Source organism: Paenibacillus sp. FSL R5-0928, from assembly GCF_037970385.1.
In the GTDB taxonomy this organism is placed as follows: Bacteria; Bacillota; Bacilli; order Paenibacillales; family Paenibacillaceae; genus Paenibacillus_AQ; species Paenibacillus_AQ odorifer.
The window spans coordinates 749,727-807,397 of the sequence record NZ_CP150225.1; the positions used below are offsets into that span (position 1 = coordinate 749,727).

A 57,671-nucleotide genomic window follows, 5' to 3' on the forward strand; every position below is an offset into this window, starting at 1 on the left:
TCAAGTCTTTTATGGGACGTTTGCCGAACTACACTGAAATCGGCGTATTCAGCGTAATGTGGTCCGAGCACTGTGCCTATAAGAACTCCAAACCACTCCTGAAACGTTTCCCAATTTCCGGACCACGTGTCCTGATGGGACCTGGCGAGGGCGCAGGGATTGTAGATATCGGTGACAACCAAGCGGTTGTTTTCAAAATCGAAAGTCATAACCACCCTTCAGCGGTAGAACCTTTCCAAGGTGCGGCAACGGGTGTGGGCGGGATTATCCGTGATATTTTCTCCATGGGCTCCAGACCTATCGCAATCCTCAATTCACTACGTTTCGGGAAGCTGGAAAGTGATCGAGTAAAATATTTGTTCGAACATGTTGTGTCTGGTATTGCTGGTTATGGTAACTGTATCGGGATTCCAACGGTTGGCGGCGAAATCATGTTTGATGATAGCTATGATGGCAATCCGCTAGTTAATGCAATGTGTGTGGGTCTGATCGATCATGACAAAATCCAACGTGGTGTAGCTAAGGGTGTAGGCAACCCAGTCTTCTATGTAGGCCCTCCTACAGGACGTGATGGAATTCATGGTGCTACTTTTGCATCGGTAGAGCTTAGTGAGGAATCAGAAGCTAAACGTACCGCTGTACAGGTCGGCGATCCATTTATGGAAAAGCTCGTAATGGAATCTTGTCTAGAACTGATCGACAGCGGCATCGTTATCGGGATTCAGGATATGGGTGCAGCGGGTCTTACATGCTCTAGTGCGGAGATGGCAAGTAAAGCAGGCAACGGTCTGGAGCTATATCTTGATCAGGTGCCACAACGTGAAGAGGGCATGACGCCTTACGAAATGATGCTTTCAGAATCACAAGAACGGATGTTGTTCGTCGTTGAGCCGAAGGATGAGGCCCAGGCACAAGAGATTTTTGACCGCTGGGGTGTTATCTGCTGTAAAGTCGGTAAAGTTACGGATGATGGCCGCTTGAAATTGTATCATCACGGCGAGGTTGTTGGTGACATGCCAGTAACGGCGCTCGTGGATGAGTGCCCAGTATATAATAAACCCTCTGAGGTTCCTGCTTATTATATTGCGAATGAAAAGGTAGATACCCTTCGTTACGAGGAAGTTACAGATCTGGGCGGTGCATTGCGTACAGTACTTGGATCACCAACCGTAGCAAGTAAAGCATGGGTATACAATCAATACGATTACATGGTGCGGACGAGCACAGCTGTACGCCCTGGATCTGACGCGGCTGTAGTTACCATTCATGGTACTCGTAAAGGACTTGCGATGACTACAGACTGTAATGGCCGTTATGTTCATCTTGATCCTGAAGTGGGCGGACGTATTGCAGTCAGCGAAGCGGCACGCAACATCGTTTGTTCCGGTGCTGAACCGCTGGCTATTACGGATAACCTGAACTTCGGAAATCCTGAGAAGCCTGATGTGTTCTGGCAAATGGAGCGTGCGGTTGATGGTATGGCTGAAGCCTGTCGTGTGCTGGATACTCCGGTTATCGGTGGTAATGTCAGTCTTTATAACGAAAATACTACGGGTTCCATCTATCCAACGCCGGTTGTCGGCATGGTTGGTTTAGTAGCGGACACGGATCATATTACGACTCAAGGGTTCAAGCAAGAAGGAGATTCTATTCTTCTGCTGGGAGTGACCAAGGCTGAGCTGGGCGGCAGTGAATTCCAATATGCTGTTCATGGTGTGACCGAAGGTCGTCCTCCGGCTTTGGATTTGGCTACTGAGAAAAAACTGCTGAACGCAGTCCTTACCTCAATTCGTGGCGGTCTGGTGCGTTCCGCACATGACTTGTCCGAAGGTGGACTTGCCGTAGCACTTGCAGAGAGCTGTATCAGCGGTGGAATCGGAGCGAACGTTGAGCTTTCAGCTAACGGTCTTAGATCTGATGTAGCATTGTTCAGCGAAAGCCAATCACGCATTGTGCTGACAGCCGCTCCTGAACGTGCGGAAGAGCTGAAAGCAGCGATTGCAGCCAGCGGTGTTCCAGTGGAGAACATCGGAACTGTAGGTGGAGACAGACTGCGCGTAAATCTGGACGGCGTGTCCGCACTAGATGAAGCTGTAGCAGAATTGAAATTCGTTTGGGAGGATGCTATTCCATGTCTTATGAAATAAAGACCGGGAAAGAGCAGGAGACTCCTATCCTGTGGACTGGTGACTTTTACAATGAAGGAACGGGCTCGGGAGATATTTTTGACACATTAAAAGAAGAATGCGGCGTTTTCGGGGTCTTCGGACACCCGGAAGCGGCGTCCATGTCTTATTACGGCTTACACGCCTTACAACACCGTGGAGAAGAAAGTGCGGGAATCTGCGTAGCAGACGGTCGCGATTTCAACTATCACCGCGGGATGGGGTTAGTAAAAGAAGTATTCGACAAGGACAAAATTGCCTCATTGGTTGGAGACATGTCCATTGGGCATGTACGTTATTCCACTAGTGGAGACAGCCGCTTAACCAATGCGCAGCCGCTGGTATTTAAATATCGTGACGGCGATTTGGCGATTGCTACGAACGGCAACATAGTAAATGAACCGTTGATCCGCAAACAGCTGGAGCAAAGCGGGTCGATCTTTCAAACTACGAGTGATACAGAAGTGCTGGCGCATCTGATTGCCCGTTCGCCAAAGGATTTTGTTGAAGCGGCAAAAGATGCGCTGCAGCAGCTCGTTGGCGGGTTTGCTTTTCTGCTTATGACAAATGACAAGTTAATTGTCGCTTCAGATTCCCATGGCTTGCGTCCGCTAGTGATGGGACGGATTGGTGAAGCTTATATTTTTGCTTCCGAGTCCTGCGCATTAGAGGTCATTGGGGCACAGCTGGTTCGTGATATTGAGCCTGGCGAATTGCTAGTCCTCGACAAAAACGGCCTCTTAGAGGACCGTTTTACCGAACCCAAACGTAAAGCGCTGTGCGCGATGGAGTATATTTACTTCTCCCGCCCAGACAGTGATATGAACGGCTCTAACCTGCACTCCGCCCGTAAGCGGATGGGTAGCCGCATGGCACTGGAAGCTTTTGTCGATGCTGATCTCGTAACCGGTGTGCCGGATTCCAGTATTTCAGCAGCCATCGGGTATGCCGAGCAAACGGGAATTCCTTATGAGCTTGGGCTCATTAAGAATAAGTACACTGGACGGACCTTCATCCAGCCGAGCCAAGAACTGCGTGAGCAAGGTGTGAAGATGAAGCTGAGCGCCGTGCGCAGTGTAGTTGATGGCAAACGTGTCGTTATGATCGATGATTCTATCGTTCGTGGCACGACCTCACGCCGAATCGTCAATCTGCTTCGGGAAGCGGGAGCTGTTGAAGTGCATGTGCGGATTACTTCACCGCCGTTCAAGAATCCTTGCTTCTACGGCATTGATACACCAGACCGCCGCGATCTCATCGCGTCCTACAAGACCATTGAGGAAATGTGCGAAGAGATCAACGCCGATTCCTTGGCATTTTTGTCGCCGGAAGGCTTAATCTCTTCCATTGGTGGACACAACAAAGATGACTATAAAGGCGGACTTTGCCTTTCTTGCTTTGATAATGATTACCCGACGCAGGTGGATTTTGGCGGGGCAGAGAAAGATGGCTGCAGCTGTTAGTAGGGCCATCCCCCTAAGTCTCCCTTGCAAAGTGTGGGTACTCGCTTATATCGCTAGAAGAGGTTGCATGGCGCAGCTCATGCACCGAGGTCTTGAGGTCCGTGTGCAAGGCGCGCACTGCGGCTTGCAGTAGGGACAAACCGGTGGTTGGAGGGAGTTATGGAGAGGAAGTTTGGAACTGTAGAAGCGTTAGCGTTCGCCTTTATGCTCGAATTTCTACCGCTCAGCGGTAAAAAATTCAAAGGAATTCGAGCATAACAGCGATCGGAAGTCCAAACATTCCTCGCAGTAACTCCCCTACAACCACCCAAAAGCCGAATGCGCCCAAACGCGCTCTAAACTATTAAAAGATGAGGTGTCCAATAGTGTCGGAAGCTTATAAAAACGCCGGAGTGGATATTGCGGCTGGTAATGAAGCGGTAGAACGCATGAAAAAGCACGTAAAACGTACTTACCGTCCAGAAGTAATGACGGATCTTGGTGGGTTCGGAGCGCTGTTTGGCCTCAATAAAGATAAATATGAAGAGCCAGTGCTTGTATCGGGAACCGATGGTGTAGGCACAAAGCTCAAAATCGCATTCGCGGCGGATCGCCATGACACGATTGGCATCGATGCTGTAGCTATGTGCGTGAACGACATCGTAGTGCAAGGCGCAGAGCCACTCTTTTTCCTCGACTATCTGGCTTGCGACAAAGTGGTGCCGGAGAAAATCGAAGCTATCGTAGCTGGAATCGCTGAAGGCTGTCACCAAGCGGGTTGTGCACTGATTGGCGGCGAAACGGCTGAGATGCCGGGTATGTATTCAGCAGGTGAATATGATATCGCTGGATTCACAGTGGGCGTAGCTGATAAAGCGAAGCTGGTAACAGGCGCTGACATCGCTGCTGGAGACACAGTGATTGGTCTGGCTTCCAGTGGTGTGCACAGCAATGGCTTCTCGCTGGTGCGTAAGCTTTTGCTTGAGCAAGAGGGTTATGGTCTGAATGACGTGCTTCCTGAGCTTGGCGCTCCGCTGGCGGATGTACTCCTTGCACCAACTAAGATTTATGTGAAGCCTTTGCTGGCACTGCTGGAGCAGCTTCCGGTAAAAGGTATGGCTCACATTACGGGTGGCGGATTCATCGAGAATATCCCACGCGTATTGCCTGATAATGTAGACGTGGAGATCAATTACGGATCGTGGCCGATTCTGCCAATCTTCGGGTTGATGCAGAACAAAGGTAACGTAAGCAACCGTGATATGTTCACTACTTTTAATATGGGAATTGGTCTTGTTCTGGTAGTTAGCGCTGCTGATGGAGAACGCGCTCTTGAACTGCTTAAAGCTAGCGGAGAAGAGGCGTATATCATTGGGAAAGTAACAGAAGGGGAACGCAAAGTAACCTTTACTGGAGCTGAAGTGTGATGCAATCAAGTCGAATCGCTGTTTTTGCTTCGGGGCAGGGCAGCAATTTTGCAGCACTGATCGAGGCACAGAGAGCAGGCTTGCTTGGAGACGGCAGGATTGAATTGCTTGTCTCGGACAAGCCGGAAGCGCCTGTAGCACAACGTGCGGAGGATGCGGGAATTCCCGCCCTCCTGCTGCGGCCAAAAGACTTCGCCAGCCGTGAGCTCTACGAAGCAGAGATTGTAGCAGAGCTTCAGCGGCGGGAAATCGGGCTGGTTGTGCTGGCAGGGTATATGCGCCTCATTACACCAGTGCTTTTAACGCCGTATGCGGGTCGGATTATTAACATTCACCCATCGCTGCTGCCTGCTTTTGCTGGAAAGGATGCGATCGGACAAGCGCTGGATTATGGCGTGAAGCTGACGGGAGTCACTGTGCATTTTGTCGATGGAGGTATGGATACCGGGCCAGTTATTGCTCAGCGTAGCGTAGTTGTGTTGGATAACGACACGGCGGATTCATTGGCGGAACGGATTCATAAGGTTGAGTATGAGTTATATCCTGAAGTGGTTGGCGCTTTTGCCAGCGGGAAAGTGGAACTGAGTGGAAGAAAGACGATTATCCGCGAAAAGTAAGCCACACTGTAGTCATTCAAAGTTTTGGATCGACATTTGGTGACAGGCGGAGAGATTTCAGGGTATTTCTCGGGAAATATTGCATAAGCGGCATTATGTGTCGTGTAGTAGGTAATAGAGTCAGATTCTTTCTTATAGTAATTTCCCAAGCTTTTAGATGTCATCACATTAAATCGCACGTACAACCCGAAGGAGGACTATTCAAAGTGAGTATCAAAAGAGCGCTAGTTAGCGTATCGGATAAACAAGGTATCGTGGATTTTTGCCGCGAGTTGTCTGCATTAGGCGTAGAGATTATTTCCACAGGTGGAACAAGCACGCTTTTGGCTAAGGAAGGTGTTCCAGTCATCGGTATTTCCGATGTTACAGGATTCCCGGAAATCATGGATGGACGTGTCAAAACCTTGCACCCGGCTGTACACAGCGGATTGCTAGCGGTTCGTGACAATGAGGAACACACGCGTCAAATGAAAGAGCTTGGTCTGGACTACATTGATCTGGTAGTAGTAAATCTGTATCCGTTCGCGGAAACCATTGCTAAACCGGATGTATCGTATGAAGAAGCCATCGAGAATATCGATATCGGCGGACCGACGATGCTGCGTTCTGCGGCGAAGAACCATGCTTTTGTAAGTGTAGTGGTAGATGCTAACGACTATGCTACAGTGCTTGAAGAGGTTCGCGCAGGTGGAGATACAACGCTGGAAACACGCAAACGTCTTGCGGCAAAAGTGTTCCGTCATACGGCGGCTTACGATGCCTTAATTTCCGATTATTTGGCTAATGTTACTGGCGAACCGCTTCCTGAGCGCTACACCGTGACTTATGAGAAAATTCAGGATCTGCGCTATGGCGAGAATCCACATCAAAAAGCAGCTTTCTATCGCAAGCCTTTGGCTGCGGGGGATACTCTTACAGCAGCTGAGCAATTGCATGGCAAAGAATTATCCTACAACAATATCAACGATGCTAACGCAGCGCTGCAAATCGTGAAAGAATTTGAAGAACCTGCTGTCGTAGCCATTAAACATATGAATCCTTGTGGTGTAGGTGTCGGTGAAAGTGTATACGAAGCTTATCAAAAAGCTTACAACGCAGACCCAACCTCTATCTTTGGCGGAATAGTAGCCGCTAACCGGATTATCGACGCGGACACTGCTAATCTGCTGAAAGAGATTTTCCTCGAAATCGTATTGGCGCCAGGCTTTACGGAAGAAGCACTGGAAATCCTTACGAAGAAAAAGAACCTGCGGTTGCTCAAAATCGGCAATCTCAGCACGGCTAGTGCGCGTAAGAGCAGCTTCGTAGTTACCTCTATTGATGGAGGAATGGTTGTGCAGGAGAGCGATGTGCATTCTGTGAACCCGGATGATCTACAAGTTGTTACGGACCGTAAGCCAACCGAAGAAGAATTGAAACAGCTGTTGTTCGGCTGGAAGGTAGTTAAGCATGTGAAATCTAATGCGATCGTATTAGCTGCGGATGATATGACAGTTGGCGTAGGTGCAGGGCAAATGAACCGCGTTGGCGCAGCTAAAATTGCAATTGAACAAGCTGGCGAGAAGTCCAAAGGATCAGTCCTTGCCTCTGACGCCTTCTTCCCAATGGGAGATACGCTTGAAATGGCAGCCAAAGCAGGCATTACCGCAGTTATTCAGCCAGGCGGATCCATTAAAGACGAAGAATCGATCAAGGTCGCGAATGAGTATGGAATTGCTATGGTCTTCACAGGCGTCCGTCATTTCAAACACTAGAACGCTGGGAGGATTTTATTCTAATGGATATTTTAGTGGTTGGCGGCGGCGGCCGGGAGCATGCGATTATTTGGAGCCTGTCCCAAAGCCCCAAGGTTGGTAAAATCTATTGCGCACCCGGCAACGCCGGGATCGCGCAGCTAGCAGAATGTGTGCCTATCGGTGTGTTTGAGTTCGACCGTCTGACGGCTTTTGCAAAAGAGAAGGAAGTAGGTCTTGTTGTAATCGGACCGGATGATCCGTTAGCAGGGGGCATTGTGGATGCTTTTGAAGCACAGGCTATTCCTGTGTTTGGTCCGCGCAAGAATGCAGCTGAGATCGAAGGCAGCAAAACCTTTATGAAGGATCTTTTGCACAAATATAATATTCCGACAGCAGCCTATGAAAAATTTGATGGCTACGAAGCTGCACTGGCTTACTTACGCGAGCAACCGCTGCCGATCGTAATCAAGGCAGATGGGCTTGCCGCAGGAAAAGGTGTGACCGTTGCCTATTCACGGGAAGAGGCAGAGCAGGCACTAGCTGATATTATGGTAACCAAAGTGTTTGGTGAAGCTGGCGCTCAGGTTGTCATTGAAGAGTTCCTGGCGGGTCAAGAAATGTCGATTTTGGCTTTTGTTGATGGAGAGACAGTTCGTCCGATGGCTGCCGCTCAGGATCATAAGCCTGCTTACGATGGAGATAAAGGTCCTAATACCGGTGGAATGGGCACCTATTCGCCTCTACCGCATATCGACGAGGCGATTATCCAAGAAGCGATTGAGACCATCATTAAGCCAACAGCCAAGGCTATGGTAGCTGAAGGCCGTTCGTTTAGCGGCGTTTTGTTCGCAGGGCTGATGATTTCTCCAGAAGGTAAACCAAAGACCATTGAATTTAATGCCCGGTTTGGGGATCCGGAGACACAGGTCGTGCTGCCTAGATTGAAGAGCGACTTATTAGAAATATTTTTGGCAGTAACCGAGGGTAGACTTGCGGATATCGACATTGAATGGAGCGACGAAGCAGCGGTGTGCGTGGTTCTCGCTTCTGGAGGATATCCAGGCTCTTATCCTAAAGGAGTGCCGATTGAAGGGCTTGAGGACAGCCAAGGAGGGCTGATCTTTCATGCCGGTACAGCACGGGGGGCAGATGGCAGCTGGGTAACGGACGGCGGACGGGTCTTAGGCGTGGTAGGCTTGGGTGCTACGATTGCCGAAGCTCGTTCAGCAGCCTATGCTAGGGCTGAAGGAATCTCTTTTTCCGGGAAACAGAATCGCAGCGACATCGCTATGAAGGCTCTGGTATAAGGATAAAGCACTGTATCTAGCAATTTTTTGCGCTTTAAGTCCTAAAAAAGGACTGACAAGTGATAGAAGAAGTGCTATAATACTACACGTACGGGGGAAAATGTGCGGATATATACAGATAAGGGCCTTTCCGATCATGGGAAGGCCCTTTTAAATCGGAGTCCTTCAGACTTTGTGCAGTAACCTTATAAAGGATGCCTCGTGCCTGAAAATGTTGATACTTATAGTGCATACTAGCGATACGCTTATGGCGAATGGCTACTCACAGATTTAAGGGGGAATTCGTTTTGAGTAAGATTGGAAGAAATGATATGTGTCCTTGCGGAAGCGGGAAAAAATATAAGAAATGCTGCCTAGGGAAAGAAACTTCTGCAGTGGAATCCATCATGCGACTGGTAACAACGGAAGAATCCGCTGCTACTGTGGCTGTGGCCGAGAAACCAGAAGCGGCAGCCATTTCTGAAGCTAAACTTACCCTAACCACGCTCAAAAAAAAGGTGTCACGTGATCTGAAATGGGAGCATCCAGCACATGAACAATTGGCTATGCACCTTATTGAGACCATGAGAGACAGCTATGACCGGGAGCTAATCTGGGAAGGTCTGGTTCTATGGAATGGTTATTCCCGTCACATCAAGCCTGCAGTGAAGAAAATGGGCTCCTTCTGCGCGGCTATCGAATTTATCTTGTCTGAGGAATATGGTTTCCTTCAAACTCAAGCTGATCTAGCGATCAAACATGAGGTTACTGCACCTACCATCTCCAGAAAAGTTAAAGAGATGCTTAATTATATCGAACAGTATGGCATGGGCGGGGCAGAGGAAGAATTACTTTTGCTCAACGTTTCAGGCACTCCGAAGGATCAGGAACAGGCTTTGCTGCAAAAAGCAATGGAAACTAAAGCATCCAATCGTCGGATCCAGCTAGCAGAAGCGGCATTGGAAGTTTATCCGGACAGTCCGGACGCCTATCTCATTTTGGCTGAGGAAGCCGAGAATGAAGCAGATGCCCGTGCTTATCTGAAAGCAGGGATGGAAGCGGGTGCGCGTGAGCTTGGAGAAGCTTTTTTCACTGAGAACAAAGGACATTTCTGGAGTCTTTACGAGACACGTTCGTACATTCGAATCTGCAAAAGCTACGCTGACTCCTGCTGGTTTAGCGGAAATGCAGAAGAAGCACAAAAGACGCTGGAGCACATTCTAGAATTGAACCCAGAAGATAACACAGGTGCGCGTTACCTTCTAACGGCAACGTACCTTTACACCAATAAGCTTAAGAAGACCGAGAAGGTACTGGAGAAGTTCGGCAAGGATGCAGCAGCAACAGTAGCATATGACCGTATGGTTTTAGAATATAAGAAGAACGGGATTACTTCCCAGCTCAAAATGCTCTACCGCGTGGCGAAGAATGTGAACAAGCATGTGCCGGATTATCTGTTAGGTATCAAAAGATTGCCGCATAACCTGCCTGATTTTGTAGGCGTGGGTGACGCTAACGAGGCTATCGAATATGTTATTGTACATTCACGTTTGTGGACAAGCTTACCAGACCTGGTGAAGTGGATGCTGAAGCAACAGGATTAGTAGGTTTCATAGCGTAGAGACAGCAAATATTAGTAAGAGACTATAGGGTTCCTTTAGTCTCTTTTTCTTTATCACTGATTAGGATGCTTGAAAAAATGTCCTCGGGAGAGTATGTTACAAGAAGTAGAATAACAGATAGATAGTGAGGCGAGAGGGTTATGAGAGAAGAGGAAGACCGAATCGTAGGAATGGAAGATATTGTGCGGGCTCATCACGTACTGCGTGAAGTCATAATCCGGACACCCCTACAACGTGATGCTGTACTGTCAGCCAAGTATGATTGTGATGTGTATTTGAAGCGCGAGGATTTGCAGATTGTACGTTCTTTCAAAATCCGCGGAGCTTATAATATGATTCGTAGTTTGTCAGCAGAAGATAGAGCAAAAGGCATTGTCTGTGCAAGTGCGGGCAACCATGCACAAGGCGTAGCCTATTCCTGTAAGGCGCTTGGAATTAAAGGCAAGGTCTATATGCCAAGCACTACGCCTAACCAGAAGGTTAAGCAGGTACGGCGGTTCGGTGGTGAGTTTGTTGAGGTCATTCTGAAGGGCGATACCTTTGATGACGCTTATGATGAAGCACTGCAAGCTTGTATAGATCATGGGATGACGTTGATCCATCCCTTTGATGAGCCACGAATCATTGCGGGCAACGGCACCATTGCAATGGAAGTGATGGAGAGTCTGGACAACCCTGCAGACTTTATGTTCGTAACCATTGGTGGAGGCGGCCTGGCAGCGGGTATAGCCACCTATGTGAAGACAGTTAGTCCTTCTACCAAGTTGATTGGTGTGGAGCCACTCGGAGCCGCTTCTATGACGGAAGCGATCAAGCTTGGAGAAGTGGTGACTCTAAAGGAAATTAACAAGTTCGTGGACGGAGCGGCTGTAAAACGTGTTGGCGGACTGACATATGATATTTGTTCCCGTCATCTGGATGACATCGTGATGGTGCCTGAAGGCAAAGCTTGTACCACGATTCTGGAACTATATAACGAGAATGCCATAGTGGTTGAGCCAGCAGGTTCGCTGCCTATCGCAGCGCTTGATCAATATCGTGATCAAATCCGCGGCAAAACAGTTGTCTGTATCATAAGCGGCGGGAACAACGATATTGACCGGATGCAGGAGATCAAGGAGCGTTCATTGATTTATGAAGGCTTAAAACACTATTTCATGGTGAACTTCCCGCAACGGGCAGGTGCGCTGCGTGAGTTCTTGGGCGAAATCCTTGGACCTCACGATGATATTACCCGTTTCGAGTATATCAAGAAGCATGATAAAGAAAATGGTCCCGCGCTTGTGGGCATTGAATTATTGTCAACGGATGCCTACGAACCTCTCATCGAACGGATGCAGCAGAAGGGCGTCGATTATGTAGAGATCAATAAGGATTCTAATCTCTTTAACATCCTTATTTAATGCTCGCATCCACTTAATAATCATGTTAATGAACACGCAAAAGCCCGTCCCTATTCATTTTAGGGACGGGCTTTTGTGATTTCTTTATTAGAGAGGTAACGAAGTTTTACGATATTGCTCGACCTCATCGGTCAATTTGTAGCTATTGTCTTTCATTAATTTCATGAAGCTATCCAGCTTTTGTAGAAATGGGCTGCTGTCATTATTTTTGGTCAGAATACTGGAGTAAGCCTTTTGCGCCTCCAAATCCATTTCCAGATTGTCATAATGGAAGAGAGGAGTGTTATTCTGGCCGTAAAACGTATTATTCACATACATAGTGTACAAGGCTTTTACAGCAGAAATTCGGTTTGACTTCGGATGATTTTGAATGAATTGCTCTTGAGATAAAGCTCTGGCTGCAACCTCAGTCCAGGCGATAACTAGCCCGTTGTCCTTGGAAGAGGGCAGGTCCGATTCGGTTGCCATAATGGTAATATAAGCGCTGATATCATTGGTAACGTATAGCTTGTACTTGCGGTAAGCTCCATAATCGATCACCGGGAAAAAAGTACCCTCTGCTGTCTCCAGCTTATATCCGCTTTCGCTGGCACTTTTAAGCAGTGTACGCAGCTGGAGATCATCAGTAATAGCGGCAAGAGACGACATGCTGGCGCCTGCTTTATAAATGGCGGTGAGCTTCCGCTGGACAGTGCTGGTACTGAATTTACTTTCCCAGGCTTGCAGCGCAGCTTTATGCAGATTCTCAAGCTTCAGGGTCATCATTGTTGCACGATATGACCCTACCGCATACATATTGGAGTTCAAATATTTTATGGCTTCGGGTAACTTGTCAGAGGTAGATAACAGCGGTAATGCAGCTTTATAGACAGCCTCTGCATGATTATTGCTAGCTGCTTGAGGAATTGCCTTAGCGCCTTCCCCAGGAGGGCTGGTAGCACCTTCGGCGTGAATAGCACTGGGTACTATGCCTAGCCCTAAGGCTATAGCTAGAACGGAGTAGAGAATATAATGTTTCTTAATCATGGAAGTTTCCCCCTATCTATCGGATGGAATAAAGTTTTCAGCCTAGATATTTATTTTTTGAAAAATATAAATTTCAGTCCCAACCCCCCAATGATGCACAGAATTAAGCTTACCCACGGGGATATTGTAATGACCGGAAATAACCGATCGAGGAACATGCCGATAAATACAGCAGCTACTGCGATGCCAATATAGATTCCAAGGCTTTTTATATCAAAAGGCTTGGCACTGGGTGCATCGCTTTCCGACAAGGAAGACATCCATTTCATAATCAGTTCAATTAAGATAATGGAGCCTACTCCCACAGCGAACAGGGTGAAAAGGCTGATCTGTCCGAACATTCCAGGTGAATCGTCAGTCCATTGGAAGAAGAGTCCACCGATTGCCAATATCCCAAAAAGACAGGTCAGAGCTGCGCAGGGAATCATCAAGTAATAGTTCCATTTACTGCGCACCGGGCGCCCGGGAACACTGTCTATGATTTCTTTAAAATAATCGTGCGGATTCTCGCCGAATACTTGCTTGGCATTTTTCCCTTTACGTTGTTCCTTCAACAGCAGCTTGGCCGCATCCAGCAAAAGTTCTTCTCCGCGCAGGGTGTCAATTCGACTGGCCCGCATTGCAAGGATCATATCTTCTAAATAGGAGCGATTGAAGGGCGTCAACTGCTCACGCAGGGCGTTATTTTCCTTAATCATATCTTTCACTTTCATAATTTGGATGTAAACCTCCAGTGTTGTTAATCGGTATAGTCTTTAACCTAGAGTATACGTTTGCATGACAGGTCTACGCAAGGACAACCATTTCTATGGCGATATGCATAATCCTTTTAGAAGAGTGAACACTGATAATGTTGTTGCTTGATCAATATAGAATTGGGAAAGGTTGGGAGCTTTATGGAACATGAGAACAAGAAAGAACAGGGAAGATCCATGGGCAACGGTTTCGAGCCTACGCCCAATAATTCAATGGGGGATTGGGGCGGCTCCGATGGATTCAGCATGTGGGATTCCGCGGAAGATGCTCCCGAGGGCTTGCTTAAGGATTGGGAAGGCAGCCATGAAACCCATGAGATGTTTAACGACAGCTACGATTGATTAACAACCCTGGCCATTCATCTCGAAAAAACAACAGAGCAGCGATCCTCCGATACTGGGGATCGCTGCTCTGTATTTTTTTGGTGGGGTTCTCAGACCCAAACCCAAACCCAAACCCAAACCCAAACCCAAACCCAAACCCAAACCCAAACCCAAACCTCAAGCACCCCCGAACCCCAGACCCCCGGTTGTCGTAGCATCCACCATCTTTCGGACTCAGATGACGTTATTAGCAAAATTATCGCCTTTTCAGCACAGTTTCGGACTCCAGTGACGCTATTGCTCGAAAAGAAGCTCGTATTTGCTGTTTTTCAGGGTGATAGCGACTATGGGGTCCGATAGAATTCAAAAAGTGTGCTAAATCTGCGAATAGGGTCTTCTGAGTCCTATAGAGCTACTGAGTCCGCTGGAGCAGGTGAGTCCGATGAAGCTACTGAGTTCGATGGAGCTACTGAGTCCGCTGGAGCTGCTGAGTCCGATGGAGCAGGTGAGTCCGATAGAGCTACTGAATCCGGAGGAGCTGCTGAGTCCGATGAAGCCACTGAGTCCGAAGGAGCTACTGAATCGCGATTACTAACTAATCCAACAAAGGTTCGCGTTTAGAGGTTTAAGAGGTAGGTTCCAATCCACTCGACGTGGGTGCCCCAGAGCATCCTCATGACTTACAGGGCACCCTGTTTGTCGTGCAGACTCTAATGCCCAATACTCCCCGCAGATTATTAAGAATTGTCCCCTTGCTGTTGACAATATGAACGAAATCTTTATAATTAGATTATAATTCATACTAAGTTAATCGGAATTCTAATAAATTAAAATAAATTAAATTATAAATATAATTATAGGAGGATGCGGCAATGGAACGGAATATTGTAATCCGGCATAACGGAGAAGAATTGACGGCGAGCATACATTACCCGATTAAAGAGAAGGGAACCTCTTCGCGTTGCAAGGATAGACTGCCATTAGCCGTGATCTGCCACGGATTTGTGGGGAATCGGATTGGCGTAGACCGGATTTTTGTGAAGGCGGCTCGTGAGCTGGCACAAGAGGGATATATGGTTATTCGTTTTGATTATGTGGGCTGCGGCGAGAGCAGCGGGAATTATGGCGGCGAAGACATGGAATCGATGATCGCTCAGACTAGAGCAGTGCTGGATTACGGAATTAGCTCTGCTGATGTGGACCCACAGCGCGTGACGCTGATTGGCCATAGCCTGGGTGGCGCGGTGGCGCTGCTGACAAGTATTCGCGATCGCCGCGTGAAGAATCTCGTGTTATGGGCCTCTGTTGGTTATCCTTTCAATGATATTGTGAAAATTGTAGGGCGGGAGGCTTATGATCGTGCTGTGAAGAATGGATCAGCCGATTATGTGGGCTACTCGTTTACGCCGGTATATTTTAATTCTTTGGCGGCTTTTCAGCCCTTCCAAGAAGCGAGCAAATTTAGCGGCGATGTACTCGTTATTCATGGCACCTCTGATGATGTCATTCCGGTGGATTACGCTTTTCTTTATCAGAAGCTGTTCTGGACACGTCCGGAAGGACGGTGCGATAAAGAGATCATTTTTCAAGGGGATCATACCTTTTCTTCTGGACCAGCGCAGCAGCAGCTGCTTAAGCGGACTATAGAATGGATGAATGAACAAGAGCATCTGCAGACAGAGTGGCAGAATTGGATGATTTAGGAGAAGGTTTTTATTCGCATTAACTTGCAATAAGCGGTAAAATAAAGATGCACACCATATACTGGGTTATGGAGGTTGGCATCCTATGAAATTACCGTCATTTTTTATTGCGCACGGTTCTCCGCTCCTCGCACTGGAGGATAACGAGTATACCCGTTTTCTGGAGCGGCTTGGTCAAGAACTTGAAGCGCCACGCGGTATAGTAGTTTTCTCAGCGCATTGGGATAGCCCTGAACAGCTACTTACCGTTGATGAACTGCACGAGACACAGCATGACTTCTACGGATTCCCTGAAGAAGTTTACACGCTGACCTATCCGGCCCCGGGCGATCCGGCCCTAACAAGACGGATTTCTGAGCTCTTCAAGGATAACAATCTATCACATCAGCCCGTTCTGGGGCGAGGACTCGATCATGGAGTCTGGGTGATACTGAAAAAAATGTTCCCGAACGCCGACATTCCGGTAGTTGCTTTATCCGTCGATTCCCTGCGCTCTCCCAAGGAGCAGTACAATATCGGGCGGATGTTAGCACCGCTTCGTGACGAAGGCATACTGCTGATTGGAAGCGGTGGACTTGTTCACAATTTGCGGATGCTAAGTGAAAGTGAGCAGCCTGAGGATTGGGCACTTGAATTCGATGCCTGGATTGCCAAGGGACTAGAAGCCTGGGATTTGCCTTCACTTTTTGCGTATGAGAAAAAAGCTCCACATGTACGCGATGCGGTTCCTTCTTATGGGAGAGAGCATTTTGCACCTCTCTTTTACGCGATGGGAACAGCGGATGGCAGCAGGAAGGCAGAGCGGATTTTTCAGGCTTATCAGTATGGGACATTAAGTCTGAATTGCTGGAAGCTAGACTAACTGAATGAATAAGAGACCCGCAGGGTGCAGCCGCAATGGCTGTACCCTTTTTTTAATATAAGAATTTATCTATTCCATGCTATAAAATTTCCTTATGCTTGCTATGAAAAAAGGGAGAAGGTGATCAAGACAAATGGGACTGACTGTGATTAAATGGAAGGAATCAGTGAGTTTCATAAAACGTTTAGGAGGAACTACAAGCTTATGAAAGTAAATTGCTCTTCTTCCCGTCTGTTATCTGCCATTGTACTGACCACCCTATTGCTCTCCGCTTGCGGAACACAGAGTGCAAATAATGAGATCACCCCGACACAGCAGCCTACCGCAGAGCCCACACCTATCGAAACGATTCAACCCTCACCTACTATTGATCCCGCTGCTGAGCTCGTATCCGGATTAACAGGTCTTCCAGTTTCTGAAGACAGTCTTCCACGTCCCTTGGCCGTAATGATAAATAATGCTCCTGCCGCCCGGCCGCAATCGGGGGTTAGTGAAGCAGATATTTTGTATGAGATTCTTGCCGAAGGTGGCATTACGCGGTTGATTGGTATTTTTCAGAGCCATACAGGTGTGGTGAAAATCGGACCGATTCGCAGCATCCGCCCCTATTTGCTGGATATTGGCGAGAGCTACGGTGGTGTGACGGTGCATGCAGGAGGGAGTCCGGCGGCGTATGCCATTTTGCAAAAAGAGAAAAAAGAAGATATGGACGAGATCGGCCGTGCCGGAGCTTATTTTTGGCGGGATAAAGCGCGAAAAGCACCTCATAACCTGTACAGCAACGCAGCCAAACTGCGGGAAGGTGCCGAAAAGCTTGGGTTTGCGCAAAGTGTGAAGGTGCCCGGGTATCTTTTTAATAATCCAGACTACATACCGGCAGACGGAGAGAAAGCCGCTGAATTTAGCATAAACTATCTGCTCAAAAGTTATAAAGTTGACTATAAATATGATCCTAAACGTCAGACCTATCAGCGTTATGTGAATGACAAACCTCATTTGGATCTAAATAACGATAATCCGGTGGAAGCGGCCAATGTGATGGTTATAGGAGCCGATCATAAAGTGCTTGATGATGTCGGAAGACTTCAGATTGATGTGGAGCTTGGCGGGGAAGCGTTGCTTTTTCAGCGGGGACAGGTCACCAAAGGCAGATGGTCGCGTGAACCAGGGGATGTGATCCGCTTTGTGAGGGATGGAAAAGAAGAGCTGATGTATCCAGGAATTACCCATATTTTGGTGGTCCCTAATGCGCCTTCATTTAGCAGTCATGTGGTATATGGCGGGGCGGATGGTACAACATAAGAAAGTCGGAATATCCAGTGTTATACAGATTTGTGTTCGGAATAATGGGTATGTGTTAATAGAGTGTAAAAAAGTTCATTTCTATAGCTTCTATACCTTGTACGGATATGATAAGATAACAAGGGTTGTCATTCATTTTCATGCTTTTTACATATGAATGGCTCTGTATTCACGGTAATTTTATGTAAAGGGGTTTAAAACAATGAAGTTGAGAAAAAAGGACATATTCTTTGAGACGCTGGAAAATATGGCCGATACTATTGTCCAAGCTGCAGATTATTTTGCTCAGAATATCACTGATCTCCGGAATAATGTCGATAATTTCGCTGCAGAGATGAAAAAGTACGAATCCCAATGTGATACTTACACGCACACCGTCATCAAAGAATTGAACAAGACGTTTATTACGCCGCTTGAACGTGACGACATTATGGACTTGATCACAAGCATGGATGATGTCATCGATGGTCTGGAGGCATCCGCCTCACGTTTCTATATGTACAACCTTCTTGACCCGGATGAATACATTGTACAATTCGCCGAAATCCTTCGTCAGTGTGCTTATGAAATCCAAAAAGCGGTTCATTTGCTCTCCCAGAAGAAATTGTTGGCGATCCGTGAATATACAATCCGTCTGAATGACCTTGAGAATCAAGGGGACGAAGTGCTTCGTATTTGTACTAAGGTCCTGTTCGAAACTGTAAAAGACCCGATTGAGCTGATTAAACGCAAGGAACTGTATGAGCGGCTCGAGACCACTACAGACAAATGTGAAGATGTAGCCAACATGTTGGAATCGATCATCATGCGCAACTCATAAGGGGTACTAGAATATGGAAACATCTATATGGATTCTTGGAATTGTTATATTTCTCGCGCTTGCGTTTGACTTTATCAATGGATTCCATGATACGGCCAACGCAATTGCTACCTCTGTCTCAACACGTGCCTTAAAACCGCGAACAGCAATTATTATGGCAGCACTGATGAACTTTGTTGGGGCCTTGATGTTTACAGGTGTGGCCAAAAAAATCGGCGGAAGTATCACCGACCCGACCTTGCTTGAAAATGGGTTGGATATCATAATCGCCACGCTGATTGCTTCGATTATTTGGAATTTGATTACTTGGTGGCTCGGGATTCCATCCTCATCGTCTCATGCACTGATCGGCGCTTTAGCGGGTGCAGTATACGTGGGGGCAGGCTCAGCACACATCAATTGGGGCGGGTTTGTGGAAATTGTCGAAGGACTGATTTTCTCCCCAATCATTGCGTTTGTTATCGGTTATATAATCATGACCATCCTGAAGTGGATCTTTGCTAAGCGTAGTCCACATACGGTCAACAAGGGCTTCCGCTCTATGCAAGTCCTTACGGCAGCGTTACAGTCGTTCACACATGGTACAAATGATGCGCAAAAAGCGATGGGGATCATTACTTTTGCACTCGTTACCTCAGGACGTCAAGAAACTATGGATGTTATCCCTTTGTGGGTTAAGATAGCTGCAGCTACGGCTATGGCGCTCGGTACCTCCATTGGCGGTTGGAAAATTATTAAGACTATGGGCACGAAGATTTTCAAAATCGAACCTATTAACGGTTTCGCGGCTGATATTTCCGCGGCATCTGTTATTTTCTCAGCAACGCTGCTGCATTTGCCAGTAAGCTCAACGCATGCGATCACATCAGCGATCCTCGGGGTTGGCTCTGCCAAACGTTTCTCTGCAGTGAAATGGGGAGTAGCCGGACGTATTGTGGTCACTTGGTTCATCACGATTCCAATCAGTGCGGTATTAGCAGGTCTGATTTTCAAAATCATTTTTTAAACACCCTTTAATAAAGATGTCAGTTAGCCATTGGGCTGCGGACATCTTTTTTTGTTATGTGGACATGAGGAGAGTGAAGAATATACGGTATAAATCCCGTAGAAATGACGAAGTTTGGCGTTGGTTGGGGAATGTACGGTATAAATCCCGTAGAAATGACGAAGTTTGGCGTTGGAGGGGGAATGTACGGTATAAATCCCGTAGAAATGGCGGAGTTTGGCGTTGGAGGGAGAATGTACGGTATAAATCCCGCAGAAATGACGGAGTTTGGCGTTGGAGGGGAAATGTACGGTATAAATCCCGTAGAAATGACGAAGTTTGGCGTTAGAGGGGAATGTACGGTATAAATCCCGTAGAAGTGACGAAGTTTGGCGTTGGAGGGCGAATGTACGGTATAAATCCCGTAGAAATGGCGGAGTTTGGCGATGGATGGGGAATGTACGGTATAAATCCCGTAGAAATGACGAAGTCTGGAGTTGGAGGGGGAATGTACGGTATAAATCCCGTAGAAATGGCGGAGTTTGGCGATGGATGGGGAATGTACGGTATAAATCCCGTAGAAATGATGGAGTTTGGCGATGGATGGGGAATGTACGGTATAAATCCCGCTGAATTTACGAAATTCGAGGGTGGTGACAAAAAGAAGAGCATAACTGCCCTAGAATTGGAGACACTTCGTCGAAGAAGCAGAAAGAAAGGCATAAATGCCTTAGAATGACGGCACCTGACTTGTATGAAGGTGGACCAGCCCAACTAAACACATTTCAAGGGAACCCAACGCACCTTAATCCAGCCCATCGTAACGTAACCTTGCACAAGCTAACTCAGCCCAGTCCAAATTACCTTATTTCAGCAAAATCCAGCGTACCGAAGTCCAGCCCTGCGCAAAGTAACCTAGCCCAGATTAACTCAGCTCAGTCCCGCGTAACACATTTCAACGGAACCCAGTGCACCTTAATCCAGTCCATCGCAAAGTAACCTAGTACAAACTAACTCAGCCCAGTCCCGCGTAACACATTTCAACGGAACCCAGTGCACCTTAATCCAGTCCATCGCAAAGTAACCTAGTACAAACTAACTCAGCCCAGTCCCGCGTAACACATTTCAACGGAACCCAGTGCACCTTAATCCAGTCCATCGCAAAGTAACCTAGTACAAACTAACTCAGCCCAGTCCCGCGTAACACATTTCAACGGAACCCAGTGCACCTTAATCCAGTCCATCGTAAAGTAACCTAGATCCAACTAACTCAACGCAGCCCAACTTACCTCATTTCAGCAGAATCCAGCGCACCGAAGTCCAGCCCTGTACAAAGTAACCTAGCCAAAGTTAACTCAGCATAGTCCCACGTAACACATTTCAAGGAAACCCAGCGCACCTTAATCCAGTCCATCGCAAAGTAACCTAGTACAAACTAACTCAGCCCAATCCATCGTAACGCAACCTAGCTCAAATTAACTCAACATAGCCTAACCCAACCCAACCCAACCCAACCCAACCCAACCCAACCCAACCCAACCCAACCCAACCCAACCCAACCCAACCCAACTTTCCTTTCTCCCTGCTTTTCTGCCGCCAATGAGTACCGATATATTCACAATTCCTGCCCGGAACTTCACAGTTCCGATGCAAGGATTGCATCCCAATCCCACAAATCACTACCAGCCCAAAGTAAACCATATGTTATTTACGGTAAATGAACGCTAGGCGATGGACTCAATCTTTTGCGAAATCAAGGCCAGTCTGCTTACGATCGAAGAGTTGTTTACCATCCCAAAGGAGCACTTTTTCACCAACTAATTAGTAAAAATAGCGATAGTAATTCACAGCTGTGAATTCATCTCACTCATAAACCCGATACCGACAGCAGAGAATAAGGATAGCTCGCCCCCAGCCCCCACCCTTACACAAATGAATCCAGCATTAACGAACGACGAAGCACCAAATGTTTTTTAGTCTAGCATGAGCGGTGCTGCTGGCTATGTTTTTTGCTTTTTGGAAGAGTTGTCTTCTTGCTGTACAATAGAGGCGTGGAAGAAGATGAAGCGGAGGAACATTTATGATACGTACACTTGTTGTCACACATAAAGGTGAGGTGCTGACAGAGATCCCTCTGCAAAATATCCGGCTGGAGGATAATGCTTGGATATGGGCAGATTTTGCTACGCCTACGCCAGAAGAGACGCTTTTGCTGGATCAATATTTTCATTTTCACCCCTTGGCGATAGAGGACTGTATGCATGTGTTACAGCGGCCGAAGCTGGATCATTATGAGAATGTGCAGTTTTTTGTGCTGCATGCGCTGAATGAGCGGACGTTGGATGCTGAGGAGGTTGACTTATTTTTAAGCTCGAACTTTCTTGTCTCCTATCACCATCAGGAAAAAGCAGAGATGAATGAAGCGTGGGAACAAGTGAAGAGCGAAATACATAGTCGAAAAGGCTGGTCGGGTGGGCCGATGGCAGCTGCCTATACGGTGATGGACAAGCTGGTGGACAAGTATTTTCCATGTCTCTACAGTTTAGAGGACGAGCTTGCGGATCTGGAGAGTAGCGGCAGCAGTGAGTCGGTTGAGGAACTGATGAGCCAAGTGTTTGGCGTGCGCGGAAGGCTGCTCAAAATGCGGCGGACGATTGTGCCAATGCGCGATTTGATGTACCGGATCGTGAATTCACAGCATGTCCAGAGCAACGGCGAGGAACGGATTTATTTTGGCGACATTTATGATCATCTGCTAAAGCTCTCCGATATGATTGAGGCTGATCGGGAAATGACTGCGGATTTGCGTGACAGCTACATTTCACTCAATTCCAACCGGATGAATTCGATTATGAAAACACTAACGGTAATCACGACCGTATTCATGCCGCTGACGCTTATCGCCGGGATCTACGGGATGAACTTTGTGAAGATGCCTGAACTAGAGTGGAAGTATGGTTATTTTGGTGTGCTGCTGTTTATGCTGGTAGTTGGTTTTGGGATGTTCCGATGGTTCCGACGGAGTGGCTGGTTTAAGTAAGAATAGAGCAGAAAGCGCCAACAGCAAATCTCTTTCCCGCGAGAATTGCTGTTTTTCTGGTGCATAGCTAGAAAACGTCACCGCTATTTGCGGCGACGTTTTCCGGTGGAAGAAGTAGAGCGCCGGCGAGTAGTTGTAGTAGATTTGCGACGGGGTGAGGTGGAACGCTTTTTTTTGCGGCGATTAGGACTGTACAGGGCGGCATCCTCTTCGGCGGCTAGTGCGCCTGCTGCGCCTTTGTTTTTACCGAAGCTACCCATGAACAGCTTAACCATTGGAGCCATCTGCTGGAAGCCGGACATCACCTTTTGTACTTTACCCATAGAGTTTACGATCCCGTCAATGCCGCCCATACGATCGATGATGCCTTTGATTTGCTCCATATTCCCACCAATTCCGCCACCGCCTCCTAAGCCGCTGAGCAGTCCGGCAAGCCCGCCGCTTGCCTTTGTTGCAGCTTCAGCTGCAGGGAGCGCTAGCGCAGTTTCGGTGGCAGCTTCTGCTCCTAAAGCAGGAAGGATTCCGGTCTCACCGGGGAGAGCTGAGGGTGCATATGAACTGAGGCCGGGGTAGGCAGAGGCATTATACGAATCGCTCAGTGAACGCTGATTCCGGCGGGAATGATTATAGTAATGATCAGGCATAATATCACATTCCTTTGTTAGTGGTCTGCTATACTGTATGTCATGGGCGAACATACGGTATAGACGAATGCCCGGGTAATAGGGATAGGAGCGGAAAAGGGCGTATGCCTATAAACAGGTTAAAGTAGTGAAGAAACCGTGTACGAGCTTGATTTTCGGCGCTTTTGTAGTACTATAGTGTAGGCGATAATTCTTATGTAGAGAAAAATACTTGTATTGGGGTACATAAATGGTGTGCGCGTGGGGTGGACGTTTGTCCATCATTTTCGTTCTTTACAGCGTGAAATCGTTAATGCTTGAAAAATGCGCTCCAGTGCAATATAGTAAAGGCAGGATAGTGACATTAGGTTGATGTTTCCGGAGCTAGTTTTGTACGGAGCTTAATCAGAGAAACTAATGCTGATAGAACTTTTAGGGGATGAAAAATTGATGCAACTTAAGAAGTTAAATGATAAAAGTATAGACCAATTATTTGAAGCCATTTTAACATTAAAGAATATGGAAGAATGTTATGTTTTCTTTGATGATTTGTGCACCGTGAACGAGATTCAATCGCTGTCGCAACGACTGGAAGTAGCGCGTATGCTCGGCAAAGGCTCGACCTACAATCAGATCGAAGCAGAGACAGGAGCAAGTACAGCTACTATTTCCCGTGTAAAACGTTGCTTGAACTACGGAAATGATGGTTATAAATTAACGCTGGAACGTTTGGGACGCTAATTTATGGTACCGGGCGTACTTATTATCAGTCACGGCTCCCGCGACGAGGTTTGGGTGTCGATCGTGGAAGAGGCCGTAAGCGAATTATCGCTAGATGAAGAGATGCCAGTGGTGGTCTCTTTTTTAGAGCTGGTAGAGGGCCGTCTGATTCAAGATGGAATAAATGAACTGGAACATGCAGGGGTCACAGATATAATTGTGATCCCATTGTTCGTTTCCTCGGGAAGCACACATGTCGATGAAATAGAATATGCACTTGGGGCTAAACCTGAACCTGAACGTGAGACCGATTTAGAGCCGTTCCACGTGAAGGCTAAGGTTCACTATGGTTATCCTGTCGACGATGACCCGGACATCGCTGTGATGATCTGGGACAAGCTTCGTAAGCTGTCTACGGAACCTGAACGTGAGACAATTCTGTTGGTGGGTCATGGCAGCATCTATGAGGGCTTCCGCCAGCGTTGGCAGCAGGGCATCTCTTCACTGGCAGGACGTGTACGTGAGGTGAGCGGCGTAGCGGCGGCCGATTACGGTCTGCTGAATCCGGACAGTGTAAGAAGCAAAGTGGAGTATTGGCAGGAGCAGGGTCACGAGGTGTTGGTGGCGCCGCTTTTTTTGAGTGAAGGTTATTTCACTAAACATGTGGTTCCGAACAGACTTAAAGGGTTAACCTATAAGTATTCTGGCCAGACGCTTTTGCCGCATCCGCTTCTTCCGCATTGGATTGAGAGACAGGTAGAGACACTCCTCGAACAGATTCGAAAAAAGAGTTAAAAAGCTTCCTTTTTAGCCCACTTAATCATGAAAAATAGTGCCCATTTCCGTGGATAATACGGGATTTGCTGCATAGACATATATATAGTTGTTTTTGCCTAATAAGGTGTCGTGAATTGTTGTATAATGGAATATTTACGATTAATGTCCTCTGACATTGATTGTAGTGGTCCGAATTAGGTATAATCAATTAGGTTATTCTATTATAAAAAACAGGTGGCGTTCCGGTAATGAAAACTGCGAGATTGATTTATAATCCCACTTCTGGACGGGAAGAAATGAAGAAGCGGCTCGCCGACATTTTGGACCGGCTGGATACGGGTGGCATTGAAGCCTCCTGCCATGCAACGACCGGAGAAGGCGATGCTATGTTAGCTGCTGCGGATGCAGTAGAGCGCGGTTATGATCTAATCATAGCAGCCGGTGGGGATGGCACTTTAAATGAGGTTATCAATGGTATGGCGGAGAAACCTAATCTCCCCCCGCTTGGCGTATTGCCGCTTGGGACTACCAATGATTTTGCACGTGCGATGGGGATCCCGAAGAATTGGGAAGATTCCGTTGATTTGATCCTTCGTCAAGAGTCGCGTCCGATTGATATCGGTAAAGCCAATGATCGTTATTTCATTAATATAGCAGGCGGTGGCAGTCTAACCGAACTGACCTATGAAGTTCCCAGTAAGCTGAAGACCATGATAGGGCAGCTTGCGTACTATTTAAAAGGTATTGAAAAAATGGTCAGCCTATCTCCTCAGGAACTAATCATTCGAGCCAATGGGCAGGAGGTTATTCATGATGAGTTCATGCTGTTCCTGATTGCAAATACGAATTCTGTCGGCGGCTTTGAAAAGCTTGCTCCCGGCGCTCGAATCGATGACGGTCTGTTAGATGTTATTGCGGTTAAAAAATGCAACCTGGCAGAGTTTGTCCGTTTGGTTAGATTGGCCCTTCGTGGCGAGCATTTGCAGGATAAAAAGGTTGTGTATTTCCGTACGGATGCAATGGATGTAATCTCTCCAGGGCATGTCCAATTGAACTTGGATGGAGAACTTGGCGGAGAGCTGCCGGGTCGTTTTCGGATTTTGCCGCAGCATTTGCGGATTTTTGCTCAGAATAATTAGGTTGATTGAAAGCAAGAGTGTGGGATTATACAGCGATGATAATGAAAGAAGTGAACTATAAATAATGAGTAAACACCGCAGTGGACGCAGCACCAGCCGCCCAGCCGGCAAGGCGCCTGTCGCCGGACTGCCTGTGAATAAAAATGATGAGGTTATGCTCGATATTATCGGCATGACCCATGAAGGTGAAGGGGTAGGCCGCGTAGAAGGCTTTACCCTTTTTGTGCAGGGAGCCCTTCCCGGAGAGAAAGTCCGGGCAAGGGTGCTCAAGACCAAAAAGCAGTATGGCTACGCCAAACTGCTGAATATAGTAGAAGCAAGCAGCGCCCGCATCGCAGCGCCTTGCGAGATCTATGACCAATGCGGCGGCTGCCAGCTGCAGCATATGGACTATACTGCTCAGCTGGCGTGGAAACGGCAGCTGGTGGTGGACAACTTGGAGCGGATTGGGAAGCTCCGGGTGGCTGGTGGCGGGGATAGCGGAAAGAGCAAAGAGAATGAAGCTGTTGAGAGTCAGATAGATAGTGCTAACGATGGTGGCATCGTGGATGGTACGACTGATGGCGCTGGAGTAGCTCAGACAGATGGCATTCTTGTTCGCCCTACACTCGGCATGGACGAACCTTGGCGTTACCGCAATAAGGCACAGGTGCCAATTGGGGTTACAGAAGGCGGTCTTGTGGGCGGCTTCTACGCACGGGGAAGTCACCGCATCATCGATATGGAAACCTGCTTGATCCAGCACGAAGATAATGATGACGTTGTGCGCAAGGTGAAAGACATTGGCAGAGAACTTGGCATCTCTGCTTATAGTGAAGAAACCGGCCGTGGCCTGCTGCGTCATGTCGTCGTGAAGAAAGCTTTCCGCACCGGTGAAATGATGGTCGTTCTTGTAACCAACGGCCGCGACATCCCACACCTGGACGCCTGGCTTGGCAGCATCCGTGAACAGCTGCCGGATGTAGTCAGCATCTGCCAGAACGTCAACACTCAGCGCACGAATGTCATCTTCGGTAGCGAAACCCGCGTCCTGTGGGGCAGAGACGTCATCTATGACTACATCGGCGATGTACAGTTCGCTATCTCAGCGCGTTCGTTCTATCAAGTGAACCCGGCACAGACTGAGGTGTTGTACGGTAAAACCGTTGAATATGCCGGACTGACTGGCAATGAAACGGTTATTGATGCCTATTGCGGGATCGGTACGATCTCCCTCTTTTTGGCGCAGCATGCGGCTAAGGTATACGGTGTCGAAATTGTACCGGAAGCTATTGAGGATGCCCGGGCGAATGCGAAGTTGAATGAGATGAAGAATGTAGTGTTCGAGGTTGGTGCCTCTGAAGATGTCATTCCGAATTGGAAAGAGCAAGGGATTACGGCGGATGTTATCGTGGTCGATCCACCTCGGAAGGGCTGCGACCCGCGGTTACTTGAAACGATCCTTGCAATGAAGCCGGAGCGTGTGGTGTATGTGTCGTGTAATCCATCGACACTAGCAAGAGACTTGCGGGTGCTCGAAGATGGCGGATACAAGACAGTGGAGGTAACTCCGGTGGATATGTTCCCGCATACGGTGCATGTGGAGTCGGTGGCGTTGTTGGTGAGGGATAACAGTGCAATGAAATCCTTTTATTTACCGGGGATTTCCAATATGGTACAGATTAAAAATGTTGGTGGTACAGATGGCGTAGAACAGACTTGATGTAAAATTGATGTAAAAATGATGTGAAAATTCACCGAATTTCAACCTAAATGAACAGAAGACACCGGGGAACTCCTGTGCGTCTTCTTTTTTTGTGCTGGGTCTCCTTATGCGGCAGCAAGGACTGCACTCTTGCATAATGCGGAAGTTTAGAGTTACCACAACCGACTCGAGTCATGATTAACCTATTGCACCAAATTAGCTGCAACAGGACTTTTCGGCAACCAAGCCCAAATAAAAAAGGGTCGCAGACATACCTATATTCCGTGACGCCAAGGCAAACTGTATCTGGTCAGCATTTTTGGATTTGTACAAGAAAAAGATTGTCGGCTGGAAACTCAGCGGCCATATGACTACAGATCTGGTTATGGAAACTCTGAAGCAGGCGTACAAAGCCAAAAAAATGGGAAAGAACCTCATTCACCATTCGGATCCTGGATCTCAGTATATACTTCCAGGGACTACCGGAAACAACTTAAGAAGTACCACATGAAAGATAGCATGAGCCGAAAAGGCAACTGGTACGACAACGTCTGTTTCGAGGATTTCAACAGTAAATTGAAGCGTGAGTTGATTTACATTAACCCCAAGTTCAAAACGAAGCAAGAAGCGTACGACAAGTTGTATCAGTATTTAGAGTTTCATTGAGAGAAGTTATCTTTGTCCCAACACTAATTCTCTCTTGTTTATTTAGACGGAGATTCATTCCATTTTTTTCATTTGGTTAATGTTCTTTTTTTATTTATATCGTCTTCCATACTGCAAAGCAGAATTAATAATTTTAATTGTATTTCTAAACCAAGCATTTGAAATGGGATCGGAAATCAGAGCTTATAGTTGTTCGTTTAATTCAAAAAAACTCATCATAGGTAGTCATAAGATGAAAAACTCTCTCTTTATAATTCATTAATAATAGCTAACGTTCTGTGCATTCATGATGTCCGATGAATGTCGGATGTATCTGCTGGAATGTCTACTTGAAATCCACCCAGCAGATCAAGGCTCCGTAAGGAGCCTTAGCTTGAATACTATGTTAGGCGTTGTTCCTCAATTATTTATGAGTCTTCCATGTTCATTGGTTTATTCCATTATAATCAAAAAAATCTCTGCTTAGGTTCTTCAACTGGATATATTCGTTCATATCCTTTTCTGTCTTCCGAAACTGCTTCAATGTAATCACAATAATTAAGTTCAGTGAACGCTTCTGTGTATTCAATCCATACCTCATCTATAATACTTTCTTTAACATTATTGCGTATCTCACGAATTAACTCTTCATATCCGTCATTAATTCCCGTCATCAGTCTATAAAAATTGTTATTAAAAAAAAGAATTTTCTTATAATCGTTATTGTAAGTTTCCAGCTTTTTTTCAGCTGATCTAATCGTATCTTTAATATGGCTCGTAGAGGATAAAAACGTAGAGCTTAGTACGCTACAAGCAAACAAGGTTTCACTAATTGAGTCTGTAAGTTGAAGAGAAATATTTAACTTCTTTTCACCAGATTTAATATACTCTTCAGTTTTAATAGAATGTTGTAAAAATTCTGCTCCATTAATATATATATCATCGAAATCACTAATTTCAGGTCTATTATAAAGATTTCTTTTCACTTTATTCAGATTATTAAACTTAAGCTTTATGTATTTGGAAACATCCAAAGTTATACTTCCGAACTCTTCATTTCTTTTTCTCATATATTTAGCTTCATTGTATACGGCATTTAATATTCTAGAGGTTAAATCTTCCTTCTCTAAGTCATTGTATTTATTACCTAAAATAGCTGATAAGCATAATATTGTTTCATCAAAAGTTAGTTTAACACCCCTTATCTCGGATTTTTTTTGGTTAATCTTTTTGCGTATCTCTCTATTTTTTCCCCTAAAGTTCTCTATCAATTCAGCAATTTTTTCAGTAAAGGATATTGTTATATTTATTTCTGGATTAACTAATGTCTTAGCCTCTATTACTGTTTTTTGTCCACCAAAAACGAATGAAATTTCAGGCCTTTTTCCATCTGCTCCTGAAATATCTAAGCATTCGAAACCAATATCTCGTAAATCAGTACTGTAAACTCTATTAATAAAATCATTTAAAAATAAATTCACTTCACATTTTCTCTTTTCACATATTCCGGTTGTAACATAACTACATGTTTGAGTCATATATAAGCTCCTTTTTATATTTATGATTTATTTCTAAATTTAAAATGTACTCTTTACTATATTTTAAGGATTTTCGCCTAACGTTCTGTATTCACGACGTCCGACATAGTCGGATGTGTCTGCTGAAATGCCTCCTCGAAATCCTTCCAGCAGACCAAGGCTCCGTCAGGAGCCGCTGCTTGAATATTATGTTATGCGAAGCCCTTGGCTACATCGAGTTACACTATATCCAAAAGTCTTGTTGCCTTTTCCAATTCCCCTTGAGAATCCAAATATTTAAATGTCTGTTCAACATCATTTCTCTCTAATGACTTCACTATGATTAAATTGTCTATGAAGAGTCCTGGTGGATCCATCCTTGGATTTTCAAAGTGCACTACTAACTTATCTGGAGTCGTTATATTACACCAGCGGCGCGACCCGTTATTAAATAATATTGTTACCTCTACGATATTCAAACTCGATACGTTATCATCAAAATTCCACTCCACCATTTGTAATACAAATTTTTCATCTAAATCGAAATACCATTTACTTATCCATATTCGCTTGCCATGATCTCCTATTATTCGATACTTCTCCGTATTTTGGTTAATCACTTTATATTTTTCACCTCTGGTTATCGCGTGCTCATACACGCCAACACTTGTACAAGTAACTATCTGTTCTTTCAATTAATCACCCTCACAAAGATATATTTTTTTACAAGGGTTTCGTATAACTCCTTATATACGAAATTCGAAAAATAACTTCATATTTAGAGTATTCGGGAAATTATTGAGCTATCCTGCCCCGTAGCTTAAAGCGGCAATTCAGTAATTTGGAGAGCATATCTATTGATTTCATCGTTGTGCCAATGCTCCCGCAACAAAGTTTCTCAGAAATGCTTTTACCATAACTTTTTAAATGAATTATTTCTGTAGTAGTCAATTTTTTGTCTAAATAAAAAGATAGCTTAGTGATGAAATTTAACCTTTATATTAATTTCATTCAAGTTCATGTTTAATTCTGAGCACGTCCATAGGTGTTGTTTTGCTTATAGAGGAGGAGTTAGTATAATTTTGGCGAAATATGTAAGTTGAAGGAATATGTAGGGAGGTAACTTAATGGCCGCAATAAACTATATAGCTGACTGGGCTTCTGAATCTAATTGGAAAAAGCACTTAATTAATAAGGTTATTTCAAATGACTTTGATAATTCTGAAGATGAGACTCTTCTTAAAGAGATCATAGATCTTATTACCTCAAAAGAGGATGTGGGGTTGAAATTATTAAAACAGACTCAAGAGGAAAATGATCTACGCCTTGTTATTAATGAAATAAAGAGACCTGTAAATATTAACGCATTATCTTGCGATACTGCTTTTAATCTTGGAGGAAAACTAAATGTTTTTTACGGAGAAAATGGTTCTGGAAAGTCTTCTTATGTGAGAGTATTTCGTAAGCTAGCAAAGAACTATCATACATCTGCAAAGGATATGAAATTATTACCTAATGTTTATTTAGTTGGGTCTCAAGATAAAGATACAATGCTAAAACAAACTATAGACGTGTCCTACACCAGTAACGGTACTCTTAATCCGATCAATGAAGTTGATATTAATGAAGAACACTCTCATTTAATGCAAATGAATGTATTTGATAGCGATTCTGTATTACCCTTATTGAATAGTAACTTGACCTTTTCTGTTCTTCCGCAAGGATTTAAATATTTTAATAAGATTGTTGAGATTTTAACCTCTTTAAGAACAAAAGTAGACTCTATGATTGCTAATGTACGTGTAGATCAGGGGAATATTTTTAAGGATTCATCATTTGAAATCATTAGATCTGAAATTAATAATATAATTCGAAATGAAAAGCGAACTGATAAAGTTAAGGAATTCATTAGTAAAGCATATCCCTTTGATGAGACCCTAGAAACTGAAATAGCCCAATTAGATTTTAAAATTAAGGAATCAGAAGGCAGTAACATTAGTGATAAATTAAAGATACTTCGTTCACAAAAAGCAAAGCTAGAAAGTTTAGTTTCAGGAATATCGAAATTATCCAATAAACTAAGTCGTGAGAATATAGAGTTTGTTAATAATTTAATAAATGAATATGCTGGGAAAGTTCAAGAGGAGAAAAAGCAAAATGAGGATTTTTCCAAGGGTATTTCCTATTTACAACATGTGAATGAAGAATGGTACGTAATAATCCGTAATACTAAAGAGTACTACCAGGCTCTTGAAAAAGATGGCCCGGAGGTTGGGGAATGCTGCGTATTATGTAGTCAACAATTAGCACAAAGTGAAGTTGATATTATTAAAAGTAGTATTGTACATGTCTGTTCTGAATTGCACTCAGAGAAAGCAAAGCTAACGGAATATCTGGATAAGTATAAGATTACTGATGTTCTTGATTTTAAGAAGGAAGACAATGAAATATTTGAAAAGGAAGTATTAGTTGAAAAGATCAGAGCTATAATTAGCCTATTACAAACAAATATAGAATTGTTTAATGGAGGTATTACTAGTCGTAAAAGCGTTGGTCTGCATACGGTGGTAGACTTCACCGATTTTATAAAGGAAATTGAAGCTGAATCTCTCGATCTTGGGGAGAGAATACAGTCATTAAGCAAATCTACTAGTGAGTTGCAAGAACTATTAACAACATATAAAACAAGGAAACAGGATTTGGTCAAAGCAAAGCTAATTAGTGATTCACTTAGTATGTTCGAAAAGTATTATTCGCATGAGGATTACATTCAAACTCTTACAGCTATTAAATCTGGATTTGCTACAACATCGATTACAAGAAAAGCAAAGGAAGCCTTTGCATCAATTGTAGAAGAAACATATACAACAACCTTTAATAATTATTGTGACCAGCTAAAAGTGAAAAAAGTGAATATAAAGCTTACACCTCAACGTGGACAGACGCATCGAAGTAAATATGTTATTAATGAAGGATACAAAGTAACAGATATTATGAGCGAAGGTGAGCAAAAAGCAATTGCAATGGCTGAATTTGCAACGGATTTAACTATTAGACGGAACTTTAATACTGTTTTATTCGATGATCCTGTTACTTCACTTGATTATAAACGATCTGAGCTTTTTGCAAGACTTATATACAATTTATCTAAAGATCGTCAAGTAATAGTTTTTACTCATAATATTATGTTCTACTATTACTTATACAATAAATGTGCAAACGAAAACGATAAAGAAAATAAATTTTTTATCGTTGATGAGTTTGACAAGGATAATAAAGGAATTGTTTCAGAAACATTTAGTGGTAAGCTAGAGAATCTGAATGGGGTAACAAAAAAAATAAAACAATATCATCAAAAAATAAATAGTAAATCATGTGCTGGAGATGAATTGGAGGAATGTTTAAAGGCAGTGTATTCTAATATTCGAACTTGGTGTGAATTAATTGTGGAAGAGGGCTTTTTTAAAGATTTAATAAAACGATATGAACCTAATATTAGATTCACAGTTATAAACAAAATAAACACTGAATTTGTAGATGAGTTAGAGGCTGTTTCTAGTTTGTTTGATAAGGCATGTAGATGGATGCTAGGACATAGTCAACCAACGGAAACACAAAATTCAAAAGCTACAAGACAAGATTTTAATATTGATTATGAATACATTATTTCAGTTACAGACAGGTTTAAAGCAAAATAATAGCTAAATTATAAAGTATGGGATTGGGTAACTAGATATGGTTTGATGAATCTTCCTAAACCCAGAAAGAAAAAGGAGACGTCAGGAAATTCCTGTACGTCTTCTTTATTGTCCTTGTACAGCATCGGATGTAAAAAACGATTCGAACTTATCAGCAGCAGCCTGATCAGCAGTTTGCAGAGCGTGTTCATAAATATTCATAGTTGTGGCGATGCTCCCATGTCCAAGACGCTCTGAGATAATCTTAGCATGAACACCTTGGTTAATCAGAATCGTGGCTGAGGTATGCCGGAGATCATGAAACCGAATGTACCGAAAGCCATTTTTCTTTATGAACTGTCGAAACCAAAGGTAGGGGCGCTCATGATGAAAAGGTTGTCCATCGGGATGTGAGAACATAAAGAACCAATCTCCGCTATACCACGAATCGCCAACGTTGTTTCGTTCTTGCATTCTATAAGTGTAATATTCTCTTAGCTCCTTTAACATGGAGCTTGGTAATGCTACTTTTCGAATGGATTTTTTTGTTTTAGGAGATTTGACGATAATTTTACCTTTAAGAGCGTGAATCATTGATTGTGAAACATCTAACATCCCATTGTTGAAATCAAGATGCTTCCATTCCAGCCCGAGTAATTCGCCCCGCCGTAATCCGGTTGTAAGAGCCAAAGTAACCATGACCCTCCAGTGATATGGCTCACGCTGCAACGCTCGAAGCATTTGCTCTACCTCTGCTTCATTGTAAGGGACGATCTCTTTGGGATTGACTTTTGGTTTCTGTACATCGATAACCGGATTTCGCTTAATAATTCTCCATTCCACTGCACGTTTGAGTATGTTTTTTAAGATACGGTGCTGAATTTCAATCGTGCCAGAGGCTAAGCCTCCTGTTTTTTTATCTCCACGACTTCCTTCCTTTTCGAGTTGATTCAGAAAGTTTACGATGTGAAGTGGTTTGATTTCCTCAAGCTTTAGATGCTGAAAGTACGGAAGAATTCGGGTCTTAAGATTAGAGTCATATGTGTATAACGTCTTGAATCCCAGATGTTTTACGGCATACTTATCTCTCCATTCTTCGACGAACGCCCCAAATGTTAGTTTCTGAGGCGATACATATTCATCCGCTTCCACTTCCATCCGAAATTTAGCATATTCGCTTTCCACTTCTCATTTTGTTCGGCAATGAACGGTTTTTGTGAAACGAACGTATTTTCCTCTAGCGTCTTTACCAGCATTAACTGTTAAAAACCATGAATTGTCACCACGTTTTTGGATATTAGCCAACTCAAAACACCTTCTACAATGGAATTTTTATATTAGTCATTATGTCCATTCATGAAGAAGTGAGACCTTACCATAATAGATTAATATTGATTGGTATCACCTTAAGTATCCTCAAGAATCTTGGTCAAATCATTCAAAGGTGGTACATATCGCAACGTTGTTCCTACATTTTTATGGCGCAGCTGATGCTGAATATCGATGATGCTCATGCCACCTGTCTGCATCAAATATCCCGCTGTTCGTCTAAGATCATGTGGCCGAATATGCCTGCCAAGACCTGCATCATGAGTTAAATCGGATAGTATACGTTTAATCTTATCGACGGTCATGATTTTTCCTTGTTGATGGAACAGGTATTCATCCCCCTGATTAGCATATTTAAGATATTCAGGATGTTGGATGTACCGTTCAAGTTCTGCCGTGAGATCCTTAGGGAGGGCGACAGGTCGTTTCTCGGTCTTTTGTGCATCAAAAACGTGAACGATCTGTTTATCCAAGTGTACTCGTTTCCGACTTAGGAACCGGACCTCTGAAAGTCGAAGACCCGTGATCAGCATGAACCAGAGAAACACAAATTCTTGCCGATAAAAAGGGCTTCTATGTAATGCAGCTTGAAGAAGGGCAAGACACTCTGCTTTCGACAAGGCAGTGTTTTGAATGGGAGACTCGAATTTTGGTCTAGGATATCCAAGTAGTGGGTTATGTTGAATCAGATCCGCTTCAAACAGGAATTCAAAGAAACATCTTAACACAGTAATGGTCGCTGCCAAGTTCATATCTGTAATATGTTCATGTTGTTTTAAGTCAATAAAAAAACGGTCGAAGACCTGTCGTTGAATGGGGAGAAATCTACCGGGGTGCTCACGACTGGCATGAAATCGATCAAAATCAAGTTCGCCTTCAAAACCACTGTGAAGTAAGAAAGCTTCGAATTTCTTGAGTACGCTTATATATTTGTACTTAGATGAATTGCTTAATGTGAATTGGTTGCTCCAGAACTGGAAGTAGGCGGACTGAAGTAAAAAAGCCATAGGGATTGCCTCCTGATTCAAAAGAGATCGCTTGCTTTAAGCTGAGCGAGGGGATGTTGGTCGATTGCTTTGACCAACATACTATCAAACAATTTTAAATAAACCTCCGTGGAACTTAGCCACGAATGCCTCATGAGTTCCTTGATCGTATATAGATTAACGCCGGATTCAAGCAGATAGAGGGCAAAGGAATGCCGTAAAGAGTGTACGGATAGCTGATATGGTTTTTTGTCCGATTCGGGTATAGATGTTGCTTGATCAATCAAGGCAGCAAACATCTTCTGAATCGTACTTTCGTGTAGAGGTGATTTTCCTCTGTCATCTGAAAAAATATATCGTTCTAGATAATCTTGCGCGTCTTTCACGCCATGGTAGCGAAACTTCACGTATGTACTCAGGATTTCAAGGGATGATTTGGTTATTTTGCTAGGCTGTTTATATCCCTTTTTTCCTTTTCCGCGTACAAGGATCTCCTGCCGGGATGAAACAATATCACCAATCTGTAGATGTAACAATTCGCTCAACCGAATACCCGAACCTAAAAATGTCCATAAAATGGTGAAATTTCGATGTGATTCGCGGCCAAGTCTTACAAGGCATAGTAGCTCATCCAACTGTTCTTTGGCAAACGCACGTGGCTCACGGTTTTGATCTATTTCTATTGAGAGAGTTCGTTTGAGTTTTCGAATATCCTGTTTGAAGAAATGAGCAAAAACCTCTCCTAGAAAACTTCTTAAAAAGGCGGATTTTTTGCTGCGTGTATTCAGTTTTTGAACGGGGGCTAAATATTCATTCAAAAAGGCAGCAGAAGAAATCTCTTTGATGTTTGGGTGGGTTCCTTTTAAGCGTTCGCAATACCGTAAAAACAAATTCATTTCATAGCGATATGCTTGTTGTGAGGTTTTTGCTAAGCTTTGAAACGCATCACTCTCGTAATAATGGAGAACCGCATCATCCAGCAGAACCATTTCCTTCATTATTATCGCTTCTGCATTGTTTTGGGGGGATAGGCGCTGCAACATGCGTTTAAACGTATCTGGTCCATATTGATCCGCTAGCTGGATTAGGGTTTCTTCAAAAGCAATATCATTGGCTATCGTATCATCAAATATAGGCATACCCTACCTCCTCATTACTCGTATTTGAGTAGATCAATTTGACTAATCATGTGTTGGTCTCGGTGTGCCATATGCATATACAAGCCAACGGTATCGAGCATGCTTACACGGGCTAATTCTTTTATCGCTTGCGGTAGGACACCTTTGTATGCAAGACGTGTTATAAAAATATGACGGAAGATATGAACGCCACCAGGAAACGGCCAACCCGTGATCATCGCATAGAGAATGAAGTATTCATATAATTCGTGTTTAATCGTAGAGATCTTTTGCCCCATGAGGTATGTTGTTCTCGGCTGTTTTTTAAGCTCTTGTAAAAGGGAATATAGACTTCCAACGAGAGGTAAAACGTGACTCTTCTTGCCTTTACTGTGGATGACAATCGTTCGTGTTCCTAAATTAATATCACTCCATTTAATTTGCGCTACCTCCGATAATCTTAGCCCCAGATGGAACATCAACCGGTACCCGATCTGTTCACGGACGGGATTTCTTGCGTATTGCTCCACCACATGAAAGAATGCTTCGATTTGCTGATCCGTTGGAAGTTCACGAGGGCTATATCGGGGTGCCTTAACGGAACGGAAGCGCTGTAGGGGGGCTGATATCCAAATCTTTCATGCAAAAAACGATAGAACGAACGAATGGCATATATACTGTGGGTAAATGAGATTCGGCTGTAATACCCGTCCCTCACTAGCCTTAATTTGTAGGTACGATACATCAGCAAATGTTCATTTTGAATTTGAAAGACTGAAATCGTATCAGGGGTAGTACTCTTAAACATCCGAACATTTGCACAGAGCCAAACAAAGAATTGATAAACGTGGGTAGATGTGTCCCGAACATGTTTACGGGAGAAACCTTTTTCCTCCATATGCATTTGGAAACTGAGGATTCTCGGATGCATGCGTGGCTGCTTGTCTGATGCGTTAAAGAATGGGAAGCCTTTATCTAGCATTCCATTTTGAATTGATTTTTTCATTAAATAGTGGAATAGAGTTGAGGTGAACCCATCCTTAGCTAAATGTTCGAAACCCTGATGAAGAGAATTCGGATCAAGTAAGTGCCTATCTTGAATCTGGGAAGTTTCGATCCCATGAAGCTTCGAAATATGAAGCAACAGATTGCGAGTGAGGTTGAATTTCCTAAAAAAGTTATGAGGTGTATTGTGCATACCACGACTTAAATATTCTCGTAATAAGCTTTGAGGGATTTCCGGCTGCACTTTGTTTTCCCATATCCACTGATTAATACCTTTTGCACCTAGATACGTGTTGCCCTCGATATGTTGAATTTCAGTTTCGGGTATCCGTTGGTTTGCATACAACATACTTTCCACCTTCTCACGCGTGACTTTTCTAATATCATAATCGTCACTGAGGGTGGAAAAAATACCCTGAACGTCAAGAATCTTTTCGGCAAAAGAAAAATTCTGCCGAAAAGATTCTTGGGTTTCGAGGTTGTTTTGATTTTCTAAATGAGGGGATGTATCAGAAGATTGTTTCTTCATAAGCGTAGCCTCCATTAGGTTTGTTAGCACTAGCCTAACCATGTTGATGATTTGTAGTTAATCACTCATCAACATGAGAAAGCCAACATAATGGAGGGGAATGCAAGCAGTTTCTAAAGAGAGGTAACGTCGGTGTACTGTCGCTTTTCGATGACTTTTAACAATTCTTCAAATGCAGTCTGTTTTTTTGGTTTTGGTCCTATTATCCAGAAGGACCGTTTATGAAGTGGTTGCAAAGGCGTATAGGTTGTCACAAGATGTGTTGCAAACGGAAACATTTTCTTAATGTTGGTTCTTTTTTGAGGATAGAGTGAGGGTTCGTGATTTAGATGGAATTCGAGATACTCTATTTCTGGATAGCTTCTCACCCATCTTGCTGTAATGGGACTATTCTCCCCTTCAAAAAGTGAAAGGGGATCACTGATCCAGTAACCTCGTATGCTCTGAACCTGATTTCGCTCTTCATTAAGTTCATCGATTCGTTTTTCAACTGAAGCGCCGTTAAACCAATATTCTGTTGGAATTGAAAAATACTTCTTATTAGGATTTTGCTCTACAATCGTTTGCCAAGGAACGTTACACATGACTGCATATATATGGACGACACTGAGAGGGGGCTGCTGGCTCGTGTTTAACAGATTATGAACGGTTCCAGATGCAACCCCTGTTACTTCCCGTATCATTTGTTGGCTTAAGCCTAACGAATTTGCAAATAGCTGTCTTCGAAAGAAGACATCAGGATACAGAACTAGCTGCTCCCAAAGAGATTTATAGATTTGAATACGGAATAGATCACGATAGTTTGCATTAAGTACATAGTTACGACACTTCGCTTTTTCTATTTTATCCGTCGTACTCAAAAATTTCTTTGCCATTAGTATAGGCTCAACCCAATATTTATCATGTTCATTCATTTGCATTCACCATATATATCATAACCATGGTGTGGATTGAATTCTGGATCACTCACATAAGTGAGTGATTGATTGAACAAACGAGAGTAGGAGATTAATGCATGTATGGTGGTCATTAGCAAAGTCAAATAGTATCACGCTTCTCCATGTTTGTGTAATTTGCAATGTGGACATAACCTCATTAAAGAGTAGTTGGAAATCAACAGATCAATTAGCGTAATAGTGTAAGATCGCCTCCAAACAGATTCAAGTTTAAGTATTTAAATTGATTAATATCAAGGGTGATTGTTATGAGAGAATATGACTTGTTACGAATTCAATTATTAAAAACGTTAGTACAAATGGAAGAACAGCTACTTATCAGTATCGAGAAAGAAAAGTTTCAATCAGACACACTTGCAGAAAACAGAGAAGAGATTTCAATCTTTCAACAAGATAATCATCAGATGAAAGTTGTATTTTCTGTAACGGAGTTATCTGAGTATCTCGGCGTCTCGACGGACTGTATTTATGCAATGGTGCGAGAAAATCAAATTCCCTTTGTAAGAATACGAAGAAGAATCCTATTCTACAGAGATTCAATCAATTCATGGATTAACACTACCTCCCGTATCCTTGAATAACGGTGCTGCTTTAGCTAGTTTTATTGATTCATGAATACTATTAATCAAAAAAAACCACCACAAAATATCTCATCCGTAACGGATGAAATATACTGTGGTGGTTGATTGTTTTAACAGTACCGCAGGATAACCATTCAAAACAAGTGGTAAATAATTCCTTGTGTTAATAAAACAGTTGCAGAGAAAAAAGGTTCGGATGAATCTATGGCCAAACAGCTCCTTGAAAAATACTATTGTACTATTAAAAATTGGGTAATGAGACCAAATGCCGAAGATTTCGCCGAAATGATTCAGAACATTGATGAGATTGCAAATTGGATAGGTAAAGGAGTAAACTCAGAGACCATTGAAAAGAAAGAGAGCTCCATCGACAGAGAAAAGTTGATTAAACTAATAATGAGCTTACCGGAAGAGAAGTTGTTACTGATCAATGAATATGTTGAAAAAATTAATACGCATTAGAATCATCGAATCTGCTGTGTGTCTCCGCGTCTTCTACGGTTGTCTAGTATGTTAGAACTTCGCCGTCGAACGATAATTTCAAGGTCATATATCCTATAATAATTCAAATAGAGCACTAGCCGTTGAGCGGCTAGGTGCTTTTGTTTTTCAAAACGATTACTGACTCATGATGGGAGTGAGAATAATTTAACTTCTTCCTCAAACCTTACTTTTTAATATTGCCATAAGTTCAGAATGGATGATGAAGTGATTAAGCCAACGGGCAGGATAGCCTAATGATTTCGCGAATACCCTACATATGGAGTTATTTACAAAGTTCGTGAATAAGACGTTAGGTGAAATTGCTGTGAAATCTTTTAAGAGGAGTTAAGCATATGAATTACATTGATCTTAAAATTTATTATGAATTTTTTAATGACGAGTTAACAGAGAGCTATAAAGAATTGAAATATGAAGCAATATACAAATCATCTACTTTCGAAAAAGAGGCTGAAAGGGATTTGTTTGTAGAGATAATGACAGCAAAGAACGATGGAATGACTTTCGATGTGCATTCTATTGGAAGTTATCACACTATTGTTGTTAATTTATTTTATTCCATGGGATTAGAAGCAGATCTAAAGTTAGTCGAGGTGATTCGCAATTGGTGTGAGAAGATGTTCGAAGTATTAGACAGAGTAGATGATAAGCTAGCGTTCGATAACTTTAGAACCACAAGTGATGGGGTGTTGCTCAATTTTGATGATATCTATGATACTGAGTTTCTAGCAGATTTATCAGAAGTGTTTGCCGAAAATAGCTTAGAGGTTCAAATTATAGGACACAAGAAACACTCTTATGAGAGGGGCGCAGGAGACTATCGTGAAGAGTTAATTCTATTCATAAAATCATCGATCGAATCGGGAGTTGCCTGGGATGTAATAAAAGGAATATTTACTCTTATTCTTGTAAAGACGGGAATGAACCAGAACCAACTTGTTATGAGTAAGTCATTTGATAGCGATCAGATAATATCTGCTGTTTCAGAGAAAATTAATGAAAATGCTATGAATATTAGAATAACTGATATCAGAAATAATTCCGAAACTGGTTATACCGATATTGAACTAAAAACACAATATAGTTTGGTTCATCTAACTTGTGACGACAATAATAATTTCACAAGATTTCATGTGGAAGAACTTACCCAAACAAGAATATAAGAGGTATATAAGTATATTCAATGATGCCAGCAACTTCACCTAACATAATATTCGCGCTTCGGGCCAATAGCCCTTGGTCCGGCAGATATTCTTCGAGAAGCATAGGCAGCTGGACACATCCATTACCCTAAGATAAGAGCTATCTAAGGGTAATGGACGTCGTGAATATAAGAACGTTATGAGAAATCAGCAAAGAGCTTAAAAAATCTTTAGGATTGGTGATCTCAGTAAAGGATCCAGTAATTATCGAGCCGTACAGCGATAATTGGTCAAGTCTCTTTAAAGACTTAAGAGCCCAGATCGTAACGGAAATTGGCTTTGATGTACATAGAATTGATCATATTGGATCGACGGCAGTAGAACGTTATCGGAAACTCCTGAAGCGAAAACAAGAAGAATAACCCATTCTCTGTAGGAAGAGAAATCACAGGAGCGGAGGAACGCAAGATCGTGGGGCCTGAAAGCAAGCTAGGCCCAGGTTTCTCCCCCTTTTGAAACACAATAAAGACGAAAAAAGCTTGATAGCTACTTGTTAACCTTCAACGGTAGAAGGACGTAACGAGAAACGGTAGACGAAGGAGAAAGCACGTGGTCGCCGGATTTATAGACCTTATCTAAAAGACACTATAACCTGTATAAACCTATATAAAGCCCGTATAAAATCTGAATAAAACACATTATAAAGAGAAGATCAAGGGTGAGAAACCCAAAACCGATCTTGCTTGGGCGTAAACAGCGGAGCATCCGATAACACAGTATCCACGCTGCGGAACTTGAAGGTTCCTAGGTCGCACTGGAAGTAGTAGTGGCAGATTCACAACGGAGCGAATTCTGTAGCAAGGAAGCAGACTCAGGCGATAACCACTTCGAGGCTAAGTCCTGGCGGACCCAGTCGCTTGCACTCCTTTAAGCCTCTCGGGTTCGTGGAAACAAGAACGTTAGATGAAATCGGCAAAGGAAAGGAAAAAACGATGACTATTCATGATCTATATTGTGATGAATCCGGTAATAGTGGCGGAAACTACTTGGATCCTCAACAGCCATTTTATGTACTAGCAGGATGGCTTATTCAGAAAGATCAAAGATTTAAAGTAGATGGGATAGTTCGAAGATATTTGAAAGAATACTATCCCGAGAAGACTGAATTAAAGGGAGCAGAAATTCTTAAAAGTAATCAAGGTCAAAAAATTGCAAATCAACTATTTCATGAAGTAGGGAAATTAGGCTGTGTACCGTTGTATATTATTGCTGAAAAAAAATACTGTATCTCTGGAAAAATTGTTGAAGCATTTTTAGATTCAGAACATAATGACATTGTCCTTCCTGTTTTTTCTTGGATGAATGGAGTGAAAAAATCAATTGCAGAGATAATCTATAACGATTGTCCTCAATCAATAGCTAAGTTTGCAAATGTTCATAATAATCTTTCTATTGAAGGGATTATTGATGTTCAACAGACTATTATTTCAGAATTAAATAATTCTGGTCATTACAAAATAGCTCAAGCTATAAGTGGATCATCTGGCTACATGGAGGATATTCTTTGGGAAGAGACTCATTCATTAACAGCAATGAAAAACAAAGCATTACATAGTCTAAACCTACCTACATTTGCCTCGTTTATTCAATTATCAGAGAGTTTTGCTCGCAAAGTTGGAATGAGAAAGGTTAGATTTTTTCATGATGAAACAAAACAATTCGAGGAAGCATATCCAGAAGCTTTTAACTGGTATAGAAAAGGGGGTAAAGCAACTTTTAGGTTAGAGAATGGGGCTGAGATCATTTCCGGTTTTGACAGTTTGCAAGTATTTAAGATGGTTAAGTCAACTGACACTCCAATGATTCAATTGGCGGACCTATTTGCAAGTTTTACTAATCTTTTTGCAACTAGGATTTATTTAAATAAAAGAATATCTCATGAGACAATAGAGTTTGGAAAACTAATAATTGGTGGAATGCTAGCAAGTGACAATGAAGTTGAATTAAAAATGAATGACACAGTAACTTCTATAAATTTCCTTAATACACTACTGGAAAGTGTGGGATTACAGGTTAAAATACCTAACATTAATAGAAACACAGGAATTGAAAGGTACTTGAGTAAATAGTTTATCGAAGAAGAGCCGACATCATCTAACATAACATTTCTGCAACGTCGCGTTTGCTCCTTGGCCGCGAAGAGGAGTATCAGGGAAGTAATTCAAGCGACACATTCAGCTGGCCAGTCTCACGACCCGTTCCCTTTGGTCACTTAAGCCACTTGAACGTCAGAAATACCAAACGTTATACGAAGATCAAATGACCCCTTTTTTTAATTATCTTTTAGAAAGAAGGCTTATAATGAATTTGAATAGGAATATATTTTATGTTTCATTGACGATTGCAGGCATATCTATTTTATTATCTATTTTGTTGAATTATTTTGTTGAGTCAATCGACTCTAAATGGATTAGTTTTCTAATTAATGTAACAATTGGATTGTTTACAAGTAGCATAGTTACATCGTTTTTATCAATATCTTCCTATTTCAGAGAAGAAAACAATCTTAATAAAAAATATTACATTATAAGTTCAATATTATTACAGAAGATAATGAGTGTAATCGAGTATGTAGATCATAATAAAAAACCCGATGATCTATATAGAAAGGATATTGATTCAATTAATGAAATTAATTCAGAATTAATGTATTTATTCAATACTGAGAGCTACCTTTTGGAAAAAAGTCAACAAAGTAAGTTTGCTGAATCTGTGTTGGTTAGAACATTAAATATATTAAAGTTGATAGAGTTGATGATAAATATCCGCCATAATAATTCAGCAAATATGATGGATGAATTAAAAACTATTCAGCAAGTAATATCTATTGAAGAAAAGGCAGGAATCCAAAAGTTAATTGAAATTCATAAAACGGAGTTACTCAAAGAAAAAGATAACTATACATTAAAAGATTACTATGGATGAAATAATTTAATACATTTTGTATAATATATAAAACCAGAGAAGTTGATCTTCGTATAAACCAGCTAATCAAAGTCAAGCCTTCGATAATATAATTTTGTCATTTTAAAATTGAACATACTTAAATAAACCTACCCTGGAGAATAGATAAAGCTGAAATTATAATCCATTTTTAGAGTCTAATGAGCCTGAATTGCCGTTCCCGAGTTCCACATGCCAAAAATAATGCGTAAAAGCTTATGAAAGCAGCCATAATTGCGACTTTTGCCGGTTTGCCTTCGTCTCGTTTTTGCTGATTGAATTGAAAGAGAGTCGAATTTCTCGGGCCATGAACCTGCTTGGAAATGGCTGCTACGGTAGCCTGATAAAGAGCTGTTCGAATGTACGAAGAGCCTCGTTTCGATATACGATTCTTCTTGGATTTGAAGGTTCCCGATTCGTGAACAGCTGAGTCTAGCCCTGCAAAAGCTGTTAGCTGCTTCACGGAAGGGAACCTTTGTATATCTCCATTTTCAGCAATGAGCATGGCGGCAGTTAAGGGCCCTACGCCCGGAATCGTACGAAGAAGATGGTAGGTTTCCATCGATTCGACGAGGGTTTGCATAGACTGTAAAAGGTCATCCATGCAATGCTGGTACGTTTTAAGAAGGTGAATATACTGTCTAAGAACTACCTTTTGAGCTTCAATTCCATGAAGATCGGGTAGGCTGTGTCTAGCGATCTCGAGCAACTGCAGTAGCTTTGCTTCGTTCCAAACTTGGCCTTGACGGTTGCCAAGGAGCAGTTTAAAACCTTTTCACGATCTGCGGCTAAGAGCTCGGCAGGAGTAGGGAAACGAGATAATAATTCTAAGGAAGTACGGTTACAGACCTTTTGAAAAGCTTTATCATAACCCGGAAAAAGGACATCCAGAACTGCGCGAAAATGAAGCTGCGTCTCGCCATATTTGGCCGTCCAATGCTGATAAAGCCTACGGCAACGCAAAATTAAAATAAAGCTGAAGGGACAAGGGTTGGGTACATCCGGGCGCCGTATTGGACGAATCATGAAAGAGCAGGGGCTAGTTTCGACCTACACTGTCGCACAGTTTAAGCCCGATAAGACGGTTGTAACAACGCGGCTACAGCGAATGTGCTGAACCGTGAATTCGAGCAAACGGAGGCTAAGCGCTTTGTTGTAAGTGATCTGACCTACGCAAAGGTTCAGAACAAATGGCACTATATTTGCGTGCTCATCGACTTGTTCAATCGATGAAATATATTGAGTCGTGACGTGGATGGCGCAACTAAACCAATAGCATACAACTGTTAGGCACCTCTAATTGTTTGAGGTGCTTTTATTTATATTGGCTCTTGTATTCGTTATTTTGATGAATTGAAACTCTGGGTTCAGTAGTCACAAACATTCGTGGAGTCCATAACTATGCCCGCACGCCGGTTCATAACGTTGTTTGTGTATCCCGGTCATGAATCTATCCAACTGTGATAGAGTCTGGTTTCGGGTCGTTCCTGCAGTTGTACCCGGGGAGGATGTAGATGCAGTTGAGGTGGATTTACTTATGTATTTATTGGGGTGATGGATTGAAGGGGGTTTCAACTGAATCGATTTACAGCAAGAAACGAGTTTGCTTGCGTAATCGAACGTATTTTCACTGACAGCCTGCCTGTAGTTCAGTGCGTTATACTCCTATTACCTGGTGGTCATTATTAACACCCTATCCTCATATTGCAAAAGTTTGTATAATGAACAAGTAGGAAAAAATACCCAGAATTCTCGTTAGTAGCTCCAATCGAATAATGGCAATCTCTGCTCTTAGATGAATTGCAAGATGAGATAGAGCAAGTTCTAGGAGCCAAGTTGACGCAACCGGAGTGGAGTGAATTTCGAAGGAGCCAGAAGTTTATTGATCTGGCTTTTGAAACTGCATATGGCAACCTGTCTGATTTTGAAGAACGGCAGCCGAAGTTTGTCAAGCTAGGAGCATGGGATCTTATACAACATATCCACGGATGAGCTTATCCGCTTTATCCGGAATATCAGGACGATTTCGATAGGCTGACAGCTTATTTACAAGAAAGGGACATTGAGTTTGAGATTAACAGTGAAGGCCCTGCTATTCTTGTAGGCTTTTGCACCGTGCTCACGCGTGTATTAAACATTTATCCTTCTGAGGTTTTTTCATCATTTCAAGCGTGGTATGAAGCGCGGGATAATATAATAGTATGTACATCATGGCGGATGCGAGTTTGGATGGAGCAATTGAAGCCTTGCCTCATCTGTCTCGGCGAATGCCGAGAGGCTATTCTACTATAAGAGAGGAGATAGTTTATGACGTTTCGGGAGAAAATTCAACAATTGCGCAAAGGCGCAAGCGAGGCTCAATCTGCAACAAAAATTATCGATAAGCTCAAGGCGCTTAAAGATAGCAATGGCCCAGATACATCATATAGATGGATTTGGGAGTTGATTCAAAACGCTAAGGATGTCGTGAATACAAGTGGATTCGTTGATATTGAGATTAAATTTAGTGAAGCTAATAAAACTATTGAATTTAACCATAATGGTCGATTATTTACGACTGAAAATATTGTTTTTTTGATTGAACAGGTGTCAACAAAAGAACGCTCATTGACCGCTGAGAATAAGAAAAAATCTACTGGTAAATTTGGAACGGGTTTCTTGACGACTCATTTGCTTTCTGAAAAAGTGCAGGTGCATGGATATTTACAAGATGAGAATGAAAGCCCTCGTTCCTTCGAGACGGTATTAGACAGGACTGGACAAGACAAAGCTGCAATAATGAATGCCATAAGTGATAGTTGTGATATGCTGGACAACGGAACAGAGTGTACTGTGAATGAGAGTCAAATGAATACAAGGTTTGTTTACGAATTGGATAGAGTAGGTATAGAAACGGCAAAATTAGGCCTAAAAAATCTTCTGATTTCTATTCCATACGTATTTGCATTTGTGCCGGAGTTAAGTTCAATAACCGTTAGTGTGGATAATTATCAAAGAGTAATCCGGAGAGGGGAAAAAGTATCTGTAGAACTTGTGTCTGCTAATGTTACCGAGGTGCAAATCTCAACTTCCAAAGGAGGAAAAAAGACCTGTGAAAATAGGTATGTCTTTGTGCAGTCGAATGATAAAGTGTCAGTCGCTGTAGAAATCAAAAAAAACAGCGACAATGAAAAACATTTGATTAGGCTGCATGAGGAGTTGCCACGAATATTTTGCGATTTCCCCTTGTTGGGAACGAATGATTTTTCATTTCCCGTAGTAGTCAATAGTCCATTATTTAATCCTACAGAGCCTCGTGACGGCATTCCCTTGATTCAGTCCGAGCGTTCGGGTGGTGATTCAGATGAGAACAGAAACAGAATTACAGAAGCAATAGAACTATATAACGCTATGCTCGACTATTTTGCAACAAAAAGTTACAAAGACCTATACAATATTGTTAAGATTTCTGAACAATCCGAAAAATACTGGCTCGATTCAAATTGGGTTGAGCGAGTATTGGTTCAGCCAATTAAAGAGCATGTAAAAACAACTACTTTCATTCGAAATAGTTTGGGTGATGCCTGTTCTCTTTATGATGATTGGGGAACCTCATGCATTTTCATTATGAGTGATGAAACTCCTGAACTTAGAAGAAAAGTCTGGGAGTTGTCAAATAGATTGATGCCCACGAAGTTGACTCGACAGGATGAAATCGAACATTGGTACAACTCGCTGTGGGTGGAGTGTCGCAACTTTGGCATTATTGACTTAATAAAAGAGGTTGAAGGATGCGGTAATTTAGTAACTCTGAGTAATCGATTAGATTGTAACTCTATAAAATGGCTTAACGATTTAATTATTCTTTTGTATCTTAATTCTAGAAATTTCATTTCTGAATTAGGATACAGTCCATCCATTTTTCCTAACCAATATGGGGATTTCTTACCATTGGACAAAATATTTGCCGAAAACAATATCGGCGACACATACAAAGATATAGCTTTAATAGCAGGTATTGATTTCAGAACTAGATTACTTGATAGTAGTATTTCAATTGAAAGTCTGCAAGGGTTGCAAGAACTTAACTTGAAGAATGTTTTTTCTGAGCTTATTCATGCCGAAATTAACCAAGAAGCAAAACTTGAATTTTACAAATCGATCATAAATCTTCGTGCAGGCAAAAATGAAAAGCAAAATGAGTTTGTTGAAGTCGCTGAACACCTTTATCAAGATTGCTTTAATCAATACATCAGAGTCCATCATGTTAATGAAAAACTGCTATCTGACGCATTGAAGTTTTGGAGAGAGAAGATTTGTATAGATCTAAGTTCCTGTACTTCTATTAGCAGTGTACTAGAGAAATATGACTTTCAAAATGACAGAGAAGTAGCTCAATGGGTTTCAAAATTGGCAAACCATTTCAGAATATGCGAGGACGAAAACTTACTTGACAAATACGCTGTATTGCCTAATCAAAATGGAGAATTTATGCGAGTGAGCGAAATTTTTTCTGACGACGGCAGTGTAAATGAAATTCTTAAAGACGCAGCTATGTATTCAGACAATGATATAAGAAAAAAAATGTTGTTTAGAGGTATTGCGCTTGAATTGCCTCCAAACCGAATAATTTCGCTTGAATCTGTAGCCCCTGCAATCACTGCTTATGTTCGCAACAATAATAAATCCATAAGTAAGCAGAATTTCGAGTTGCGTGAAACATTTAGAAACACATGCGCATGGATTAGGAATAACCGCAAGGATAGTAAAGTGAGTAAGTGTTTCAAAGAGCTTATAGAAAATCTTCATTGGTTCTATGACGATGAAGAAATTGCTGAAAGCATGGCAAAGTCAGAACAGTATGATGAAGTTTTAAAAAAATATAATGTAGCTGATATAGATGAATTGGCGAATATCCTTGCATCTCATCCAGCTGTAAATACAGCCCAGAGCGAAACAATCAGCATTTCAAAAGAACTGCTTGCTCAGTGGGGCATAGCCTCAGAAGAAGAACTTCTCAGGGCGCTGTCAAATAACGTTTTTGGCTCTGCCCAAATTCATCAATCTACAAATAGTGCTGAGCTCTTTAGTTATGTTAAGAACATTCTTAATCGCTCAAGAATCAATATTGTCAACTTTTTGTATGCACATGATGATTACGAGTTTGACAAAGACAATCTTCAGTTTATAGCAAATACGATCTTTAGAGTTCGTAAATTAGGGCAAGAAATTTACGTTATTGCCAGGCCTTCAGATTTTCAACAAATAATCTTGTACTACGATACCGAAATTGATCTACTGGATTTCGATAAAGACTGTGAGCTGTGGGTGGAGAATGGAGTTGATCCAATCCCAAAAAAAATTACTCTTGGCAGAATACTGAAGTTGACAGGGGTAAACAAAATTCCGTTAAGGAGTTTAAAGGACAATGATTGATAGAGACACAATCAGTACGTTGTTAAGTACAACATCATCAAAAAATTTAGTCGGTGTAGGCATGGAGTTGAAGCCTTATGAATTGGCATTGCTTATGTTGCGTTGCTTGGATAACTCAGAAGAATACGGGTATATTGTGATGGGTGTATCCAAGCTCATCAACAACTACGCGGTTGATGGATTAAGTCCCACGACGAAAGACAGAGCTAAAGAACCCATTGCGACTGCACTGAACCTTATATCCTTTGCAATCGAAGCAGAATACGAAAACGTAGATATTAGTGGAAAAAATGTATTTGTAATAAAGTTAAGAAATAGCCACAAGGCTCTTTCCATGAATTTTACAAAAGATCTCGGCTCGCAAGAATCTTTTGTCAAAAATCTAGTTTTGGCTTGTTCCAATTTACAAGCAAGAAAGCATTATTCTGATGCAAATGAAGATGAGCGTAACGACTATATCGGTGACATACTTGGAGCTATCGGTTATACCATAAAAGACCAAACTAGGCGTGGAAGTTCTTCGTCGGGCAAAGATTCTGGTGAACTAGATATATTCGTGTCAAAAGACGGACTACCGTTTACTGTTATTGAAGCAATGAACCTTGATTCTTTAAACACAAGCAATATTAACAAACATTTGGATAAGATTTTTTCATATGATACTTCAGGAAATAAATTCAATGTATGCCTATCTTACGTCAAAATTGCGGACTTCAATTCGTTCTGGGAAAGATATTCTGCGCATGTGAGGAATCACAGCTATACTGCACCTTTGCTCTCATCAGATACAAGTATTGATGATGAATATGGGTATTCTGAATTAAGAATAATGAAAACCAATCACAGTCGATCGGGTAGAGCGGTTAGCTTGTATCATATTTGTGTCAGAATTCATTGATTTATATTATTCTCAATACCCCATTAATTTAACTTTAAACCTAAATTACGAAAGCCCATAAAACCAGGCATTTAAGAACAGCAGACTTGGAGATAGCATCCAGTTATGGAGTCTGGATTGGTACTTGGCGCCAGTTGGGGTTAGATAAGCGTAACGTCCCTTCTCCCCACATTAAGGGGCAACGGGAAGTATTAGTATACACACCGAGATCGATAGAGCAACAAAGCTGTTAAGGAAAATTCTTTAAAGTGAAGCCTTCTCGAATTTATCTCAAAAAGAGCAATTAGTGGAGAATACATATCTAGATACAATAAATGGTAAGATTAAAGAAACAGTTATTTAGACTAACTTTCGCAGTAATAAGAATCCTGGCAGCGATGAGGTCATCAGTAAGGGACAAATTGATGTGAAATTGATGTAAAACATCAACAGAAATGCACCTAAATCAGCATCGCGGAACGGATGAGCATTGTTGAAAAGCCTGTCAAATCAAGGTTTCTGCGGATTGCAACAGCCCACATCCTAGTGTTACATGTTCCCGCATACGGTGCATGTGGAGTCGGTGGCTTTGTTGGTGAGGAACCCTTGTCAAGTAGACACTAAATAATTGCTATAGTTTTAGTGATAGTACCAGAAAAGAAATGGGCAATTTTAATTCCACTAACAGAGAACTATAAAAGAGCCGCGAGTTAGACGAGCGTAGCCCCTAGGCTCCACCATAAATAAACCGCCCTGTTCGCAATGTTGCTGACAGGGCGGTTTGCTAAGTCATAGAGGGCAGCTTGAAAGTTAGCAGTCAACCTGCACTTTACAAACTATCTTGTACATTTTTAAGGATAACTTATTAGTAGAGCAGTTACACAAAAAATAAGATTACTCTGCTACAACTTGTTTGCCTGCAATCCGGCCGAATGTGAAGATATCAGCGATGGCATTACCGCCAAGACGGTTTGCACCATGAATAACCCCTGTTACTTCACCTGCAGCGAACAACCCAGGGATGACTTCGCCTTTTTCATTCAATACGCGAGTCTTCTCGTCGATCACCAAGCCGCCCATTGTATGGTGAACGGAGGGTACAGCTTTTTCGATGTAGTAAGGGCCTTTTTCAAGAGATTTCAATCCACCGCGATGTTTGAAATCAAGGTCTTTACCTGTTTTCGCATAATCATTTACTTTATTAATCGTTTCTTTCAAAGTGTTCACGTCGATTTTGAAGAAATCAGCTGCCTCTTCAATCGTATCGGCTTTAAAGAGCAAGCCTTGTTTAACGAGTTGATCGTATTCGTCTTGATGAACTTCTATCGTTTTACCGATATCCTCAATGCCTTGATTCCATAATTGATACGTATATCCGCCCGTTTGGGCAAGAATTGCTTTAGAAATAACGTCACGACGTTCTAATTCCTCAACGAAGCGCTTGCCTTCTTGGTTAATCAGGATCGCACCATCGAAGCGGGAGTCTGCAACCAGGGAAATAACACCTGTCTCAGGATTACAGATTGGATATGTTTGAATACTCTCCATGTTTGTCAGTTTGGCGCCAATCGTTTCTGCCATAACGATACCGTCACCTGTAGATCCTGGTGTATCGGTAGTCATATATTTTTCATCCATTGTAGGGTTATACTTCTTACGCATCTCTACATTGGATCCAAAACCACCGGTAGCGATGATGACGCCTTTGTTCGCATGGAATGTGATCTTGTCGCCAGTACCCGAAGTCGCAGTTACACCTGTTACTTTGCCGCTTTCGTCCTTCAGCAAGGTTTCGGCTTTCATATTCGTTTTGATAGTGATTTGATCAGCGTCTGTTTTGGCTTTTAACTTAGTAATCAATTCAACACCTGTATGACCTACAGGAATCAACGCACGTTTTCTGGAATGGCCTCCAAATTGGAACAGATGATCAGGTAAGAACTCTACCTTGATATCATCGCGCAGCCATTCGGCAGATGCTAGAGCATTGTCGGCAAGAATACGAACCATCTTTGGATCCCCGAGGTTGTCTCCGCCTTTCATCGTATCATCATAGAACAAGTCAGCCGTGTCATCAGTGATGCCAAGAGCACGTTCAACCCAGTTGTCCGGCGCATTCATCTCACCACCGGAGATCAATGTGTTGCCGCCAACAGCTGGCATTTTCTCGAGCAGAACTACATTAGCTCCAGCGCTCTTCGCTTCGATAGCCGCACTAAAGCCAGCACCCCCGGCACCGATGACGACAACATCATAGGTTTGCTCGACTTCTTCTTTGTCTTTGCTTCCACTGACTGCAGCGCCAGCGACAAGGGTAAGTCCAGACTTCGTAATTGCATCTTGAATGGCTTCGAGATATCCTTTGCTTGTAACTGTAGATCCGCTAATGGCATCAACTTTTGCGCTGTTAGTTGCCATGACATCTTGCTTGAGCTGCGTATAAACAGGTTCTGCAAGTACTTCATTTTCCTTATGCTCTGTCACTTTAATGTCAGTGATCTTGTTATCTAATAAGGAGACTTGTACTTTAATATCGCCATGTTTACCTTGCCCAACTCCTTCAAAGACTTGAACTCCGTTTGCATCTGCAGCGGGTTCTGCATCTTTACCGCCGCAGGCAGCAAGCGTGAACATAAGACTGAGGACTAGTAGAATAGATAACAGCTTTTTCGTGTGAGTTCGCATAATATCTCCTTCATTCTGTTGTGAATTGGTTACATACACTAGGGAGAGGAAGATTTGCTAGGCAAATCCTTTATCTCTAGCCTAGACATGAATGTTATTTCATGTGAAAATATGCACAAGACCTATTATAGATTTAGTACAGCATTATGTATTTGCACAGATTAGCGTTTTTTTGTCTTTTTCGGGCATGTAAGAAACGGATATTATGAAGGGCTATGATTACAATGAAATCAATTCACTTAAAAATCACATTAATCGCAGGAAGCTGCTTCTTGCTGCTGTTTATTGCATTGCTTGTAACAATATATTTGGAGATGAACCATACGGTTGTCCCTTTGAATAAGAACTTAACGCAGCAAGTGGTTAATGCACGCAGCGACCAGATCGATTATTGGTTTAATCAGCGCATCGGTGAGATAGACATGTTTGCTTCTCTAGCTTCGGACCATCATTGGACACGAGATGAATTGCTGCAAGAGATCGATAAGTTCGAGGCGAAGAAGCAAGTAGAGTACGAATCCATACGCGTGGTGGATATTCACGGAAATTCCTGGTCAGCAAAGGACAAGCCTTTTTCGATACTAAACCGACCCTACTATCTAAAACTGCTGAATTCAGATACCAATTATGTGGTGAGCAATCCGATCGTATCCAAAGCGAATGCAGCCGAAATCGTCGTCATTCTTTATCGCGTGAATCCATCGGTGAATGATGAGGTAGCTTATATTGCCGCAGCCGTCTCCGTCAAGAAGATGAAGGAGATTGCTCAAGATGTAATGCTATATGACCAGTCAGGCCAGCTTATCGTCGATTGCAGAGAGCTGGGTGAAGGAGAAGGAGCGGAGGATGCAGCAGATAAGAAGAACATGAGTGTATTTGAGGCTCCAATTCAAAATGTAGAAGGCTGGAAGTTAGTACTCAAAGTACCGAATTCAAGTCTATCATTAGCGGTGATCAAAACCCAGCGGACTGCATTGCTGGTAGGTGTTCTTATCGGTAGTGCGTTTATCGTCTTTCTGCTGCTGCTTGCTTCTTCCATTATTCGTCCAATTCAGTCGCTTCGTCAGGTAATGGAAAATGTGCAGAACGGTAACCAAACCATACGTGCAGATGTTACGCGCTCGGATGAGATCGGCGATCTTGGACGAAGCTTCAATGACATGCTTGTTCAATTATACGCTGTGGAGCAGGACCGAAAGGAGATGGAACTCAGACTGATTCATGAGCAGATCAAGCCGCACTTTTTATACAACACATTGGATACGATCCAGTGGATGGCAACGGAACATGGAGCAGACAATGTGGTGGAGATGGTGGAAGCGCTTAGCGCGTATTTCCGATTAGGGCTTGGCACAGGCAGTCCCTACATTCTGCTTGATCAGGAGTTGTACCATGTCGAGAGTTATCTTCATATTCAAGGTGTGCGATATGAGGAGATTCTGGACTACGAGCTTCGATATGATGAAAAGCTTGCTCAGTGCCAAGTCGTTCGCTTCATGCTGCAGCCTTTGGTGGAAAATGCGATTTATCACGGGATTAAGCCACTTGGGGATCAAAAGTGTAAAATTTCGATTACAGCATATAAACAGGCCGATTATTTGGTCATTAAGGTTGAGAATAATGGGGTTATGATTCCGGAAGAGAAGCTTGAACAGATGAATCAAGCCCTTCTTGATGATACATATGATCGTTCTGCCACAGGCTTTGGGCTATACAGTGTAAACCATCGCATTCGACTAGCTTACGGGGTGCCATATGGCCTTGCAGTGAAGAGCGAAGATGGCATTACCGTTATGGTCATTCGAATACCTTTGGACGGGGAGTGGAATGAAGATGTGGAAGATTATCATCGTCGATGATGAAACGATCATTCGCAAAGGCTTGCGACAATACATTGAGGAGAGTCCGTATCTTTTTGAAGTTGCAGGAGAAGCGAAAAGTGCAAACGAAGCATTGAATATGGTGGAGGAAGCCCCACCACATGTATGTCTTGTGGACATCAACATGCCGAATATGAATGGGCTCGATCTGATAAATATATTGCGCGAACGCTGCCCGTCGGTTCTGGTTGTCATCATCAGCGGCTACGATAACTTTGAATATGCGCGTCAAGCCGTGCAACTGCAAGCATTCGATTATGTATTGAAACCTGTGCCGAAGAGTGATCTGAACAAGCTGCTTCATCGGATCGATGAGCATCTTCAGGCAAAATATCCTTTGCATTCACATGAAAGCAGGGTGGATAAGGAGCGGGAGCTTCCCGGGTATACAGGGGATGGAACAGTGCTTATCCAAAAAGTGACCGAGTATATTGACAGTCATTATCAGGATCCGGAGCTGTCTATTACTCGAGTAGCAGCGCTATTTCATATCAACCAAACCTATCTTAGCAAGCGGATGAAGCAAGAAATCGGTGCTTCTTTCCTTGACTATGTCACCGAGCTTCGGATATCGAAGGCGAAGGAGATTCTGGATGACGTAATGCCGAATATCAAAATCGGGGATCTGGCCGTGAAGGTAGGGTATAAGAGCCAGTACTATTTTAGTCGTGTGTTTAAAAATAGAGTCGGCTCAAGCCCGATAGAGTACAAAAAGCATCCGTTCGGTTATGGATAGGAGGGCCATTCTCGTCCCTCTGCAGCACGCCATAGATGCTATGCTCAGAGCCGCCTTCTATCAAAACGGTTGGATTTTAAACATGAGCGAGAAGATGAAGTTAAAGCATCCGATTGTGCAATATTTTTATGAACTAAGGCGTAGTACATTATAAAAATAAATAAATTCATTGAATATTCAAGAGCAGATAAAATGTCCGGAAGTGTCTTAGGGCTCCTAATATAAGTTTGTTCACACTGTCCACCCACGCATGTGGAGAGTGTCGCTCTACCGGTAAGGAGGGATACAGTGCAATGAGATCCTTATATTTATTGGACTTTAAGGACAAGTATGAGAAAAAATGTTGTTAAAGGAGATGGCATCATTGCCGTCTCTTTTTTGTTTCACTTTTTTAGTATTGCTCTGACTCTGGTTCCCGCTACGGCATCCTACGATCACAAGCATGAAAGACTGAACGGGAATTAGCATTGATGCTACTTTGTTTATATGTTTAATGCCTCTCTACTCTGCTAGGTGACAGGCATCATAGACGTACTTGCGTGATGTTGCTACGATGTTCCATGGAAATTAAGTGAAAGTGATCACAAGAAATTACAGAAGGAGTCATTTATCGTGAAAAGAATCGTAACCCTAAGCACCCGCAAACTGATGGATACCGCAAAACACGGCGGATGCGGCGCATGCCAGACATCTTGCCAGTCCGCTTGTAAAACTTCCTGCGGCGTTGCAAACCAGAAGTGTGAAAATGCAATGAACAGATAGGATTCGGAATTTTACCGCCCATTGCTCTGATGATGGGCGGCTATTTTTAAGAAATGGACGCTTCCTCTAAAGGATGGCAAAGCCGTTTCTACTTGTGTGCAAAAGGAGCTTGATTAGCAAGTATGATTCATCAATATAAACTAAACGGATACAATATCGTGCTCGACACCTACAGTGGCTCGGTACATGTTGTTGATGACCTAGCATATGAAATTATAGCGGATTATGAGAAAACTTCTGTCGACCAAATCGTGACAATGATGTTAGAAAAATATAAGCATGATTCCAGCATTTCTGAGAGTGACATTCGAGAAACCATCGTGGATATCGAGGAGCTTAAAAATGATGGCCAGCTCTTTACAAAAGATGAGTATGAGAACCTCTCGCTTGATTTAAAAAAACGGAAAACTTATGTTAAGGCACTCTGCCTCAATGTTGCGCATACCTGTAATTTGTCATGCGACTATTGCTTCGCCAGCCAAGGGAAATACAACGGAGATCGAGCGATCATGAGCTATGAGGTTGGACAAAAAGCTATCGATTACCTGCTTGAAAATTCGGGTCATCATCGTAACCTGGACATCGACTTTTTCGGCGGGGAGCCGCTTTTGGCCTGGAAAGTAGTTAAACAGATCGTAGCTTATGCAAGAAGCAAAGAACAAGAATACAAAAAGAAGTTCCGCTTCACCTTCACGACGAACGGGATGCTGCTGAACGATGAGGTCACTGAGTTTTTAAATCAGGAAATGTACAATGTCGTATTAAGCTTGGATGGAAGAAAAGAGGTTCATGACCGGCTTCGCCAAACGGTTAACGGAAAAGGCAGCTACGATCATATTCTTCCGAAGTTCAAGGAATTCGTTCGTAAG

50 protein-coding genes and 1 pseudogene (2 of these 51 cut by a window edge) are annotated in these 57,671 nt (G+C 42.9%); 38 read left to right on the forward strand and 13 right to left on the reverse strand.

What is annotated here, in order from left to right:
- The 8 genes from purL to ilvA form a co-directional block, all read left to right on the forward strand.
- Window positions 1-2,147, forward strand: the 3' portion of a protein-coding gene (purL, locus tag MKZ16_RS03305; protein ID WP_076104163.1) for a phosphoribosylformylglycinamidine synthase subunit PurL. The gene continues 100 nt to the left of window position 1, outside the view; only the last 2,147 of its 2,247 coding nucleotides appear in the window; the start codon falls outside the window, past its left edge; the stop codon is at window positions 2,145-2,147.
- Window positions 2,132-3,628, forward strand: a complete 1,497-nt coding sequence (purF, locus tag MKZ16_RS03310) for an amidophosphoribosyltransferase (protein ID WP_036680905.1) — start codon at window positions 2,132-2,134, stop codon at window positions 3,626-3,628. Before purL ends, purF begins: the two co-directional genes overlap by 16 nt.
- A gap of 365 nt (window positions 3,629-3,993) precedes the next feature.
- The gene (gene purM, locus MKZ16_RS03315) at window positions 3,994-5,034 is read left to right on the forward strand and encodes a phosphoribosylformylglycinamidine cyclo-ligase (protein WP_076104162.1); all 1,041 of its coding nucleotides are present in this window, start codon (window positions 3,994-3,996) and stop codon (window positions 5,032-5,034) included.
- On the forward strand, window positions 5,034-5,651 hold the full coding sequence (gene purN, locus MKZ16_RS03320; RefSeq protein ID WP_076104161.1) for a phosphoribosylglycinamide formyltransferase: 618 nt from the start codon (window positions 5,034-5,036) through the stop codon (window positions 5,649-5,651). The genes purM and purN overlap by 1 nt, the downstream gene beginning before the upstream one ends.
- Window positions 5,652-5,857: 206 nt before the next feature.
- A complete protein-coding gene (purH, locus tag MKZ16_RS03325; RefSeq protein WP_036680898.1) occupies window positions 5,858-7,405 on the forward strand; it encodes a bifunctional phosphoribosylaminoimidazolecarboxamide formyltransferase/IMP cyclohydrolase in 1,548 nt (515 codons plus the stop codon).
- A gap of 23 nt (window positions 7,406-7,428) precedes the next feature.
- Window positions 7,429-8,694: a phosphoribosylamine--glycine ligase gene (gene purD / locus MKZ16_RS03330; protein ID WP_076104160.1), complete on the forward strand. Its 1,266-nt coding sequence runs from the start codon at window positions 7,429-7,431 to the stop codon at window positions 8,692-8,694.
- Between the two features lie 287 nt (window positions 8,695-8,981).
- Window positions 8,982-10,277, forward strand: coding sequence for an SEC-C metal-binding domain-containing protein (locus MKZ16_RS03335; protein WP_076104159.1), 1,296 nt, complete (start codon window positions 8,982-8,984; stop codon window positions 10,275-10,277).
- Window positions 10,278-10,435: 158 nt separating this feature from the next.
- Window positions 10,436-11,698: a threonine ammonia-lyase IlvA gene (gene ilvA, locus MKZ16_RS03340; protein WP_076104158.1), complete on the forward strand. Its 1,263-nt coding sequence runs from the start codon at window positions 10,436-10,438 to the stop codon at window positions 11,696-11,698.
- 87 nt (window positions 11,699-11,785) lie between these two features.
- Here ilvA and MKZ16_RS03345 read toward each other — a convergent pair whose 3' ends face one another.
- A complete protein-coding gene (locus MKZ16_RS03345; RefSeq protein ID WP_081393339.1) occupies window positions 11,786-12,724 on the reverse strand; it encodes a hypothetical protein in 939 nt (312 codons plus the stop codon).
- 50 nt (window positions 12,725-12,774) lie between these two features.
- On the reverse strand, window positions 12,775-13,422 hold the full coding sequence (locus tag MKZ16_RS03350) for a DUF1129 family protein (protein ID WP_339815328.1): 648 nt from the start codon (window positions 13,420-13,422) through the stop codon (window positions 12,775-12,777).
- 198 nt (window positions 13,423-13,620) lie between these two features.
- Here MKZ16_RS03350 and MKZ16_RS03355 point away from each other — a divergent pair, with 198 nt between their 5' ends.
- The 10 genes from MKZ16_RS03355 (at window position 13,621) to corA (ending at window position 22,515) form a co-directional block, all read left to right on the forward strand.
- Window positions 13,621-13,821 carry a hypothetical protein gene (locus MKZ16_RS03355; protein ID WP_036680885.1) on the forward strand — a complete coding sequence of 67 codons (201 nt, stop codon included), beginning with the start codon at window positions 13,621-13,623 and terminating at the stop codon, window positions 13,819-13,821.
- Window positions 13,822-14,245: 424 nt separating this feature from the next.
- Window positions 14,246-14,398 (forward strand): hypothetical protein, encoded by a 153-nt coding sequence (locus MKZ16_RS03360; protein WP_179089990.1) that lies wholly within the window; start codon window positions 14,246-14,248, stop codon window positions 14,396-14,398.
- 277 nt (window positions 14,399-14,675) lie between these two features.
- The gene (locus tag MKZ16_RS03365; protein ID WP_076104157.1) at window positions 14,676-15,506 is read left to right on the forward strand and encodes an alpha/beta fold hydrolase; all 831 of its coding nucleotides are present in this window, start codon (window positions 14,676-14,678) and stop codon (window positions 15,504-15,506) included.
- A gap of 85 nt (window positions 15,507-15,591) precedes the next feature.
- Window positions 15,592-16,368, forward strand: coding sequence for a class III extradiol ring-cleavage dioxygenase (locus MKZ16_RS03370; protein WP_038568677.1), 777 nt, complete (start codon window positions 15,592-15,594; stop codon window positions 16,366-16,368).
- A 204-nt stretch (window positions 16,369-16,572) separates the two neighbouring features.
- Complete coding sequence (locus MKZ16_RS03375; RefSeq protein WP_076104156.1) at window positions 16,573-17,670, forward strand: DUF3048 domain-containing protein; 1,098 nt, start codon at window positions 16,573-16,575, stop codon at window positions 17,668-17,670.
- 202 nt (window positions 17,671-17,872) lie between these two features.
- On the forward strand, window positions 17,873-18,490 hold the full coding sequence (locus MKZ16_RS03380) for a DUF47 family protein (RefSeq protein ID WP_036686871.1): 618 nt from the start codon (window positions 17,873-17,875) through the stop codon (window positions 18,488-18,490).
- Window positions 18,491-18,503: 13 nt separating this feature from the next.
- Complete coding sequence (locus tag MKZ16_RS03385; protein ID WP_036686873.1) at window positions 18,504-19,496, forward strand: inorganic phosphate transporter; 993 nt, start codon at window positions 18,504-18,506, stop codon at window positions 19,494-19,496.
- A gap of 104 nt (window positions 19,497-19,600) precedes the next feature.
- Entirely contained in the window at window positions 19,601-19,843 is a 243-nt protein-coding gene (locus MKZ16_RS03390) for a hypothetical protein (RefSeq protein ID WP_339815331.1), read from the forward strand.
- Window positions 19,831-20,214 carry a hypothetical protein gene (locus tag MKZ16_RS03395; RefSeq protein WP_339815333.1) on the forward strand — a complete coding sequence of 128 codons (384 nt, stop codon included), beginning with the start codon at window positions 19,831-19,833 and terminating at the stop codon, window positions 20,212-20,214. The genes MKZ16_RS03390 and MKZ16_RS03395 overlap by 13 nt, the downstream gene beginning before the upstream one ends.
- Before the next feature lie 1,341 nt (window positions 20,215-21,555).
- Complete coding sequence (gene corA / locus MKZ16_RS03400) at window positions 21,556-22,515, forward strand: magnesium/cobalt transporter CorA (RefSeq protein ID WP_076104153.1); 960 nt, start codon at window positions 21,556-21,558, stop codon at window positions 22,513-22,515.
- Window positions 22,516-22,598: 83 nt separating this feature from the next.
- On the opposite strand, the gene MKZ16_RS03405 is transcribed toward corA, so the two are convergent.
- Window positions 22,599-23,159, reverse strand: coding sequence for a hypothetical protein (locus MKZ16_RS03405; protein WP_038568686.1), 561 nt, complete (start codon window positions 23,157-23,159; stop codon window positions 22,599-22,601).
- A 429-nt stretch (window positions 23,160-23,588) separates the two neighbouring features.
- Between MKZ16_RS03405 and MKZ16_RS03410 the strand changes: the two genes are divergently transcribed.
- The 5 genes from MKZ16_RS03410 to MKZ16_RS03430 all read left to right on the forward strand — a co-directional run bounded on the left by MKZ16_RS03410 (window position 23,589) and on the right by MKZ16_RS03430 (window position 28,124).
- A complete protein-coding gene (locus MKZ16_RS03410) occupies window positions 23,589-23,879 on the forward strand; it encodes a YerC/YecD family TrpR-related protein (protein ID WP_019913624.1) in 291 nt (96 codons plus the stop codon).
- Window positions 23,880-23,882: 3 nt separating this feature from the next.
- Window positions 23,883-24,653: a CbiX/SirB N-terminal domain-containing protein gene (locus MKZ16_RS03415; RefSeq protein ID WP_076104152.1), complete on the forward strand. Its 771-nt coding sequence runs from the start codon at window positions 23,883-23,885 to the stop codon at window positions 24,651-24,653.
- A 230-nt stretch (window positions 24,654-24,883) separates the two neighbouring features.
- Entirely contained in the window at window positions 24,884-25,774 is an 891-nt protein-coding gene (locus MKZ16_RS03420) for a diacylglycerol kinase (protein WP_036680719.1), read from the forward strand.
- Between the two features lie 64 nt (window positions 25,775-25,838).
- Window positions 25,839-27,476: a 23S rRNA (uracil(1939)-C(5))-methyltransferase RlmD gene (gene rlmD / locus MKZ16_RS03425; protein WP_081393338.1), complete on the forward strand. Its 1,638-nt coding sequence runs from the start codon at window positions 25,839-25,841 to the stop codon at window positions 27,474-27,476.
- A 489-nt stretch (window positions 27,477-27,965) separates the two neighbouring features.
- Window positions 27,966-28,124, forward strand: a complete 159-nt coding sequence (locus MKZ16_RS03430) for a hypothetical protein (protein WP_179089272.1) — start codon at window positions 27,966-27,968, stop codon at window positions 28,122-28,124.
- Window positions 28,125-28,570: 446 nt separating this feature from the next.
- Here MKZ16_RS03430 and MKZ16_RS03435 read toward each other — a convergent pair whose 3' ends face one another.
- Together MKZ16_RS03435 and MKZ16_RS03440 are read right to left on the reverse strand one after the other, a co-directional pair.
- A complete protein-coding gene (locus MKZ16_RS03435; protein WP_076104151.1) occupies window positions 28,571-29,641 on the reverse strand; it encodes a hypothetical protein in 1,071 nt (356 codons plus the stop codon).
- Between the two features lie 218 nt (window positions 29,642-29,859).
- The gene (locus MKZ16_RS03440) at window positions 29,860-30,315 is read right to left on the reverse strand and encodes a hypothetical protein (RefSeq protein ID WP_076104150.1); all 456 of its coding nucleotides are present in this window, start codon (window positions 30,313-30,315) and stop codon (window positions 29,860-29,862) included.
- Window positions 30,316-30,747: 432 nt separating this feature from the next.
- Between MKZ16_RS03440 and MKZ16_RS03445 the strand changes: the two genes are divergently transcribed.
- Complete coding sequence (locus MKZ16_RS03445) at window positions 30,748-33,318, forward strand: AAA family ATPase (RefSeq protein WP_076104149.1); 2,571 nt, start codon at window positions 30,748-30,750, stop codon at window positions 33,316-33,318.
- 105 nt (window positions 33,319-33,423) lie between these two features.
- On the opposite strand, the gene MKZ16_RS03450 is transcribed toward MKZ16_RS03445, so the two are convergent.
- From MKZ16_RS03450 to MKZ16_RS03475, 6 genes are all read right to left on the reverse strand, one after another.
- Window positions 33,424-34,482 (reverse strand): site-specific integrase, encoded by a 1,059-nt coding sequence (locus tag MKZ16_RS03450; protein ID WP_256715443.1) that lies wholly within the window; start codon window positions 34,480-34,482, stop codon window positions 33,424-33,426.
- 221 nt (window positions 34,483-34,703) lie between these two features.
- The gene (locus tag MKZ16_RS03455; RefSeq protein WP_076104148.1) at window positions 34,704-35,633 is read right to left on the reverse strand and encodes a site-specific integrase; all 930 of its coding nucleotides are present in this window, start codon (window positions 35,631-35,633) and stop codon (window positions 34,704-34,706) included.
- Window positions 35,634-35,650: 17 nt separating this feature from the next.
- Complete coding sequence (locus MKZ16_RS03460) at window positions 35,651-36,751, reverse strand: tyrosine-type recombinase/integrase (RefSeq protein WP_076104147.1); 1,101 nt, start codon at window positions 36,749-36,751, stop codon at window positions 35,651-35,653.
- A gap of 14 nt (window positions 36,752-36,765) precedes the next feature.
- Window positions 36,766-37,263, reverse strand: a complete 498-nt coding sequence (locus tag MKZ16_RS03465) for a tyrosine-type recombinase/integrase (RefSeq protein WP_076104146.1) — start codon at window positions 37,261-37,263, stop codon at window positions 36,766-36,768.
- Window positions 37,209-38,264: a hypothetical protein gene (locus MKZ16_RS03470; RefSeq protein WP_076104145.1), complete on the reverse strand. Its 1,056-nt coding sequence runs from the start codon at window positions 38,262-38,264 to the stop codon at window positions 37,209-37,211. The genes MKZ16_RS03465 and MKZ16_RS03470 overlap by 55 nt, the downstream gene beginning before the upstream one ends.
- A 113-nt stretch (window positions 38,265-38,377) precedes the next feature.
- Entirely contained in the window at window positions 38,378-39,178 is an 801-nt protein-coding gene (locus MKZ16_RS03475) for a hypothetical protein (protein WP_076104144.1), read from the reverse strand.
- Window positions 39,179-39,468: 290 nt separating this feature from the next.
- Here MKZ16_RS03475 and MKZ16_RS03480 point away from each other — a divergent pair, with 290 nt between their 5' ends.
- The 6 genes from MKZ16_RS03480 (at window position 39,469) to MKZ16_RS03505 (ending at window position 44,429) form a co-directional block, all read left to right on the forward strand.
- Window positions 39,469-39,801 carry a helix-turn-helix domain-containing protein gene (locus MKZ16_RS03480; protein WP_305953649.1) on the forward strand — a complete coding sequence of 111 codons (333 nt, stop codon included), beginning with the start codon at window positions 39,469-39,471 and terminating at the stop codon, window positions 39,799-39,801.
- 204 nt (window positions 39,802-40,005) lie between these two features.
- Window positions 40,006-40,263 (forward strand): hypothetical protein, encoded by a 258-nt coding sequence (locus tag MKZ16_RS03485; RefSeq protein ID WP_076104143.1) that lies wholly within the window; start codon window positions 40,006-40,008, stop codon window positions 40,261-40,263.
- Window positions 40,264-40,637: 374 nt separating this feature from the next.
- Window positions 40,638-41,465, forward strand: a complete 828-nt coding sequence (locus tag MKZ16_RS03490; protein ID WP_076104142.1) for a hypothetical protein — start codon at window positions 40,638-40,640, stop codon at window positions 41,463-41,465.
- Between the two features lie 218 nt (window positions 41,466-41,683).
- Complete coding sequence (locus tag MKZ16_RS03495) at window positions 41,684-41,866, forward strand: GrpB family protein (RefSeq protein ID WP_179089273.1); 183 nt, start codon at window positions 41,684-41,686, stop codon at window positions 41,864-41,866.
- A gap of 522 nt (window positions 41,867-42,388) precedes the next feature.
- The gene (locus MKZ16_RS03500; protein WP_143759004.1) at window positions 42,389-43,573 is read left to right on the forward strand and encodes a DUF3800 domain-containing protein; all 1,185 of its coding nucleotides are present in this window, start codon (window positions 42,389-42,391) and stop codon (window positions 43,571-43,573) included.
- Window positions 43,574-43,838: 265 nt separating this feature from the next.
- Entirely contained in the window at window positions 43,839-44,429 is a 591-nt protein-coding gene (locus MKZ16_RS03505) for a hypothetical protein (protein ID WP_339815339.1), read from the forward strand.
- 169 nt (window positions 44,430-44,598) lie between these two features.
- On the opposite strand, the gene MKZ16_RS03510 is transcribed toward MKZ16_RS03505, so the two are convergent.
- Window positions 44,599-45,051 (reverse strand): transposase, encoded by a 453-nt coding sequence (locus tag MKZ16_RS03510; protein ID WP_143759002.1) that lies wholly within the window; start codon window positions 45,049-45,051, stop codon window positions 44,599-44,601.
- A 351-nt stretch (window positions 45,052-45,402) separates the two neighbouring features.
- On the opposite strand from MKZ16_RS03510, the pseudogene MKZ16_RS03515 reads away from it, so the two are divergent.
- The 4 genes and pseudogenes from MKZ16_RS03515 to MKZ16_RS03530 all read left to right on the forward strand — a co-directional run.
- Window positions 45,403-45,677, forward strand: a pseudogene (locus tag MKZ16_RS03515) (IS3 family transposase); the annotation flags it as partial.
- 570 nt (window positions 45,678-46,247) lie between these two features.
- A complete protein-coding gene (locus MKZ16_RS03520; RefSeq protein WP_143759001.1) occupies window positions 46,248-46,439 on the forward strand; it encodes a hypothetical protein in 192 nt (63 codons plus the stop codon).
- Between the two features lie 315 nt (window positions 46,440-46,754).
- Entirely contained in the window at window positions 46,755-49,862 is a 3,108-nt protein-coding gene (locus tag MKZ16_RS03525) for an ATP-binding protein (RefSeq protein ID WP_076104137.1), read from the forward strand.
- Window positions 49,855-50,760, forward strand: a complete 906-nt coding sequence (locus MKZ16_RS03530) for an RNA-binding domain-containing protein (RefSeq protein WP_076104136.1) — start codon at window positions 49,855-49,857, stop codon at window positions 50,758-50,760. The genes MKZ16_RS03525 and MKZ16_RS03530 overlap by 8 nt, the downstream gene beginning before the upstream one ends.
- Before the next feature lie 873 nt (window positions 50,761-51,633).
- On the opposite strand, the gene MKZ16_RS03535 is transcribed toward MKZ16_RS03530, so the two are convergent.
- Window positions 51,634-53,424 carry a flavocytochrome c gene (locus tag MKZ16_RS03535; protein ID WP_076104135.1) on the reverse strand — a complete coding sequence of 597 codons (1,791 nt, stop codon included), beginning with the start codon at window positions 53,422-53,424 and terminating at the stop codon, window positions 51,634-51,636.
- Between the two features lie 224 nt (window positions 53,425-53,648).
- Here MKZ16_RS03535 and MKZ16_RS03540 point away from each other — a divergent pair, with 224 nt between their 5' ends.
- The 4 genes from MKZ16_RS03540 to scfB all read left to right on the forward strand — a co-directional run.
- Window positions 53,649-55,283 (forward strand): histidine kinase, encoded by a 1,635-nt coding sequence (locus MKZ16_RS03540; protein WP_179089276.1) that lies wholly within the window; start codon window positions 53,649-53,651, stop codon window positions 55,281-55,283.
- On the forward strand, window positions 55,258-56,040 hold the full coding sequence (locus MKZ16_RS03545) for a response regulator (RefSeq protein WP_076104133.1): 783 nt from the start codon (window positions 55,258-55,260) through the stop codon (window positions 56,038-56,040). Before MKZ16_RS03540 ends, MKZ16_RS03545 begins: the two co-directional genes overlap by 26 nt.
- A gap of 612 nt (window positions 56,041-56,652) precedes the next feature.
- The gene (gene scfA, locus MKZ16_RS03550) at window positions 56,653-56,802 is read left to right on the forward strand and encodes a six-cysteine ranthipeptide SCIFF (protein WP_076098734.1); all 150 of its coding nucleotides are present in this window, start codon (window positions 56,653-56,655) and stop codon (window positions 56,800-56,802) included.
- Between the two features lie 122 nt (window positions 56,803-56,924).
- On the forward strand, window positions 56,925-57,671 hold the 5' portion of the coding sequence (scfB, locus tag MKZ16_RS03555; protein WP_076104132.1) for a thioether cross-link-forming SCIFF peptide maturase. It continues 648 nt past the right edge of the window; only the first 747 of its 1,395 coding nucleotides appear in the window; it begins with the start codon at window positions 56,925-56,927; the stop codon falls past the right edge of the window.

What these genes read in the sequence shown, in the direction of transcription:
- purF (WP_036680905.1), top strand. Translation starts at nt 2,132, where the DNA reads ATGTCTTATGAAATAAAGACCGGGAAAGAGCAGGAGACTCCTATCCTG.
- purN (WP_076104161.1), top strand. Translation starts at nt 5,034, where the DNA reads ATGCAATCAAGTCGAATCGCTGTTTTTGCTTCGGGGCAGGGCAGCAAT.
- purD (WP_076104160.1), top strand. Translation starts at nt 7,429, where the DNA reads ATGGATATTTTAGTGGTTGGCGGCGGCGGCCGGGAGCATGCGATTATT.
- ilvA (WP_076104158.1), top strand. Translation starts at nt 10,436, where the DNA reads ATGAGAGAAGAGGAAGACCGAATCGTAGGAATGGAAGATATTGTGCGG.
- MKZ16_RS03345 (WP_081393339.1), bottom strand. Translation starts at nt 12,724, where the DNA reads ATGATTAAGAAACATTATATTCTCTACTCCGTTCTAGCTATAGCCTTA.
- MKZ16_RS03350 (WP_339815328.1), bottom strand. Translation starts at nt 13,422, where the DNA reads ATGATTAAGGAAAATAACGCCCTGCGTGAGCAGTTGACGCCCTTCAAT.
- MKZ16_RS03355 (WP_036680885.1), top strand. Translation starts at nt 13,621, where the DNA reads ATGGAACATGAGAACAAGAAAGAACAGGGAAGATCCATGGGCAACGGT.
- MKZ16_RS03360 (WP_179089990.1), top strand. Translation starts at nt 14,246, where the DNA reads ATGAAGCTACTGAGTTCGATGGAGCTACTGAGTCCGCTGGAGCTGCTG.
- MKZ16_RS03365 (WP_076104157.1), top strand. Translation starts at nt 14,676, where the DNA reads ATGGAACGGAATATTGTAATCCGGCATAACGGAGAAGAATTGACGGCG.
- MKZ16_RS03370 (WP_038568677.1), top strand. Translation starts at nt 15,592, where the DNA reads ATGAAATTACCGTCATTTTTTATTGCGCACGGTTCTCCGCTCCTCGCA.
- MKZ16_RS03375 (WP_076104156.1), top strand. Translation starts at nt 16,573, where the DNA reads ATGAAAGTAAATTGCTCTTCTTCCCGTCTGTTATCTGCCATTGTACTG.
- MKZ16_RS03380 (WP_036686871.1), top strand. Translation starts at nt 17,873, where the DNA reads ATGAAGTTGAGAAAAAAGGACATATTCTTTGAGACGCTGGAAAATATG.
- MKZ16_RS03385 (WP_036686873.1), top strand. Translation starts at nt 18,504, where the DNA reads ATGGAAACATCTATATGGATTCTTGGAATTGTTATATTTCTCGCGCTT.
- MKZ16_RS03390 (WP_339815331.1), top strand. Translation starts at nt 19,601, where the DNA reads ATGACGAAGTTTGGCGTTGGTTGGGGAATGTACGGTATAAATCCCGTA.
- MKZ16_RS03395 (WP_339815333.1), top strand. Translation starts at nt 19,831, where the DNA reads ATGTACGGTATAAATCCCGTAGAAGTGACGAAGTTTGGCGTTGGAGGG.
- corA (WP_076104153.1), top strand. Translation starts at nt 21,556, where the DNA reads ATGATACGTACACTTGTTGTCACACATAAAGGTGAGGTGCTGACAGAG.
- MKZ16_RS03405 (WP_038568686.1), bottom strand. Translation starts at nt 23,159, where the DNA reads ATGCCTGATCATTACTATAATCATTCCCGCCGGAATCAGCGTTCACTG.
- MKZ16_RS03410 (WP_019913624.1), top strand. Translation starts at nt 23,589, where the DNA reads ATGCAACTTAAGAAGTTAAATGATAAAAGTATAGACCAATTATTTGAA.
- MKZ16_RS03415 (WP_076104152.1), top strand. Translation starts at nt 23,883, where the DNA reads ATGGTACCGGGCGTACTTATTATCAGTCACGGCTCCCGCGACGAGGTT.
- MKZ16_RS03420 (WP_036680719.1), top strand. Translation starts at nt 24,884, where the DNA reads ATGAAAACTGCGAGATTGATTTATAATCCCACTTCTGGACGGGAAGAA.
- rlmD (WP_081393338.1), top strand. Translation starts at nt 25,839, where the DNA reads ATGAGTAAACACCGCAGTGGACGCAGCACCAGCCGCCCAGCCGGCAAG.
- MKZ16_RS03430 (WP_179089272.1), top strand. Translation starts at nt 27,966, where the DNA reads ATGAAAGATAGCATGAGCCGAAAAGGCAACTGGTACGACAACGTCTGT.
- MKZ16_RS03435 (WP_076104151.1), bottom strand. Translation starts at nt 29,641, where the DNA reads ATGACTCAAACATGTAGTTATGTTACAACCGGAATATGTGAAAAGAGA.
- MKZ16_RS03445 (WP_076104149.1), top strand. Translation starts at nt 30,748, where the DNA reads ATGGCCGCAATAAACTATATAGCTGACTGGGCTTCTGAATCTAATTGG.
- MKZ16_RS03455 (WP_076104148.1), bottom strand. Translation starts at nt 35,633, where the DNA reads ATGGCTTTTTTACTTCAGTCCGCCTACTTCCAGTTCTGGAGCAACCAA.
- MKZ16_RS03460 (WP_076104147.1), bottom strand. Translation starts at nt 36,751, where the DNA reads ATGCCTATATTTGATGATACGATAGCCAATGATATTGCTTTTGAAGAA.
- MKZ16_RS03470 (WP_076104145.1), bottom strand. Translation starts at nt 38,264, where the DNA reads ATGAAGAAACAATCTTCTGATACATCCCCTCATTTAGAAAATCAAAAC.
- MKZ16_RS03475 (WP_076104144.1), bottom strand. Translation starts at nt 39,178, where the DNA reads ATGAATGAACATGATAAATATTGGGTTGAGCCTATACTAATGGCAAAG.
- MKZ16_RS03480 (WP_305953649.1), top strand. Translation starts at nt 39,469, where the DNA reads ATGAGAGAATATGACTTGTTACGAATTCAATTATTAAAAACGTTAGTA.
- MKZ16_RS03485 (WP_076104143.1), top strand. Translation starts at nt 40,006, where the DNA reads ATGGCCAAACAGCTCCTTGAAAAATACTATTGTACTATTAAAAATTGG.
- MKZ16_RS03490 (WP_076104142.1), top strand. Translation starts at nt 40,638, where the DNA reads ATGAATTACATTGATCTTAAAATTTATTATGAATTTTTTAATGACGAG.
- MKZ16_RS03510 (WP_143759002.1), bottom strand. Translation starts at nt 45,051, where the DNA reads ATGGATGACCTTTTACAGTCTATGCAAACCCTCGTCGAATCGATGGAA.
- MKZ16_RS03525 (WP_076104137.1), top strand. Translation starts at nt 46,755, where the DNA reads ATGACGTTTCGGGAGAAAATTCAACAATTGCGCAAAGGCGCAAGCGAG.
- MKZ16_RS03530 (WP_076104136.1), top strand. Translation starts at nt 49,855, where the DNA reads ATGATTGATAGAGACACAATCAGTACGTTGTTAAGTACAACATCATCA.
- MKZ16_RS03535 (WP_076104135.1), bottom strand. Translation starts at nt 53,424, where the DNA reads ATGCGAACTCACACGAAAAAGCTGTTATCTATTCTACTAGTCCTCAGT.
- MKZ16_RS03540 (WP_179089276.1), top strand. Translation starts at nt 53,649, where the DNA reads ATGAAATCAATTCACTTAAAAATCACATTAATCGCAGGAAGCTGCTTC.
- MKZ16_RS03545 (WP_076104133.1), top strand. Translation starts at nt 55,258, where the DNA reads ATGTGGAAGATTATCATCGTCGATGATGAAACGATCATTCGCAAAGGC.